Here is a 57,671-nt window from a genome sequence, read left to right as displayed (position 1 = left end):
GACGTGGTCGCCGTCCTGTCCGGCGCGAGCGGCCTCGACCGGTTCGCCGCCGACGGCCTGGTCCTGGGACTCGTCGAGGGCGAGAACCTGAAGCTGATCGCCCTGGTGGGCCAGACGATGCAGGCCCTCGACGAACTCAAGCTGCGCAAGGTCGACGAGTCGCTGCCGCTGGCCGAGGCCGTCATGACCCGTCAGCCCCGCTTCGTCGGCTCGCTGCCCGATCTCTCGAGCCGGTTCACCCGTCTGGGCCCGTACATCGAGCACATGCGTCTGGACTCGGCGGCGTTCCTGCCGCTCGTCGCCCAGGACCGTGCCATCGGCGGACTCGCGCTCTTCTACCGCGGCCGGAAGGACTTCACCGACGCCGACCGCAACCTCTGCATCGGGCTCTCCGGCATCGTCGCGCAGTCGCTGCAGCGGGCCATGCTCTTCGACGAGGAGCGGGACCTCGCCAAGAGCCTGCAGGCCACGATGTTGCCGCGCGGAGTGCCCGACGTCGCGGACTCCGAGGTCGCCGTGCGCTACCACGCGGCCTGGGGCGGCCGTGATGTCGGCGGAGACTTCTACGACGTCATCGCCCTGCCCCGCGGCCGCATCGGCCTGGTCGTGGGCGACGTGCAGGGCCACGACACCCACGCCGCGGCCATCATGGGTCAGCTGCGCATCGCCCTGCGGGCCTTCGCCGGTGAGGGGCATCCGCCCGGGACGGTCCTCTCCCGCGCCTCGCGGTTCCTGGCCGAGCTGGACACCGAACGGTTTGCCACCTGCACCTATGCGCAGTTCGACCCCGCCACCGGCATCGTGCGCGCCGTCCGCGCCGGGCATCTGCCGCCCCTGGTGCGCCACGTGGACGGCCGGGTGGGCGTGCCACGGGTCCCCGGCGGGCTGCCGCTGGGCCTCGCCACCGAATTCGGCATGGAGGACTACCCCGAGGTCCGCCTCGACCTGGTGCCGGGCGAGACCATGGTGCTCTGCACCGACGGACTCGTGGAGGACGCCGCCCTCGACCTCGACACCGGCATGCACAACCTCGCCCAGGTGATGAGCGAGGGCCCCGAGTCGGCCGAGGCCCTCGCGGACCACCTCTCCCGCGCACTGTGGGAGAGATGGGGTTCGAGCGACGACGTGGCGCTCCTGGTCCTGCGCAGGCTGCCCGACCCGGGGACCCTCCAGGAACCGCGCATCCACCGGTACGTCCACCAGGCCGACCCCGAGGGACTCGCCGACGCACGGGCCGCACTGCGCGAACACCTCGCTTCGTGGGGGTTCGGCACGGTCGCCGACGACGTCGAAGTGGCCGCCGGGGAACTCCTCGTCAACGCCCTGGTCCACACCGACGGAGGCGCCATCCTCACCCTCGAAGTGCTCTCCGGTCCCCCACGCCGCGTCCGCCTGTGGGTGAAGGACCGTTCCAGCACCCGCCCCCGCAGGAGGTCCCCCGCGGAGACCGCCACCTCGGGCCGGGGGCTGCTCCTGGTGGAGGCGGTGGCGGCGAACTGGGGAGTCGAGCCGCGGGGCGAGGGCAAGGCCGTGTGGTGCGACTTCGCGGTGCCGGACGACTGACCGCCCGCGGCCCGACGCCCGGGCGCCCGGCGCCCGGTAGCCGGCCACCTTCGCCGAGACCTGCTCCGGTGTCAGCACCTGGTCCTTGACGTGCAGGACGTAGTCCACCTGCTGGTCGTACGAGCGCGGCGTCGTGCTCGACTGCCCCGCCAGATACGCGGCGTCGTGCGTGCCGAACAACTGCCCGTCGACGTAGTAACGGATGGAGCTGCCGTCGATGGTGAGCGCCAGGTCGTGCCAGCCCGCGTAGCTCCGCCTGCTCTCCGTGTGCTGGTTGACGGCCTGCCACGGGTCCGGGGCGTAGGTCTCCCAGGAGGTGGTGTAGAGGATGTTCGAGGGCTCGCCCCAGCCGCCGTTGGGCAGATACTCGAAGTCGTACTCGGCGTAGTCGTCGGCCATCGGCGCCTTGAGGTCGTTGATGGTGAAGAACGTCTGCACCAGGTGGTCGCCGTCCGGTCCGCCGCGCGGAGCGTCACTGAACTTCACGCGCGCCGCGTACGTCCCGTTCTTGCGCCTCCTCCACCCGGGGCGTCGTCCAGCAGGCCCCTGACACTCCCCGGACCGGCCTGCGCCGCGCCGGGCCCGACCGTGGTTACCGTTCCGCCATGGCCGACTACCGCATCGAGACCGTACGCAATGGCGAACGCGACTGGACAGCCCGCAACGACCGCGGCGCCGAGGTCCGCGTCGCCGCCGCCGACAACCCCGACGCCCAGCCCTCCTTCACCCCCGTGGAGCTCCTCCTCGCCGCGCTCGGCGGCTGCGGCGGGCTCGTCGTGGACCGCACGGCACGCACCGTGGACCACGACGCGCTGCGCATCGTCGTGGACTCGGTGTCCCGGCCCGAGGACGACGGCCGCGTCGGCGTCGTACGGGTCTCCTACGAACTCGACCTGCCCGAGGGCGACACCCGAGCCGCCGAAGCCCTGGAGCGGGCCATCCGGCTGACCCACGAGAAGTACTGCACGGTCAGCCGCACCGTGGAACACGGTGCGCGCGTCGAGGCGATCGGCCCCGACGGGACCACCCTCTTCGCCGGGGGATGACCGGACGAGCCCCTGCCGACGGCCCGGGAACCGTCGGCAGGGGACCGGTCAGGACAGCGGCTCCACCCACACGTCGCGGAAGCGCACCTTGTTGCCGTGGTCCTGCAGCCGGATCGCACCGGCCGCCGCCGACTCGGCGTCACCCGCACCGGTCGGACCGTCCACGGCCACGTCGTCGTGGACCTTCTCGCCGTTCCAGACCACGGTGACCCGGGCGTCCGACGTCTTCTTGCCGTCCGCGTCGAAGCGGGCGGCACGGAAGGTGATGTCGTACGTCTGCCACGTCTCCGGCGCCTTCGACGCGTTACGGTCGGCGGCCTTCTTCTGATAGATCGCCCCCGCCTCGTTGTCCGCGAGCTTCTCGACGCCGTACGAGTCCAGGATCTGCACCTCGTAACGCTCTTGGAGGTAGACCCCGCTGTTGCCGCGGTCCTGCCCGGTGACGTCGTCCGGCAGCTTCGGCACCCGGAACTCGACGTGGAGCCTGAAGTCCTCGAAGGCCTGCTTCGTGCGCAGATCGCCGCAGCAGACCTCCATGGACCTCTCGGCCTTGTGCGGCCATGCGGCGCTGCGGCCATCGGTGTGCTGCCAGGCGGTGGAGACGCTGCCGCCGGAGAACAGATCGATCCTGGCGCCGGGGCGGCGCACGTCCAGCGCGTCGAGGTTCACATGACCGCTGTCCTCGGCGCCGACGGCGTAAGCGATCGTGTTGTGCCCCTTGCGCAGGGCGAGCCGTTCGGTCTTCGTGGACCAGCGGTTCCACTCGCCCGTGGACGGCAGCCTCGTCTGCTTCGCCGCGCCGCCGTTGACGCTGACCCCGACCGTCTTGGTGCCGGGGGCCGGATGCGGACCGTTCGCATAGCGCAGCCCCACGTCGTAGGCGCCCGCCTTGTCGACCACGACGTCGAAGCTCGCCTTCGCCCCCTTGTCGCCGAAGCCGTCGACGAAGCCGCCACCCGTGAAGCCCGCGTGCTCGTTGTCGATGTCGGCGCTGCCGGACAGCTTCGCGGACTCGGCGTCGTACGTGGTGACGGGCTCCTGCGGCCCCGGCTTGGCGTTGAGGGTGTACCAGGCCTCGGTGGACCACAGCTGCTCGCCCTCGGCGGACGAGAACGGGCGGGGCGACCGCACGTGCACCACACGGTCCGGCTTCAGGCCGGGGACGGTGAGCCGCACCGTGCGCCGGTCGTCCGAGAGCTTCGCCGAAGCGACCGGCAGCGACTCCTCGTCGACCTTCGGACCGCCGTAGTCCGGAGTGGGCACATAGCGCCACTGCTCGACCGAGTACGCGCCCTCGGTCAGTTTGGCCGCGGTCTCCTCGGACAGGGGCTTGGTGTAGGTGAGGTCGAAGCCGTCACGTGTGGCGCGCATCGTCTTGATGTCGAAGGCGGTCTTCCCGCTCGGCGTCAGCTTCTGCAGACCGAAGCGGAGCTTGCCCTCCTGGCCCCAGTTGCCGTCCGCGCCCAGGCCACCGGTGTAGATCGCGCCGTCGGGACCCTCGCTGATCCGCGAGACACCGGCTTCGAGTCCCTGGGTGTGCCGGAACACCGCACCCTGGTACTCGCCGCCGACCTTCTCCAGATCCGCGCGCTGCAGCCCGCCGTACGTGACGTCACCGAAGACCATCTGCCCGGCGAACGGCCCCTTCTTCAACCGCATGGGAGTGCTGGGCGAGTTGGCTATCTCGTTCTGCGGGAGCCAGAGGACCGGCTTGGTGACGGGCTTGTCGTCGTAGGGCCCGTCGGGGTTCATGTAGTGGTTGAAGAACCGGTCCTGCTTGATGTGCACCAGCTTGGAGGCGGGCAGCCAGCCGCCCTGGTTGTCCGTGACGAACAGGTCGCCGCCGGGGCCGCGCCCGATGCCGTTCGGGGTGCGCAGGCCCCCGGCGAGGTAACTCACCTTGCCGGTCGCCTTGTTGACCTTGATGGTCGTGCCCCGGTTCGGAGCGGGCTGCGGGTCGGTGGTCGCGCCGCCGTAGTTGATGGCGACGGAGAGGTTCAGGTAGAAGTCGCCCTTCTCGTAGAGCAGTCCGAAGGCGAACTCGTGGAAGTTCTTGCCGTACGGCCACTCGGCGATCTTCCGCTTCTCGTCGGCGACGTCGTCGCCGTTCGTGTCGTTCAACTCGGTCAGCTGGTGCTTCTCCGACACGTACAGCTTTCCGTCCACGTACTTGATGCCCATCGGCTCCCTGAGCCCGTCGGCGATCTTCTTGTACGTGACCTTCTCGGGGGCGGTGTCCCCGGTGACGTGGTCCAGGAGATAGACCTCGCCCTTCGTCTCGGTGCTGCCGCCCCAGGTGGAGATCGCGAGGCGTCCGTCGGGCAGCCAGTCCATCGCGGAGACCTGTGGCTCGAAGCCCTTGGGGCGCAGCTCGGTCAGCTTGTAGCCGGGGTTGACCTCGGTCAGCGGAAGGCCGTCGCCAGGGGTGTCGTACGTCCCCTCGCACTCCTTGCGGCCGGGCGCGGTGACCCGGACGACGTCGGCGTCGGTGCTGAGCACTGAGTTCGGCACGACCTTGAACTCGCTCGCGCCCGGCGGCTTCCACTGCAGGGTGACCTGCTGGTCGCCGCCCGCGTCGAAGTGGTCGATGCGCAGCGGCTGATAGCCGGCGTTGAGCGTGATCTTCCCGTCCTTGGGCTCGGCGCCGTGCAGCCCGTCGTGGTCGATGACCTGCTGGTTGCCGAGGAAGAGCCGTGAGCCGTCGTCGCTGATCAACCGGAAGTCGTACGCGCCCGCTTCCGGCACGTTGAGGTTGCCGATGATCTGCGACACGAAGTTGTTGCTGAAGCCGAATCCTTCGGTCGACGTCCAGTCGGCCGTCGGGATCAGCTTGTCGACGTTGGGGGTCTGTGCGGGCTTGAGGTCGCACAGCTTCTCCAGCGGGGTCTGCACGTCGAACACCCGCAGGGTGACACCGGGTTCCTGGGGCGGCAGGTCCGCGAACGGCCGCGGTTCGTCGTCCGCGGCCGCGGCGGGCGTGAGCAGACCGCCGCCGAGAAGGGCGGCGAGCAGCAGTCCCGTGGATCTTCGAGCTCTGCGGTGGGGGTTGCGGGTTCGGCCGGAATTCGGCCTGGGGCGTGGCTTCACTCTTCCTCCTGCGTGGTTCCGACATGGGTTACGCAGATCTCTGTGGCAAAGCGACGCTCAGCGTAGGGACGGTGCCGGAGGACGTCCACACTTTGTCCAGAGAAAGGAAGAACGAAGGGCGGGTGCGGGCCGCCCAATCGGGCGAATGGCGGCCGACGGTCGGCTGTTCGGACCGGGTGGGCCCGTGGGGCCGCGTTATGTCTGTGCAGTGATCACGCTTCCAGCCCGTGCGTTCCTCGCGTCCGCTGTCCCGGCCGCCGTCCTCCTCGGCGCCCTCGGCCCGGCGCCGTCGGCCGCCGGGGCAGCGCAGGGCCCCTCCCTGGACGCGCGGGTCACCGCCGTCTCCGCGCGTGAGCTGGGCCGCAGCTGGCATCCGGGGTGCCCGGTGGCGCCCGCCGGACTCCGGCGCGTCCGGATGAACCACTGGGGGTTCGACGGCCGCGTCCACGCCGGTGAACTCGTCGTGCGCAAGCAGGCCGTGCGGCCGCTGCTGCACGTCTTCGGCCGGGCCTTCGACGCCCGGTTCCCCATCCGCCGGATGCGGCCGATGGCGGCGTTCGGGGGCAGTGACACGGCGGCCATGAGGGCCGACAACACCTCGGCGTTCAACTGCCGTGCCGTCACGGGCGATGCGTCCAGGCTCTCGCAGCATTCGTACGGGGACGCCGTGGACATCAACACGCTGGAGAATCCGTACGTGGACCGGAACGGACGCGTCTACCCCGCCGCGGGAGCCGCCTTCCTGGACCGGCGCCGCACCGCGAAGGGCATGATCAGATCCGGCGACGTCATCACGAGGGCGATGCGCAGGGTGGGCTGGCAGTGGGGCGGGCGCTGGCAGCCCCCGGACTACCAGCACTTCTCGGCCAACGGGCGATGACAGTCCCTTCGGGCCACCGGGGCGTTGGGGCCCGAAGGGACTGGTCCGGCTGGGTCCGGCGTGCCGCGCTCGTCGGCGCTACGCCGCCGGGTCGATGCGGGACACGGCTCCGCCCAGGTCGAGCACGTACAGCTCGCGGTTGCCGCCCTGCACGAAGGAGACGACCTCACCGCCGTTGACTCCCAGGTCGTTCACCCCGGTGACCTTGCCGTCCTTCATCTCCAGGGCGCGGACGGTGCCGTCGCAGTAGTCGCTGAACAGGTACTGGCCCTTGAGCTCGGGGATCGCCTTGCCCCGGTACACGAAGCCGCCGGTGACGGAGCAGCCGAGGCCGTTGCGGTCGTACTCGTGGACCGGCGGCACGTGGTTCGCGGGCTCGGTGCCCTCGCGGAAGGGGTGGGTGCCCTCCATCTGCGACCAGCCGTAGTTCTCGCCGCCCTTGCTGCCCGCCGGAGCCCGGTCGATCTCCTCCCAGGCGCTCTGGCCGACGTCACCGATGAACACGTCGCCGCTGCCCGCGTCGAACGAGAACCGCCACGGATTGCGCAGCCCGTACGACCAGATCTCGTCCTTCGCCTTCGGGTCGCCGACGAAGGGGTTGTCCGCCGGGATCGCGTACGGCTTGCCGCCGCGCGGGTCGATCCGCAGCAGCTTGCCCAGGAGCGTGTCGAGGTTCTGCCCGTTGCCGTGCGGGTCGCCGCCCGATCCGCCGTCGCCGAACGCGATGTAGAGGTAGCCGTCGGGGCCGAACTTGATGTCGCCGCCGTTGTGGTTGGCGTAGGGCTGCGTCTGGGTGAGGACGGTGCGCCGGGTGTCCGGCTGGAGCTTGCCCTTCCGCACGGCGAACTCGTCGATGGTGCTGGTGCCTTCGAGGTTCGTGAACGAGATGTAGAAGTGCTTGAAGTCCTTGTCGAACGCGATGCCGAGCAGGCCCCGCTCGCCGTCGGTGGTGGTCTCCGCGGAGATGTCGAGGACGGGCTTGCTGAGCCCCTGCCCGGTCAGAGTCCTTACGGTTCCCGCGCGTTCGGCGATCCAGACCGTGCCGCCTGGACCGGCCGCACCGGCGGACGGGTTCTTGGCCGTGGCCACCTTGGTGAGCGCGACCTTCGCGGCCTCGCGCGGGGCGGCGCCTTCGTCGGCCGATGCCGTGGTGAGGGCGAGGGATGCGATGAGGCAGATGGAGCCGATGACCGCCGTACTTCTGGTGCGAACTTTCACCGTGATCCTCCTGGAGGCCGTGTGCAACCGGGGTGGGGGGATGGTGCGGTGTGCCACTGGCCACGGTGAGAATACTGGGGCAGGAGTTCTTGGTATAGACCATGAACCCGTCGTTCTCCGCCTCGTAGACTGCCTCCGTCAAATGATCATGCTTCACCATGTGGGGGGAAACGCATGTCCATTCGTACCGCTCGACGGAGGCGGACGGCCCGCAGGAGCGGCGCCGTGGCGCTCGGCGTCGCGGTCGCCCTGGCGGGAGCCACCGGCACCGGGACCGCGGCCGAGGACTCCGGCCGGTCCGGTTCCAGCGGCAAGCACGCCGCCACCCAGCGAGCCGTCGACGCGCTGGCAGAGGCCGGAATGCCGGGCGTGGCCGCCGAGGTCAACGGCCCGCGGGGCAAGTGGTTCGGATCCGCGGGATACGCCGACACCGCGACGAAGCGCGAACGCACCGCGGCGGACCACCTGCGCGCGGGGAGCAACACCAAGTCCCTCATCGCGGTGGTCCTGCTGCAGTTGGAGGCCGAGGGCAAGCTGAGCCTGGACGATTCCGTGGAGCGCTGGCTGCCCGGCGTCCTGCGCGGCAACGGCTACGACGGCACCAAGATCACGGTGCGGCAGCTCCTCAACCACACCAGCGGCGTGCACGACATGGTGTCCACGCCGGAGTGGCGGGAGTACATGAACGGTCCCGGCTTCCTGCTCCACCGCTACGAGACCTGGAGTCCCGAGCGGATCGTCGGCCTGGCGCTCAAGTACAAGCCCGACTTCGAGCCCGGCACGAGCTGGAACTACTCCAACACCAACTTCGTGCTCGCCGGGATGATCATCGAGAAGGCCACCGGCCACACGTACGCGGACGAGGCCGAACGGCGCATCATCAAGCGCCTGAAGCTGCGCGAGACGTCGTTCCCCGGCACCGACCCGAAGATGCCCGCCCCGTACGCGAAGGGCTACTCCAAGCTGTACGCCGAGAACCCCGGCCCCGAGATCCACGACGCCACGGAGTACAACCCGGCGTGGTCCGGCGCGACCGGCGAGGTCATCAGCACCACGGGAGACCTCAACCGCTACTACAGCGCCCTGATCAAGGGTGAGCTGCTGCCGCCCGCTCAGCAGCGGGAGTTGCTGGACACCGTCGAGACGGGCACCTTCTTCGAATACGGCGCCGGTCTGATCGTCCGCACCCTGTCGTGCGGAGTGAAGGTCTACGGCCATGACGGCATCGTCTGGGGTTCGCTGACCAGCACGGCGACCACGGCCGATGGCAAGCACACGCTGACGTTCCACCTCAACGGCGACTGGCTGGAGGACGGTCGGCTCTACGAGAACGTCTTCGAAGCGGAGTTCTGCGGCAAGGGATAAGGGACTGCGGTAAGGAGGAGCGGCCGGGGCCTTGAGCCGCCGTGCCGCGTCAAGCGGTGTGCGTCGGTATCCGCCGGCGCACGTCGTCGTACAGGTTCCGCATCGCCATACGGTAGAGCTCGGACTGGTGGACGCCGAGGAATCCGGTGTGCCCGAACACCTCCAGGACGACCATGCCGTGCACATAGCCCCACACACTGAGCATGAGGGCGGTCGCGGCGGGCGGCAGGGCCCCGTCGCCCGGTGACGTCCCGTCCGCCGGTGGCGACAGCCGGGTCAGGTGCCCCAGGAACTCGGGTGACAGCAACCGGACGTCGGCGGCCGCCAGTTGCTCCGGAGTGAACCCCCGGAACAGCTCCCGCTCGAAGACCGCGCTCATCCTTCGGTTCGCCTCCGTGGTGGGACCGTCGACGGGGGCGTGGTAGTGCCTCAGCGGCGCTCCGTAGAGGAGCTGGAACCGCTCGGGGTTGTCGATCGCCCATCGGCGGTAGCCCTCGGCCGCGACGATCATTCCCGGCAGGTCCGGCTCGTCCGGCGTGCTCTCCGTCGCGGCCTGCACGGCGTCGGCCAGGTCGTCGTACGCCTTGGTGATGAGCGCCGTCACCAGGTCGTCCCGGCTCGGGAAGTAGTGGTACAGCGCCTGCACGGTCATGCCCAGGCTCCGGGCCACCGCGCGCAACGACAGTGCGTGCGGGCCTTCTTCGGCGATGTGGGACTCGGCGGCGCTCACGATCTCGTCCACGGCGACGGCCCGCCGCCGCTCGCGCAACGACGGCCTGGCTGAAGGGGCTTCACGGATGGACATACGGCGACCGTACGCCGGTAACCCTCGCCACGGCACCGGAATCCGATAACCCGTGAAGAAAATCTAACACTGCTCAATTTTGTTGTGCCCCGCTAGCGTCGGCAACGGCGGCGAGGAGCTCGACACCGCACGGTCGCCCCGCCCGCCGCATGCCTCATCCACCGCGAATCCGAACTCCGAAGGAGAAAGCGCGTGTTCGAACGCATAGCGGAGCTGGCGATCCGCCGGTCCCGGCTGGTACTCATCGTCGCCGTAGTGGTCGTGGCCCTCATGGGCGCCTTGGGAGCCGGTGCGTTCGGGAAGCTGCTGGGGGGCGGCTTCGACGATCCGGCCTCCCAGTCCTCCCGGGCCAGGGACGTCATCGACGAGAAGCTCGGCGGAGAGACGAACCTGGTCCTCCTCGTCCGTGCCGCCGACGGCCGCATCGACGCCCCCGCCGCCCGGCAGAGCGGCCGGGCACTGGTCTCCGACCTCAAGGAAGAGGCGGACCTGCAGAACGTGGTCTCGTACTGGGACACGCGGAGCCCCGACCTCCGTTCCAAGGACGGCCGCGAGGCCATCGTGCTCGCCCGGGTGAAGGGCCACGACGCGGAGCAGCAGGAGAACGCCAAGGGCGTCATCGACGACTATGCGGGAACGTACAAGGACACGCTCACGGTCAAGGCCGGAGGCAGCGCGGGCGTGAGCTACGAGATGGGGCCGCAGACCGAGGAGGACCTCGTCCTGGCCGAGACCATCGCCGTGCCGCTGATCCTCCTGCTGCTCCTGGTCGTCTTCGGCACCCTGGTCTCCGCGCTGCTGCCGCTGGCCATCGCGCTCATCGCCATCGTGGGCGTGTTCGCGGAGCTCTACGTGGTCGGCAGCGTCACCGATGTCTCCGTCTTCGCCATCAACCTGACCACGGCGCTCGGTCTCGGACTCGGCGTCGACTACGCCCTGTTGATGATCAGCCGGTTCCGCGAGCAGCTCGCGGCGGGGGCGAGCGTGGAGGACGCCGTCCGCAAGACGATGAGCACGGCGGGCCGTACGGTCGCGTTCTCCGCGGCGACCGTGGCGGCCGCACTCGCGGCGCTCATGGTGTTCCCGCAGTACTTCCTCCGCTCGTTCGGCTACTCCGGGGTCGGTGTCGTCGTCATCGCGGCCCTCGCCTCCCTGTTCGTGATGCCCGCGCTGCTCAACGTGCTGGGACACCGGGTGAACAGCGGGCGGATGCCGTGGGCGAGGCGGGCGCGCTCCGGGGCCCGGGAGTCGGGGTGGGGGCGCATCGCCCGCACCGCCATGCGGCGCCCGGCGCTCACCGCGCTGCCCGTCCTCGCGGTGCTGCTCCTCGCGGCGAGCCCGCTCCTCGGCATCACCTTCGGCACGGCGGACGAACGCGTCCTGCCCGAGGACGCCAAGAGCCGTGAGGTCTCGGTGTCGCTGCGGGAGAACTTCCACGGCAACGACGCGGCGGCGCTGCACGTCGTCATCGACCAGGCCGTGCAGAAGGGCCCGTTGGCGTCGTACGCGGCGAAGCTGTCCGGTCTGGAAGGTGTCGCCCGCGTCGAGACCAGTGCGGGCACCTACGCCGACGGTCGGCCCGAGGCGACCGGCCCCGGCAACGCGGCGCTCGGCCGCCCCGCCGCACAGCAGCTCAACGTGGTGAGCACCCTGACTCCGAAGTCCGACGCGGCGAAGGACCTGGTCGAGGAGGTCAGGGCGGCCGCACCGCCGTCCGGGACGCAGCCGCTGGTGAGCGGCGGCGACGCCGAACTCGTCGACTCCAACGCCTCGATCGCCGACCGGCTGCCGCTCGCCGTGGGCCTGATCGTCGTCACCACCTTCCTGCTCCTCTTCCTCTTCACCGGCAGCATCGTGCAGCCGCTGCGGGCGCTGGTCCTCAACGCGGTGAGCCTGGGGGCGACCGTCGGCGTGATGACCTGGATCTTCCAGGACGGCCATCTCTCCGGAGTGCTCGGCTTCACCGCACAGCCGATGGAGACGTCGATGACGGTGCTGATGTTCTGCGTCGCCTTCGGCCTCTCGATGGACTACGAAGTCTTCGTCACCAGCCGGATCAAGGAACTGCACGAGCTGGGCGAGGACAACGAGTCCGCGGTGGTGGGCGGCCTCGGGCACACCGGGCGCATCGTCAGCGCGGCGGCCGCGCTGATCGCGGTGAGCTTCTTCGCGTTCGGTACGGCCGAGATCAGCTTCATGCAACTCTTCGGCCTGGGCAGCGGGTTGGCCATCCTCATCGACGCCATCGCCGTACGCGGCATCCTCGTCCCGGCCGCGATGCGCCTGCTCGGCCGCTCCGCCTGGTACGCACCCGGGCCGCTGCGCAGGTTCCACGACCGGTTCGGTCTGAGCGAGGACGGGCCCGTGCCCGCGCCGCGGGGGCCCGTGGCGGTGACCCCGCAGGAGAAGGATTCGGCGGGCGTCTGACGCGAATCGAGGGGACGCCGGGACGCGACACGGGTGAGGGCCGCCCGTGTCGCGTCCCGGCGTTTCGGCGTTCCGGTGTTCTCGTCGTCAGTCGACGTACGACGTCGATCGGCGCCGGTTCACTCAGACCTCCACTCGTGACCTCCGTCACAGCGCTCTCGGTATGTGCAGGTGGCACAGTCCGTGGCGAACGGAATCTCGGGTTCCGCAAAGAAGTTCGGCCACCGGGTTAACCCGAGGCGCGCGACGGCGCGATGTAGGGGCGAGGACGATGTCCTCCCGGGCGCGCAACGGGGCGCTCCCGGCCGGCCGTGCGAACCGAAAAGGAGCAGTCCGTGAGGCCTCAATGGGCCTGGCATCCTGCCGAAGGGGGTGCGGGGGGTGACTGAACCGTCTGAGCAGGAGCACCCTCTGATCGATCCTGCCGAGCTGACAGCCGACTTCGAGACGTTCTTCCGGGAGCACGAGAAGGAGTTCCTCAAGTCGGCGGCTTCGCGGGTGCGCAATGTGCACGACGCCGAAGAGGTGGTCCTCAACGCGGGCGTGCGCATCTACCGCAAGTGGCCGCGGATTCATGCTCATGCGAATCCCGTTGCGTACGCCCATCAGATTCTCAACTGGGAGATAGCCACCTTCTTCCGGAAGCAGGCCCGGATAACCGACCGGGAGACGCCTTACGGGGAGTTGCCCTTCGCCGATGTCCCGGCCGCCGACGACCTGCTCGCCCTCAAGGACTACGAGGAGCTGGACCGGGCTCTGGAGCGCCTGGAGGAACGCGCGCCCGTGCGGGCGGCCTGCGTGCGGCTGCGGTTCCTGTGCGGACTGACCAACCACGAAGTCGGGGAATGGCTGGAGATCAGCCCGGACTGCGTGAAGGTGCACGTGTGCAGAGGCCTCAAAGACCTTCAATCCCTCATGGATCTCCCCACTCGGGGAAAAGGAGATTCCTGATGCTGGAAGACATCCTGCGCAACAGCGCGCAGGAACTGGATCTTCAATTCGAAGCCCACGACAGCGACGCCTTCATGCATCGCCTCGCCGTCCGGATCACCCAGGACGCCTCCTTGCCGCCGCGTGTCCAGAGCGGCGCCGCCGCGGCCAAGGAGGCCCCGGGGCCCGCACGCCGTACGGGCGCCTCGCGGCCCCGCTCGCGGCGTGGGGCGCGCCGCCGCCCCACGCCACTCTGCCCACCCGACCCCGCGGCCGCGCCGGACGCGGTCCTGGAGCACGTGCGGGGGCTGTGCAGACAGGTGGTGAGCTCCGCGCACATCGACTCCCTGGCCGACTTCGCCGACGACTACGACGAGGCCGGGGCGCGGACGTTCGCCTGTCTGCTGTACGTGCTGGACCGGCGTGAGGGCGCGCTCTTCTGGTGGCGGTTCGCGGCCGGTGCGGGCGATCCGCTGGCCGCGTACCTGCTGGCGGCGCACCACGCGGCCGTGGGGACGGTCCCGGAGGCCCGCGTGTGGCGGGCGTTCTCCCGGCTGCTGGGATTCGCCGAGCGTCATTTGCCCCGGCTGGAGCGGGGCGCTTCGCCGTACGACGACTCCGGGGCGCGGGAGTTGCTCGGGGGCAACGACACGGTTCTGCGGGCCTTCATGAAGACGGACGACGTGGCGCTCGCGGTGAGCCGGTGAGCCGGCGCCGGGCCGCCCCGCGTGCGCCGTCGCGCCCGCCTATAGCAGAAGCAATTCGCGGGTGCGGGATTGTTCGGCGTAGTGGATGCAAAGAGGCCGCAGGGGGTCTACGAAAGTGTCCGATCGGCCCGAAAATGCACTGCAGTTGGGGGCAAATGTCCGAATAGCTTTGCGCATACCGTGTCACTACGCTCACCGAGCGCGAGCCCGTTCTCTTAGCGGGGTCCCGGGCTCGCGCTCTTGATGAATGCAAACCAAGAAAGAGGACGCGATACATGCCCCATTTCCCTGGCCGCTTCCGGTTCGAGCGCACTCGGCGCCGAACCGGTCCCGACCATAACAGCGCACCGGGCACCCCGTATATGACGGGCAACACTGAACACCCGGCAGGCAACAAACCTGGCAACCCGCTGGTCACGGCCCTGCAGGCGCCGCCGCTGATCGTGTTCTACGGCGAGCCGAGCCTCTCCGAAACCACAGCGTCCCTCGTCATTGCCGCTGTGTGGATGGGCGGGGTGTATCTGCTCGGCCGCACCGGACAGAACTGACCGGACCACCGGAGGCCGGCTTCAACGGCTGGCCTCCGGTGCCACGCCGGTGCTCCAGTTCCCGACGAAAAGGGGATTGGATCACCGGCGCCTGTCACGGAATGCACGGCCGTAGCAGTGTGGTGGCCCGAGCCTTTGGCCACCTCTTTTGCCAGGAAGGGACCTCTCATGAATCAGCCGAACATGCGAGAAAGGGTATGCCCGCAGTGCGGCACCACCTGGATTTCGCAGGGCGCCGGACGCCCCGGCATCTACTGCGGCACCAAGTGCCGCCAGGCCGCCAACCGTGACAGCAGGAAGAGCCGCCCGGAGCCCCCCGACACCCGACTCGTCGACGAGCAGCTCCTACAGGACTTCCACGCCATCCAGGACGAGGTCGAGGAACTGCTCGGCTCCCTCGACTACTCCGGTGCGCCGCCCGAAGACCCCCTGCGCATCCTGGTGCGCATCCAGCAGCGACTGGACGCCGTCACCATCGGGCTGGTCGGCCGCGCCCGGGCCCGCGGCGCGAATTGGACGAACGTCGGGTCGGCCATGAACCTCACCCCGGACACCGTCCGCCACAAATACGCCACCGCCATGGAGCGTTACCAGCGCAAGCGTGCACCGCGTCCCCAACGCCCGTCGGGGCCCGCGCCGCGCAGACCGGCGGGGCCCGACGAGGGCCCCGGCCCCGGCCCGGTCCGATACATGATCACCGGCACCTTCGGCCAGCACGCCGACGAGGAGGGTGCGGACGTCGTCGTCTGTGCCGAAGAACTGGCCCCCGCCCTGGCCTCCTTGCACCGCGCCAGCGGGCGCACCCTGCGTTCGGTCGCCGAACAGGCCCGCCTCTCGCCGAGTTACGTCTCGCGCATCTTCGCAGGCGAACGCCTGCCGTCCTGGTCCGTCGTCTGCCGTCTGGCCCGTGCCTGCGGCGCTTCGCCCGCCCAGCTGCGGCCGTTGTGGGAGAACGCCCTCACCCGGCGCGGCGCGAAGCGGAACGCCGCACCCTCCCTGCATGCGGCGCTGCGCTATCTGCACCGGCGCGCCGGGTGCCCCGATCCGGTCCAACTGGCCGCGGGGAACGGCCGTCTGACCGTCCAAGAGATCACCGCCATGCTGGAGAGCGCCGCGGTGCTGGACTGGGAGACCGTCCAGCAACTCGTCTTCGCGCTGAACGGCGAAGCCGCCTACTTCGAGCCGCTCTGGCACACCGCCGCACAGAACAGGCTGGCGCTGACCGGTCGGGCCCTGCCGCTGCCACCCCTCGCGTGCCCGAGCCGCGGAACGACGGGCCCCGTCGCGGTCTTCCGGCTGCTGACCCAGTTCAACGGTGTCCTCAAGAGCAACCCGCTGCTCACCGAGCACATGCGGATGCAAGTGCGCCGCACCATCGCCCGGCGGGCGAGAGCGGCGGCCCTCTGAGGGCGGGCGGGCCGCCTCGCATCACGGCCAATGTCACTTAGTGACATGCCGTCCCTTGATGAGAGGGCAAGGGAGGGTGCGAGGCGCCACGACCACGAAGCAGCGCAGCGGGGGAGGGACGAGCGAGCAGCGGCGTGCGCGGCTGCGCCTGGAGATCTCCCGGGAGACGGCCCGCCTCTTGTGGGAGCAGGGCGTGGCCGCGACCGGCGGCGACCAGATCGCCGAGGCCGTGGGCCTGCCCACGCGCACGATCCGGCGACACTTCCGCGGCAAGGAGAGCTGCGCGGAGCCGGTCATCATGCAGGGCGTGGTCACCCTGCTGGGCGTGCTGCGCCGCTGGCCCCGGCACAGCTCCCGCGAAGACCACCTGGATGCCGAGCTGACCGCCAGCAGAACCGGTCACGCCGAGCCGCCCGTCGCCCCTGCCGACGAGCAGCTCGCGATGAGGATGATCCGGCTCGCCGACACCGCACCGGCGTTGCGCACGGCGTGGCTGATGGCCTGCGACCAGGTGGGGCACGAACTGTGCGCGATCATCGGCGCACGTCTGGACCGCCCGCCGACCGACCTCGGGATCCGCATGTACGCCGCGGCACTCGCCGGGGTGGACCTGTCCGAGTCCGAGGACGTGACGGCCCTCGCCCGGCGCTGCGCCCACGCGATCCGCACCGCCACCTGAAGTGACCCCCAGGACGACCGACCCCGAGGACGAAGAGATGCACTCGCTGGAGCAGGGGAGTCGGGGGCGGATCGCCGCCGCACGCCTGGACGCGGCCTCGCGGCCCGACGCGGTCTCCTGGCCGGCAGCGGCTTCCCTGATGGTCCCGGCAGACATCGCCACCGAGAACGACAGCACGGTGAACGACGTCCGGGAGTACCTGGCCCACGACGAGTGGGAAGTGGCCCTCACCCTGCTGGAGGAACTCGGCGGTGACACCGACGCGCTGCCGCCCGGCTTCTGGGAGTCCCTCGCCACCGCCGCCGAGCGGACGCGGCTGGACCGGAGCGCGGCCTGGTGCCGCTGGCGCTCCCACGAGACACGCCACGGCATCATCGTCCGAGCCGACACCCTCACACCCGCCGGTGCGGGCCGCCGCAGGGCACCGCTCCCGGGGGCCGGCGTCCTGCGCCCCCTGTGGGACATCGGACACCGCAACGCGTCAGGCGGACCCGACCTCTGCGTCGCCGCCCTCTGGGCGGAGCTGCCCCCCCCCTCCGTGGAGCCCGGCCGCCGGGCCGTGGTCCGCCTCGTCCCGCTCTCCCCGTCGAAGTGGCGGCACCTGAGGATTTCCGCAGGCAGGGCGACGCTCCCGCTTCAATCGACCGATGTGGGTTACACAGTGTGTGTGGTCCCTGATGGGCGGGGCCGAGCACGCAAGGGCGGTCGGAGCACGTGGTGGAGCGGTTGCGCAGGGGCGGAGTCTGGGCGGCGCGGGCGTGGGGCTCGTCCGGGCACGAGCGTCACACGGTGCTCCTGGTCGCGAAGTCTGTGCTGGCGGCGACGCTGTCGTGGTGGATCGCGCACGACCTGATGAACGCCGCGTCCCCGGCGTTCGCATCGTTCTCCGCGGTGCTGACCATGGACGTCACCCTCCAGCGGTCGGTGTGGGAGACGCTGCGCTACATCGCGGCGGTCGTCGTCGGGGTGGCGGTGCAGGCGGCGATCGGCTTCACGGCAGGACCCGAGCTGTTCGCCTTCGCCGTGGTCGCCGTCATCGCGCTGAGCCTGGGCCAGTGGACCGCGCTGGGGGAGCAGCGCTCCCAGGTCGCCACCGCCGCGTTCTTCGCCTTCTCCACCTACACCGCCGCCGCCACGAACGCCGACAGGGCCCACCAGCTCGGGCAGATCGTCCTCCTCGTCCTCATCGGCTGCGGCGTAGGGCTGGTCGTCAACCTCTGCATCGCGCCCCCACTGCGCTACCGCAGCGCCGAGCAGGGCCTGCGCGCCCTGGCCGCCGAGATGGCATCCCTCCTCGACGACATGGCCGACGGCCTGTGCAGCGGCGATGTGGACGCCGAGCGCGCCGAGCAGTGGCGCAAGGCGGGCGAGCGCGTGCAGGAGGCGGTGGGCCAGGCGCGGGCCGGGCTGAGCACGGCGGAGAACAGCCTGCCCTTCAACCCCCGTCGGCTGCTGCCCGCCCACCGCGGCTACCTCTCGTTCGGCCGCTACCGGCAGGCGCTGGACGCCATGGAACGCGCGGTCTACCAGCTGGGCTCGCTCACCCGCAGCCTCGGCCGCTGGCGAGAGACGGAGGACACCTACACCTACGCCCCGGCCCTGGAGGTCTACGCCGACTTCGCCGCGAGCCTGCGCGACATCGCGCACGTCATCGCCGAACTCGACACCGACACGCTGGCCGACCAGGCAGAGCAGATGTGCGCACTCGCGACGACCGCCCAGGAGGCGCTCCGGAAGGTGCTCGACGTCGCACAGGAGTACGGGCTGCCGCTGGCCGACGCCTCCCGCCCGTACGGCGTCCTGATCGTCGAGGCCACCCGCCTGATGGAGGAGTTCCAGAACACCTGCGACGTGCTCCAGGACACCGCGGACGCCTGAGCGGCACGCGACCCCGGCCGCCCGCCCCGGTTCTGGATCACCGTCCGGACCCGGCCATAAGCTGGGAGGCATGAGGACGCGACCCACGTTGACCTGGGAGCCGCAGGGCGACCTGCCGCCCGCCTCGACCGACCTGTCGGCGGTCGTCGCCGCGGTGCGGGCGGGAGGCGTCGTCGTACTGAGCGGAGCGGGCCTGTCGACGGAGTCCGGCATCCCGGACTACCGCGGGGAACACGGTTCGTTCCGCCGCAACCACGTGCCCATGACGTTCCAGGAATTCACCGGCAGCGACCACGCGCGCCGACGGTACTGGGCCCGCAGCCAGCTCGGTAGGCGGCAGCTGGCGGGAGCCGGACCGAACAGCGGCCACCGGGCCGTCGCGGCCCTGGCCGGAGCGGGCCTCGTCACCGGTGTGATCACGCAGAACGTCGACGGGCTGCAGCAGGCCGCCGGAGTGCGGGACGTGGTGGAGCTGCACGGCACCCTGAGCCGGGTGATCTGCCTGGACTGCGGCGCCGCCGTCGACCGCGCGACGCTCGACGACCGGCTCCGGCAGGCCAACCCCGGCTTCGAGGCCGTCGCCGAGCGGCACCGCGCCGCGCAGGTCAATCCGGACGGTGACGTGGATCTGCCCGACGACGCGGTCGACGGGTTCCGGACGGTGGCGTGCACGGCCTGCGGCACCGGCGTGCTCAAGCCGGACGTGGTGTTCTTCGGCGAGAACGTGCCGCCCGAGCGCGTCGCGGCCTGCCGGAGCCTCGTCGACGGGGCGACCACCCTGCTGGTCCTCGGCTCCTCTCTCACGGTCATGTCCGGCCTGCGCTTCGTGCGCCAGGCGGCGCAGTCCCGTACGCCGGTCCTGATCGTGAACCAGGGCCCCACCCGCGGCGACCGCTGGGCCACCCGCATCGAACTCCCCCTGGGACAAGCCCTGACCGACGTGGTGGCCCGGACGCTCCCGCCGACGTGAGGCGGGCCGGGAACGACGGGTTGGACATCCCGGGGCCACCTCTGGCAACGTCGCCCGTCCGTTCCCGGACCCGAGGGGAGAGACACGATGATCGAAGTGAGCACGCGCAGCGTCAAGGAAGCAGTGGCCGCCGAGCAGTTGCGTGCCGAGACCACGACGCTCGACATTCCAAAGGGATTCGACCTCTGGACGCCCGAGGAGATCGCTGAGTGGCTCGACCGCGTCGAGGACGACCCACAGGTCTCCGACGCCGACTTCTACGCGGCTCAGCAGGCCGTGCAGCGGGTGCTGGACGGCGAGCGCGCCTGATCCCCGTCCGTCACGGCAGGCGTACCGCTCGCAGGACGGTGTCCTGGGTGTGGTGCGTGTCGGCGGGGGCCGGGGTCGTGCGGGGCCGGGTCTCGTCGATCAGGACGCTCCAGGCGGAGTCGAGGAGCGGGGCGATGTCGTCCGCCTGGTAGTAGTCGGCGGGGTCGAACTCCTCCGACCGGTGGTGGGCCAGGTCCGCGAGGGCGTGGCTGCCGAAGAGCAGGGTGCCGCCGGGCGCGACAGCGTCCAGCAGGCCGTGCAGCGCCGCGTCACCGCGTTGGCGGCGGAGCGGGAAGTACTGGAGGGACACCAGGTCGAAGGCGCCCGCCGGGGGCGGCGTGGTGGTGAGGTCGGCCTTCGTCCACGCCACGCGGTCCTCGATGCCGAAGGCGGCGGCGCTCGCGGCGGCGCGTTGCAGGGCGACCTCGGAGACGTCGACCGCGGTGACCCGCCAGCCGCGCCGGGCCAGCCAGAGCGCGTCGGCGCCTTCGCCGCATCCGACGTCGAGTGCCCGGCCGGGCGGCAGGTCACCGATCTCGGTGACCAGCACCCCGTTGGGGTTGCCGCTGAAGATCTGGTCGCGGCTGCGGTACATCTCGTCCCAGCGCTCGGCGTCCATGCCACCCGGTCCTCTCGACGTTCTTCGGTGAGGGGCCAAGGTGCGCCCCCACCGGCCACGAGCGCAAAGTTCTTTGCGGAAAGCGCAAACGGTGAGGTCAGCCGGAGACGGGCAGGGCCTGCGGATCCACCTCGCAGTGATCCAGCGAGTCGACCAGGCCGCCGCCACCGATCTCGACCCGCGCGGTCGCCTTGCCGTTCGCGGGGACCCTGACCTTCTCGCTCTGCTCGATGATGGTGATGCCCTCGGCGTCCACGAACGTGACCGAGACCCAGAAGCGGCCCGCCTCGGCGTTGCTGTTCGTGACCTTGACGGTCGCGTACGGCGCCGCCTTCGTCGCGCAGCGGACCAGTTTCGCCTTCCCGTCCTCCGTGCGACGGCCCTCCGGCGAACTGGAGGCGGAGGAGCGGTCGTTCGGCAGCCGCCTGCGGGTGCCGCCGCTGTCCCCGTCCCGGCCCCCGCTGCTGCTGCCGTACACATCGTCATCGTCGTCGTAGCCCGAACCGGATGACGTCGAGCCGGAAGAGCCCGATCCGGAAGACCCCGAGCCCGAAGAGCCCGAGCTGCTCGACGACGAACTGTCGTGATCCTGGCTCGAGTTGCTGCAGCCGCCTCCGCCGCCGCCCCCGCCACCGTGGCGACTGCCGCCACCGTGCCCCCGGCCGGTCGTGAAGCCGGTCAGCGCGAGCGAGGTCAGCGTCAGTGCGGCCGTGATCTTGAGTATGCGCCCCCTGTTTGCCATCCGATCATTCTTGTGAGCGGGTGACCCGTCTGGCAAATGGGCGCGGTAGGAGCGCCTATGAAGGATCCCGGTCGTCTCGGCCGTCCCGGTCAGAGGACGGCCACACGTAGGGCAGGTCGTCGGGGACGTCGGGGAAGAGCAGGGCGTAGACCTCGGGCGCCTTGCGTACCAGTGCCGACCGATGGCTGCGGTGGAAGTCCGGATCCCCGAGCCAGGGCGGCAGTTCGTCCTCGTCGGCGAGCTCCTCCTGGGTGCGCACGGCGGCGCCGGGACGGTGCCGGGCGAAGTCGGTGACCATGGTGGTGGCGCAGGTGTCGGGGTGCCCGTCCGCCACCCACACCGCGCACACGTCGAGGCCGTAGCGGACCAGGGCCTCCTCGTAGCCGGTCCACATGCGGACCGCGGGGTGGTGCCGCCAGCCGTAGCTGGGCACGGTCAGGCCGCGCAGCACCTGGAGGGCCTCGACCCGCTGCTTGCCCAGGCGGGCCCGGTCCAGGACGGCGGCGGTCCGCGAGAAGTCGGAGTACGGGAGGAAGGTCTGCACGCACCATCCCTACCGCGGCGGCCCCGCTCCCGCCCGCCGGCGGCCCCGCGCGTACGGGTCGCGTCGCCCGCGTATGGGTCACGCCGCCCGTGTACGGGGCACGCCGCCGGTCACGGCAAGGGGCCGCCACGGGCGGTGACCCACAGGTCGTACCACTCCTCGTGGGTGAGCTCGGGCTCGCGGCTCACGGCGTCGTGGCAGGCGAGGATGCGCTCGGGCCGACTGGTGCCGATGACGGGGGCGATACGGGCCGGATGGCGCTGGAGCCACCACAGCAGGATCGTCTCCGGTGTCGTCCGTTTGCGCTCGGCCAGGTCGGCGACGAGCCGCGCGGCCGGTGAGTCGAGAGCGCCCGTGTAGCGGCCCTGGGCGAGGGCGCCCCAGGCCTGGAGCTGGATCTCGCGGGCGTTGCAGTACTCGACGGTTCCGTGCGGGAAACCGTTCCCGGCCGCGGCCGAGGTGTTCACGAGGACGCCCGCCTCGACCCAGTCCCGGCTGCTCAGGCTCATCTCCAGCTGGTTGGCCACCAGCGGGAGATCGAGGTGGGCCTGGAGGTGCTGGACCTGCGCGGCGCTCATGTTGGACACGCCGAAGCGGCGTACGAGCCCCTGTCCGTGCAGCGAGGTGAGGGCCTTCGCGATGTCCTGCGGGTCGGCCAGCGGATCGGGGCGGTGCAGGAGCAGTACGTCGATCACGTCGGTACGCAGCCGGGTGAGGCTCTCCTCGACGCTCCGGACGATGTGCGGCGACCGCAGGTCGTACATGCCGGGGTGGTGCCCGTCGGCCTGCCGGATGCCGCATTTGGTCTGCAGGACGATGCGCTCCCGCAGGTCGGGCGCCCTGGCGAGGAGTTCACCGAAGACCGCCTCCGACTTGCCGCGCCGGTAGATGTCGGCGTGGTCGAACGCGGTGATGCCGATGGCCAGCGCGGCCTCGACCGCGGCCTCGGCGTGGGCGATGTCCGCAGCGGTGTACGGGGCGCCGTCCCAGGTGCCGCCGAGTCCCATGCACCCGTACAGCGGCCGCCCTGCGGGTGCGTCGGTCTGTGCAGTCATGCGTTGCCTTCCCTCGGGTCGCCCTGCCTGGAGCACGGCTCCACGGCGCTGTCGCCTGTTCCGCCCGGGCCGTGTCCTCCGCTCACGTCATGCCCGCGAAGCGCGGTGTCACGCGTGGCTGTCGGACGCATGGTCCGGAACCGCCACTCCGGCCGACGGCCGTGGGGCAGAATCGGTCGGGCACGACCCGCCCCGGAACGAGCAACGCCCCGGAACGAGCAACGCCCCGGAACGAGAAGCGCCCCAGGCACCGCCGAGGAGACCGTGACCGAATCCCCGCAACCCGGCCGCCACGGCGGGCTCTCCGTCATGTGCTCCGCGGTCGACGGCGTGCGCATCGTCGCTCTGCACGGCGAGATCGACCACGCCGTCACGGACGAGCTCAGCCGGGCCCTGATTCCCGTGGACGGCGCGACGCCCCCGCGGACCGTGGTCGATCTCAGCGACGTCACCTTCATGGACTCCAGCGGCATCAACGTCTTCATCGACGCGCACCACCGAGTGAACGAATCCCGGGGATGGCTGCGCATCGCCGCCCCGCAGGAGCCGGTCCTGCGCGTCATCCAGCTCATCGGCCTCGACGCGGTGATCCCCTGCCACGCCACGCTCGAACAGGCCAGGACCGCCTGACGGCCCAGACGCCCCTGTCAGGGACCCTCGCCGGGCGGCCCGTCGGCCTCGGCCGCCGCCCCGTCCGGGGCACCCGGCAGGGTGGGCACCGCGGCGCGCCTGACCTTGCCCATGGAGCTCTTCGGCAGTGCGGCGACGAAATCGACCGCGGCGGGGACCTGGTGGGGCAGGAGCCGGGTGCGGCAGTGGGCCGTCAGCTCCGTCGCCTTCAGCGGCGCCCCGACCACGACGGTGGCCCGCACGCGCTCGCCCGCGCCGTCGGCCGACTCGCCCCAGACCACGGCCTCGGCGACCGAGGGGTGGGCCAGCAGGACCTGCTCCACTTCGACGGGGTTCACCTTCTTGCCGCCCACGTTGATGAAGGAGTCCTTGCGCCCGACCAGGTGCAGATGACCCTCGGGGCCGAGGCGGGCCACGTCACCCGTCCGGTACCAGCCGTCGTGGAAGGCCCTCCCGGTCGCATCGGGGTGGCCGAGGTAGTGCAGGAACATCGCGGGTGTCCGTACGAGGAGTGCGCCTTCCTCACCGCGCTGCACCTCGTCCCCCCGCTCGTCGACGATGCGAAGCCGTACACCGGGCATGGGGCGGCCCACGCCGAGGTCCGCCCCGGAGCCGTCCTCGGGCCGCCGCGCGGCGATGACTCCGGCCTCCGTGCAGCCGTAGACCTGCTGGATGTCCAGGCCGAGCCGCTCCCTGGCCCGCTGTGCCACGGCGGGCGGCAGAGCGGCCCCCGAGGAGAGGCACAGCCGCAGGGCGTCGGGCGGCCGTGGCGGGGACGATCCCGCGCCGGCCGCCCGGGTCGTCAGGTCGTAGGCCATGGGGGCGGCGACAAGGACCGTGCAGGCGTGCCGGTCCAGGGCCCGCAGGAGGCGTGCGGGGGTGAACCGGCCGAGGAGGACGAGCTCCGCCCCGGCCCGCAGGGCGGTGACCAGTCCGGCCACCAGGCCGAAGGAGTGCAGCAGGGGGACGGCGGCCAGGATGCGGTCGTCCTCGGTGATCCCGTACGAACGGGCGTAGATGTCGCCGCCGTTGACGAGGTTGCGCTGGGTGTGGACGGCGACCTTGGGCTCTCCGGTCGAGCCGGAGGTGTACTGGTGAAGGAAGGGGGCGTCGGGCGCGGCGGTGGATGGCGGCTCGTCGCCGTCGGGCTCCGAGGTGGTGGCGTCGCCCGGGTCCTCCACGGGGATGCCCGGGTCCTCCACGGGGATGAGGGCGCAGTCGAGGGGATCCGGGTCCTTGGAGCCGTCCAGCGCGGTGAGCCGCGCCGCGTGCCCCACGACGGACAGGGGACCCAACGTGTCCCGTACGGACATGAGTTGGGACCGGGGTGTGCCGGGTTCCAGGGGGACCAGGCGCAGCCCGAGACGGGCGGCCGCGAGGAGCGCGACGACGGACTCCGGGGTGTTCTCCAGGAGCAGCCCCGCCGTGCCCTGTTCGACGACGCCGAGAGAGGTGAAGCGGCGCGCGGTGGACCGCACCTTCTCGTGCAGTTCGCCGTAGGTCAGGACGGCGTCCTCACCGCGCACGGCGACAGCTTGCGGGTGGGCCCGGGCAGCGGTGTCGAGCAGTTCTCCGAGGGTGGTGGGCAGCGGGCCGAGTCGGTCGGCCGGGTCGAGCCGGTGCGCTTCGCTGTCAGACGCGGTGGCCATCGATCACGCTCTCCTCTCCGTTGCGGTGTCCGTGCGCCGACACCGCCGCTCGCGCGTACGGCGCGGCTTCGGTGGACCGGATGCCCGGGCCGTCGGCCGGGTCGTCGTCGGGCTGCTGGTGGCGGAAGTAGCGGTCGTAGAGGCGGCTGTAGGCCCCGCCGCGCGCCAGCAGCGTCGTGTGGTCGCCCTGCTCGATGAACCGGCCGCCGTCGACGACGACGATCGTGTCGGCCTTGCGGACGGTGGGCAGGCGGTGGGCGACGACGATGGTCGTGCGGTCCGCGGAGAGCGCTTCGAGGCCCTCCTGGATCTGTGCCTCCGTCAGAGGGTCGATGCTGGCCGTGGCTTCGTCGAGAATCAGGACCGGGGCGTCCTGGAGGAAGACGCGGGCGAGGGCCACGATCTGCCGCTGGCCGGTGGACAGGTTGCGCCCGCCCTCGTCGGTGGGGGTGTCCAGGCCCTCCGTGAGCTGGGCCAGCCAGTCCCCGCCCGCCACCGCACGCGCGGCGGCCTCGATCTCGTCCCGTCCGGCCCCCGGCCGGCCGCGGGCGATGTTGTCGGCCACCGTCCCGGAGAAGAGGAACGGCGTCTGCGTCACCACGCCGAGGCAGCGCCGGTACTGGTCGAGGTCCAGGGTGCGCACGTCGAGACCGTCGACCTCGATGCTCCCCTTCTGGAACTCGTACGCGCGCATGATCAGCCGCACCACGCTCGACTTGCCGGCGCCGGTGTGTCCGACGAGCGCCACGGTGCGGCCCGCCGGGATGGTGAGGCTCACGCCGTCGAGCACGGGATGCTCGGCGTCGTAGCCGAAGTGGACGTCGCGCAGGGCGATCTCGCCGCGCAGGCGCGGCACCGGGATCCGGTCGCGCTGGCGCACCGTCGACTCGCGGTCGACCAGGGCGAAGACGCGCTCTCCCGCGGCCAGGCCCTGCTGGAGCTGGCTCCAGAAGGAGGCGATGCTGGTGAGCGGCGACCAGAACAGGGCCAGTGCCTCCAGGAACAGCACCCACTCGCCCGCCGTGACGGAGCCCGAGTCGACGCCGTGGCCGCCCACCAGGACCACGGCGACCGTGCCCAGCCCGGTGAGGGAGATCAGCAGCGGGAAGATGCCGCTGAACAGCCGGTTCAGCCGCACACTGGCCCGGAACCACTGCCGGTTGACCTCGTGCAGCCCGTCCTGCGCGGACTGCTGGTGGCTGTGGTTGCGCGCCACGGCGATGCCCCGCAGCGTCTCCTGCACATAGCCGTTGACCTCGGCCAGCGCCTGCTGCTGCCGCAGGGAGGCGCTGCGCGCCGCACGCCGGAAGGCGAGGCTGACGGCGACGATGACCGCGGCCACGAAGGCCGTCACCAGGGCCAGCGGCACATTGATGACGAAGAGGGCGGTCAGCAGGATCACGATCATCAGCACCTGGCCGAGCAGGCTGAGCATCAAGGTGATCAGCGTCGCGAACGCCTGGGTGTCGTTGGTGACGCGGCTGACCACCACACCGGTGGGGTGGGCGTCGTGGAACGCCATGTCCTGGCGCATAGCCGCCGCGAACGCGTGCTCCCTCAGCTTGAGCACCACGTCACCGGCCATCGCTCCGGCCGTGCGCTCCTGCAGCAGGTTCAGGAGCCAGGCGGCGACGCCCGCGACGAGGATGGCCGCGACCAGCAGCACCAGCCGGCCGTCGCTGTCGTCCTCCAGGGCCGAGTCCACGGTCCGGGCCAGCAGCAGGGGTACGGCGCTGCCCGCCGTGGCGGCGATGATCACGGCAAGGGTCACGAAGGCCAGCGCCCGGCCCTTGCCGCGGAAGTACGGAGCGATGCGGCGGGTCAGCTCGCGGTCGCCGTAACGGCGGTCGTAGTCCTCCGGGTCGAGGCCCTCCAGCAGATGCGCCATCAGTGGCTCTCCTCCTTGGCGCCCGCGGCGTCCGGACCGTCGGGTGCCGGCTTGCTCAGGTAGGGCGCGAAGATCCTGCGGTACAGGGAACAGTCCCGCAGGAGCTGTTCGTGACTGCCCTGGTCGACGATCCGGCCGGCGTCCAGGACGAGGATGTGGTCGGCCGCCCGGATGCGGGACAGCCTGGGGGTGACCAGGAAGGTGGTGCGCCCGTCCGAGGCCTGCCGCATGGCGCGCTGCACCTCGTACTCGGTGGCGCTGTCGACGGCGCTGGTCGCGTCGTCCACGGCGAGGATGCGGGGGTCGGCGATCAGCGCGCGGGCGATGGCGACGCGTTGGCGCTGTCCGCCGGAGAGTGTGGCGCCGCGTTCGCCGACGACGGTGTCGTAGCCGTGCTCGGTCGCCATGATGAAGTCGTGTGCCTGCGCGATGCGGGCGGTGGCCTCCATGTGGGCGCGGTCGGTGCCGTTGTCCGATCCGAGGCTCAGGTTCTCCGCGATGGTGCGGGAGAAGAGCATCACGTCCTGCTCGATGACCGAGGTGCGCGAGCGCAGCGCCCCGATGTCCCAGTCGGTGGTGGGGACGCCGTCGATCAGGACGCGCCCCTCGTCCGGTGTGTAGGTGCGGTTCAGCAGATGCAGCAGGGTCGACTTGCCGCTGCCGGTGGCGCCGACGATGGCCACGGTGGTGCCGGGCGCCACGCGGAACGACAGGTCGCGCAGGACGGGTCTGCCGGGTTCGTAGCCGAAGGTGACACCTTCCATGGCGACTTCGCCGGTGATGGGCGCGATGTGCCGGCCGCTCCGCTCGTCCTCGCCCTCGGGGTCGTCGACGACCTCCTTGATGCGCTGCGCTCCCGCCATGCCCAGATAGATGAGTCCGAGACTGAAGGACGCCAGCTGGGTGGGGGCCCGCAGGGTGCCCATCAGCCCCAGTACGGCGACGAGTTCGCCGATGCTCAGGGAACCGTCGCGCAGCAGGATCACGGAGTGCACCAGGGCGCCGACGGTGGCGAGGGTCAGCAGCAGCGGGGACAGGGCCAGCGCCTGGGTGCGGATCTGGCGCACGGAGGCGTCCCGGTAGGACCGGGCCAGTCCGGAGAACCGGGAGCGTTCCTGGTCGGCTCCGCCGGTCGATCCCACCACTTCGATTCCGGCGATGCTCTCCGAGGCCTGGGCCGTCATGTCGCCGAAGCGCTCCCGCGCCTCGTCGGACACGGGCTCCAGGCGCCGCCCGTGTTCGGCGAGCGCCACCGCGAACAGCACGACGAAGACGACGGGGGAGAGCAGCAGCCGCGGATCGACCAGGGCGATGAAGACGATCGGCATCAGGATGTTCAGTGCCAGATCGACGGCCAGGTCGAAGCCGGGCGACGCCATCAGGTTCAGGGACTCGGCGTCGCCGGTGGCTCGCGCGGACAGGTCGCCGACGCGCCGCCGGTTGAAGTACCCCTGGCTCTTGCGCAGCAGACTGGCGAAGACCTGGGCGCGCGCGTTGCGTTCGAGCCCGCTGGCGAAGGTCTCCAGACAGTACGTGGACATGATGCCGCCCAGTGCCCGGACGACCACGAGCGCGAGCAGCCCGGCGGCGATGGCGTGGAAGGTGCCGAAGTCCGGCGATCCGTCGTCCTGGTCGAGGACGGCGTCGAAGGCCAGACCGGTGACCAGCGGGATCGCGGCGGTCAGCGCCTGCCAGGCCAGACTGCCCAGCAGGAACAGGGCGATGTACGGCCGGAAGGGACGCATCTGGGCGAGCAGCCAGCGGGGGACGCTGCTGTGAGCGCCCGGGCCCGCGTCCGCGTTCGGGCCTGCGCCGGACTCGGGCCGGGGTGGGGCTGTCGTACCGGCCGGATCCTCACCGCCCGGCATGGTCTCGGCGGTCATCGGCGCTCCTTCTCCGTGTCGGGGGCCGTAGCGTCCCCGGGCCCGGAGAGGTCCGGAAAAGGCAATCGACGCATGGTTTTCGGCCATCATTCAGCGAATAGCAGGGTGTGCGGCACGCAAGGATTTCCGGCCGCCAATGTGAATTCGACTTGGCCGGCAGAGGGGTGCCAGTGGAGGTGGTCGTCGCCCGCGGTCGCCTTCCCGCGCAGGTCACGGGCGTGCGGATCGCGCATAAAGATCGGCACGCGGGCCGCGACGCTCTCGGGCGGATCACCCGCCGCGCGGTGAGGTGGCGTGATCGAAGCCGTCGGCAATCAGGGCAAGTTGAGGGTCGTCCCTGTTCAGGGGCGTCTTGATGGGGTCGAGGGTCGGATCTGCGGCGGCGTGGACCGCCCCGGCGCGCAAACGGTCCCGGTCGTGCCGTGGCATGGAAGCTACTTGTTTTCACCCGAAAAAGAAAGTCCGCATCAAGGCGGTGCTAATTGCCGTGCGTTGAAAATTAAATCACCGGTCCTGGCGGTGTGGCGGCGACATTTTCGGGCCGCCCGGCCTGATCGTGTCGCGTCAAGTGAATGGTTGAAGTCGCTTGAATCGTCTGGGTACTGTGACGAGTGTCCAGTGCTGAAAAGCGCTGGCAACTGCATACCTATTGCAGCTGTGCAGTTGCCAGTCGGCCACGGCCTGCCAGTGGACGGCGCGGGGCGGTGTCATCTCCCCACGTCGGATGCGGCCGGGCAAGTGGCGACAGTGAGGAGGAATGCGAGTGAGCCAGACGCTGTGCCACCCCCCGTATCCAGGAGAGCAGCTCGTGGTGACCACTCTCGTGCGCAACGGATTCCTGCAGCTCGGGCTGCGCGCCGCGCTGTCGACGACCCCCTTGGTCAGGGACGTCAGACACTGCGGCGACTGGGGTGAGGTGGAGGAGGCTTTAGGCAAGAACCCGGTCGACGTGCTGTTCCTGCACGAGAAGGACTACAGCCCCGGTCGAGACGTACTCGTGGATGCCCGGCGCCGCCGGCCGAAGGTGCTGCTCCTGCTCACCAGTACTGACGTGCCCGAGGACATACTCGCGGGTCCCTCGGTGCCCGATGGATTCCTGGTCGAGAACGAGTTGACCGCCACCGCGGTCGAGGACGCCCTCCAGGGAATAGTGGCGGGTGAAGTGCCCATGCCCACCTCGGTCACCCGGGCTCTCCTGCACCGCGTCCGGGAGCCGGAGCAGCAGCGCTGGCGCCGCGTCGGCAACCTGACCGGCCGGGAGAACGAAGTGCTGCCGTTGCTCGCCGAAGGGCTCAGCAACAAACAGATCGCCCGCCGCCTCGGCATCTCCAGCCACGGCGTCAAACGCATCGTCGCCAGCCTGCTCCTCAAGCTGGGAGCCCCCAACCGGACGGCGGCGGTGGTCACCGCCATCCAGAACGGTCTCATCGCCTGACGGGCCGGCCCGCCCGGCGGCGGGCCGACCTGCTTTCGGCAGTCCGTACGTCTCGTGTTACGGCCATTTCGAATATCGGGAAATCCGGATGCCGCGTGGCGCGGGGCATCCGGATTTCTCGCATGCATCCGATACTCGCCGTGCCCGAATGATGTGGCAAGCCCCCACTGGGCGCCCGTTCGGTGCGCCAGAACGGGCAGCCCCACGCGGTGAATTGGGCCCGAACGGTCAGCCCCGAAAGTGCGGGTGCCGCTCGCGTGGAGCCGGCGTTACGGTGAATCCGCTCAGGCAGCCCGCGGCTCACCGCGAGGCGTCATGCCGCTCCCGCGTCCTGCACCCGCCCTCTCCCTCGGCACGCCCCGGCGCGTGCTGGAAAGGACCGCGCCGTGGCCGAATTCGTCCGGCACCGCATCCCCTTCGCTGGACGACGGGCCGTCACCGCGCCGGCCACCTGCGCCCAGCGGCACATCTGGAACCTGATGCAGCGTCAACTGCCCGACGCCGCCTTCTACGACGTGTGCTACTGGGTGCCCCTGCCCGGCCACGGCACCCCACAGGACCTGCTCGACGTCTTCGCCGAGCTGCTCGGCCGCCACGAGTCGCTGCGCACCGGCTTCTACCGGGACGAGGACGGCTCCCTGGTGCAAGAGGTCGTGGACTCGGGGCAGTTCGAGGCCGAGCTCTGGGACCTGCCCGCCGATGGGGATCCGGACAGTGTGCTGCAGGCCTGGGAGCGCAGGATGCGGCACACCGCCTTCGATCCCGCGCAGGCCCCGCTGATCCGGTTCATGGTCGCCGTCGTCGACGGTGTGCCGGCGCTCGCCGCGTTCTGTGTGTCCCACCTCGCGGTGGACCTGACGTCGGTGCGGCTGCTGGCCGACGAGGTGACCCGGCTGCTCGACGCGCGGGCGACCGGCCGCCCCCTGCCGCCCGCCGAACCGTCCCGGCAGCCCGTCGAGCAGGCGCAGCTGGAGAGCTCCCCGCGCGGCCGGGCCCTGCAGGCGCGGGCCCGTGCCTACTGGTGCCGTCAGCTGGAGAGCGCGCCCGCGACCCTGTTCCCGCCGCGGAACGGATCCGTGGGCGGTGCGGGTGGCCTGGCGGCCCCGGTCCGCTACAGCGCCGGCATCGCCTCCCGCGCGGTGGCACTCGCGGTCCCGGTGGTGGCCCGGCGCTGGCGGGTGAGCACCTCCGTCGTCCTGCTGACCGTGGTCGCGCAACTCCTGGGCCGCCGCGCCGGGCTGCCGTCGTGCACGCTGCGCCTGCTCACCGCCAACCGGTCGGACCCGGAGCTGCGGGGCACCGTCGCGAATCTGCACGCGGAGGTGCCGGTGACGATCGACCTGGCGGGCGACCGTGTCGAGGACGTCGCGCGTCGTGCTCTCGCTGCCTGTACCGCCGCGTACGCGAACGGCCTCTACGACCCCGACGACGTGGCGGACCTGATCGCCTCGGCCCGGGGCAACGGTGTGCCGGTCGATCTCTCGTACTGCTTCAACGACGTCCGTGAGGAGCACGCCCTGTCCGACGCGTCCCAGGACCGCACCACCGTGTCCGGCGCGGAGCTGCGGGCCGCGATGGCCGACACGGTCGTGGGCCCCGACGAGTTCGAGGAGGGCGAGACCTTCTTCATCGTGATCGACGACGAGACGCCGGGAGAGATCCGGATGGTGCTCAACGCGGACCACCGGGCGCTCACCCCGTCCGAAGTCCACGGCTTCCTCCACGACATCGAGCGCTCGCTCGTCGAGTACGCCGAAGGCGCGGAGCCGGAGCCCGCCGTGGGCGGGGCCGGGCGGGGCGCGCCGCAGAGCGCGTAGGGACCGCGGGCCGCATCGAGGTGCGCCGACCGTCCGGGTGCCGCCCGCCGGTCGGCGCTTCGGCATGCCGTGCTGCTCAGCATCGGGCGCAGGCCTGCCGAGCGGGGTGCCACCCCCGTGCGCACGATGATTCCCGGACCGCATCACACCCGCCATGCGCATCGGACCGGGCTTTCGGAGTAGCCGGATGACCATAGCCCAAAGTAGGGGTGTTCGATCACCGGGGTCCCGGCAAGACTGTTCTTCGGGCCGCCCGGATCGATCACGGTAGGTCAGGCGGAAGGTACGCGGTTCCGGCAGCGGGATGCCGGACGGCGACCCACGAGGTCCGCCTCGCGGGGGCGGCCCGCCCGCGGCTGTTGCAGTGCTCTCCCTTCAGCATCTCCCTCTCCGCAGCTGCTCCGCTTTTCAGCTCCCCTCTCAGCACCGCTCTCTCTTCAGCAGTCGACAACCGCCCCTACGCGACCCCCTCGTGACGGGAACCCATGTCTTCATCTGTTGATCAACGCGCACTCCGCGACGCCGTGCGGTACGGACCGACGCCGGTCGAGAACCCGGCGCTCGGCGAGGTGTTCGCCGAGGCTCCGGGGTGCACACCCGAAGAGCTCGACACCGTGGTGGACAACGCGGCCCGCGCCTTCCCCGGCTGGTCGGCGACCCCCTCGGAGGAACGCCGTGAGCGGCTCCGTTCGTGTCACCGCGCCCTGCTGGCCGCGGTGGAACCGATGGCCGAACTGCTCACCAGGGAGCAGGGCAAGCCCCTGAAGCACGCCAGGGCCGAAGTCGCCCTGGCCGCCGACTGGTTCGCCCACACCGCGCGGCTGGAACTCGCCCCGGAGCGGCTCGTCGACGAACCGGCCGCCCGCGTCGGCCTGGAACGCGTGCCCCACGGCGTGGTCGCCGCGATCGCGCCCTCCAACTACCCCGTCCTGCTGGCCGTCTGCAAGATCGCCCCCGCGCTCCTCGCCGGCAACACCGTGGTCCTCAAGCCATCGCCGGACACGCCGCTGTCCAGCCTGATGATGGGCCGCATCCTGGGCAAGGTCCTGCCCACCGGCACGTTCGCGGTCGTGGACGGCGACGTCGAGCTGGGCGCCCGGCTGACCGTCCACCCGGCGGTCCGGATGGTCTCCTTCACCGGCTCGGTCGCCGCGGGCCTCGCCATCGCCCGGCAGGCCGCGGCCGACCTCAAACGGGTGGTGCTGGAACTCGGCGGCAACGACCCGGCCGTCGTCCTGCCCGGCACGGACGTCCGGTCCGTCGCCCAGGAACTGTTCACCAGGTCCATGACCAACAGCGGACAGTTCTGCGCCGCGGTCAAGCGCGTCTACGCGCCCCGCGCCCAGTACCGCCAACTCGCGGCGGCGCTGGCGGAGTCGGCGAACGCGGCCGTCGTGGGGGACGGGCTCGATCCGGCCACCGAGTACGGTCCGCTCGTCAGCAGGGCCCAGCTGGAACGGGTCGCGGGCCTGGTCGACGAGGCCGTGCGAGCGGGGGCCGGGGTCCTGGCCGGTGGGCGGATCCTGGACAGGCCAGGACACTTCTATCCCCCCACCGTCGTCACCGACCTTCCGCCCGGCAGCCGCCTCGAAGAGGAAGAGCAGTTCGGCCCGGTGGTCCCCGTCATCCCCTACGACGACGTGGAGCGGGTGATCGCCCGGGTCAACGCCTCGCCCCACGGCCTCGGCTGCTCCTTCTGGGGCGACGAGGACCGGGCGCGGGACCTGGCCGGGCGACCGGAGTGCGGAACCGTGTGGATCAACACCCACGGCGACCTGCGGCACGACGTGCCGTTCGGCGGTCACCGGCACTCCGGGATCGGCGTCGAGTACGGCGCGTGGGGTCTGAACGAGTACACGCAGCTCAAGGTGCATCACATCGCGCTTCGCCAAGCAGATCGGGAGATGTCATGAGTGACAGCACGGTGGTCCGCGTCGACGGTACGGACGGCATAGACCTGACCGGAGTCAACGTCTTCGTCGGCGGACCCATCCAGCACGCAATCCGTGACGACGGGTTCCATCAGCCGCTGCAGCACGCGATCGGCGACATCATCGCCGCCGTCTCGGCCGCGCACGGCACGGTCTTCTCCGCCCACGTGGCCGAGAAGTTCGGCGTCGACACACCGAACTTCTCGCCGGATCAGGTCAGCGTGCGCGACTTCGGCTGGATGCGCCGCTGCGACGTGTTCGTACCGGTGCTCCCGGTGGACGCCGCCGGTGAACTGATGCGCACCGACGGCACCCATGTCGAACTCGGCTGGGCCTCGGGTCTCGGCAAGCCCATCGTCGTCGTCACCCCGCTGCCGCTGGCGGCCAACGCGAGCCACCTGCTGCGCGGGCTGCCCTCCGTCGCCGACGTCACCGTCTTCGACCTGGTGGAGGCGCAGGCCCACCCCGTCGAACTGCTCCGGCTGCTGGAGAAGCTGGGCCAGGAAGCCGTGATGTCGAAGTGACGGCCGCCAAGGGCGGCGGAACCCCGCCCGAGGGCTCCGACACGCTGCCCGCACCGGTGGAGGTCCTCGGGCTGCGCCTGAAGTCCCCCGTCGTCGTGGGCTCCGGCCTCCTCACCGACCAGGAACGCAACATCCGTCGTCTCCTTGACGGCGGAGCGGGCGCCGTGGTCACCAAGACCATCCACCCGAGCCCCGGCCCCCCGGGCAACGAACGCCTGCTCCGCCTGCCCACCGGCATGCTGAACAGCACCACGTACTCCCGTCGCTCCGTCGACGACTGGTGTGCGATGCTGCGCCGGTTCGCCGACGACGAGCTGCCGGTGATCACCTCCGTGCACGCCGACTCCCCGGCCGAACTCGCCGATCTGGCCGAGCGCGTGACCGAAGCGGGCAGCAGCGCCCTCGAACTCGGCATCTCGTGCCTGAACGAGGACGAAGGCGGCCTGACGGACACTCCGGAGCGCGTCGCCGCGTACACCGAGGCGGTACGGCGCCGCACCTCGGTGCCGTTCAGCGTCAAGCTGGCGATCGGGGAGCGGGTGCGCGAGCGCATCGACGCGGCCACGGCCTCGGGCGCGGACGCGCTCACCCTGAGCGACACCATCTCCGGCCTGGCCGTCGACGCCGACACCGGTGAGGTGCGCCTGGGCGGAGCCTTCGGCTACTCGGGGCCCGGCATCAAACCGCTCGTACTCGCCGAGATCTTCGGCCTGCGCCGAGACGGGCTGACCGTGCCCGTCATGGCGAGCGGCGGGGTCAAGGACGCCACGGACGTGGCGGAGTACCTGAGCGTGGGAGCCCATGCCGTGCAGGTCTACACGGTGCTGCACCGGAACATGCACACCACGCTCCGCGACATCCGCCAGGGCTTCGACGACTGGCTGGCCTCGCGCGGCGGCACGGTGGCGGACCTGGTGGGACGGAGCATCAAGGGGTCATGAGGTGAACGAGATGCGGCAACGCACCACGAACGTACCCCGCTACGGCGACCTGACCAGCGGGCAGGTGCAGCGGGCCATGGACGGCGCCACCTTGGTGTGGCCGGTGGGAGGGCTGGAGCAGCACGGGCCGCATCTCCCGCTGTCGGTCGACATGGACATTCCGGACGCCCTGGCCCGGCAGGTGGTCACGGAGGCGGGCGGTCTGCTGCTGCCCGGTCAGCCGGTCTCGGCCAGGTCGCTGCCGCAGAGCGGTGGCGGACTGCACTTCCCGGGCACCGTGCACATCGGCGGCGCCACCTTCATCGACTACCTGACGGACTGTCTGACGTCCCTCGCCCGCCTCGATCCCGCCCGGCTCGTCGTGATCAACGGGCACTACGAGAACGAGGGCCTGCTCTTCGAGGCGATCGACGGCTGCGCCCAGGACATCCTGTTCCCCGACACCGAGGTGCTCGCGTTCAGCTGGTGGAGCCTGGTCTCCGACGACTGGCTCGGCGAGCACATCCCGCACTTCCCGGGATGGCACGCGGAGCACGCGGGGCTGACCGAGACCAGCCTGATGATGTATCTCCGCCCGGACGTCGTCCGGGCGGAACGCCCCAGCCATGACTCACCGCCGCCCGCCGGCGTGTACCGGCACCCCGTCGACGTGGACGCGATCTCCGACCGGGGCGTGCTGTCCTCCGCCGTCGGCGCCTCCGCGGAACTGGGGGAGCGGCTGTTCTGGCACCTGGTCGACGGCGTCGTGGACCTCCTCGGCAAGCCGCCCCGGGACGCCTCCCCCATGAGCACCTGAGCACCGACTCCACCGTCCCACGCCACCTCCAGGGAGCTATGTCAATGCCATCGACCAGGCCGTACGAGGACTACGACGTGTGTGTCGTCGGGCAGGGCTATGTCGGCGTCACACTCACCGCCGCGCTGCTGACCACGGGCAGAAGCGTGCTCGGCTACGAGACCAACCCCAAGGTGGCGGAGGAACTCGCCAGGGGCGTACTCGAGTTGGCCGAACCGGGCGTCGAGGAGGAGATCAGGGACGCGGCCGCGAGCGGTGCCTTCGGCGTCACCACCGACGTCCGCGGGCAGCAGCTGCCGCCCGTCGTGATCATCTGTGTCGGCACGCCGATCGAGGCCGGCGGCACCACACCCGACCTGACCCATCTGCGGGCCGCCACCGAGGCGATCGCGGCGGGCGTCGACGAGACGACCCTGGTCATCGTGCGCAGCACGGTGCCGGTGGGCACCTCGCGGAGCCTGGTGCTGCCCATCCTCGGCGACCGGATCCCCGAACCGCTGCTCGCCTACTGCCCGGAGCGCACCATCCAGGGCCAGGCACTGGCGGAGCTGCTGTCCCTGCCGCAGATCGTCGGCGGTCTGAGCGACGAGGCGGGCAAGCGGGCGGCGGAGTTCTTCGGCACCCTCTCCGACAAGGTCGTGCCCGTCTCCTCGCTGGAGAGCGCCGAACTGGTCAAGCTGGTGTGCAACTGCCACACCGACCTGATCTACGGCTTCGGCAACGAGGTCGCACTCATCACCGAGAAGCTCGGCCTGGACGCGCGGGAGGTCATCGACTCCGCCAACCTCGACTACCCCAGGCCCACCCTGCACAAGCCCGGCTTCGTCGGCGGCAGTTGCCTGACCAAGGACCCGTACCTGCTGGCGTACTCGGTCGCCGCCCACGACCACACCCCGCAGGTCATCACCGCGGCGCGCACGCTCAACGAGTCGATGCCGCGCCGGGTCGGCGAACGCGTCCTGGCCGCGCTGTGGGAGCAGGGCAAGGACCCGGCCGATGCCACGATCCTGGTCTCCGGCTTCGCCTACAAGGGCCGTCCCGAGACCGACGACCTGCGCGGCGCTCCGTACGAGCGGCTGCTGCCGTTCCTCAAGGGCCGGGTCAAGGAAATCGTCGGCCACGACTTCGTGGTGCCCGCGGCCCGCATCGAGTCGCTGGGCGTCCGGCCGGTCGGCCTCACCGAAGGCTTCACCGGGGCGCACGCGGCCATCCTCCTGAACGACCACGCGGGCTACGGCGACATCGACGCCGCCGACCTGGTGGCGCGCATGGCGGACCCGGCCCTGGTCTATGACACCTGGCGGGTCCTCCCGTCCTCGACGAAGGCGATGAGGCTCGGCCGTGCGTAAGAAGATCCTGATCACCGGAGGCGCGGGCTTCATCGGTCTGCACCTGGCCCGCCGCCTGGCCGCCACCTGTGACGTGACCCTCCTCGACGACTTCAGCAGGGGCCGGTCCGACGGGGAACTGTCCGAGCTGCTCGGCTCCGTCGAACTCGTCGAGCACGACCTGACCACCCCCGTGCCCGACGGGCTGCTCGGGGACGACTTCGCCGAGGTCTACCACCTGGCGGCCGTCGTCGGTGTCGCGGAGTCCAACGACAACCCCCGGCGGGTGCTGCGCACCAATCTGCTCACCACCGTCCACCTCCTCGACTGGTTCTCCGGGCTGACCGGGGCCACCCTCTGCTTCGCCTCGTCCAGCGAGGCCTACGCGGGCAGCGTCGAGGCGGGCATCGCGGCCGTCCCCACGGGGGAGGACGTGCCGCTGATGGTCCCCGACCTCACGGTGCCCCGCTCCTCGTACGGCTTCAGCAAGATCACCGGCGAGCTCCTGTGCCGCACGTACGCGCGCACCCACGGCTTCGCCCTGCGCATGGTGCGCTTCCACAACGTCTACGGCCCCCGCATGGGATACGACCACGTGATCCCGCAGTTCATCGAGCGGCTGCTCGGCGGCGCGGACCCCTTCGAGATCCACGGCGCCGACCAGACACGCGCGTTCTGCTACGTCGACGACGCCGTGGACGCCCTCACCGCGCTGACCGCCCTGCCCACCAAGGAGCCCCTGCTCGTCAACGTCGGCAACGACCAGGAGGAGATCCTCATCGAGGACCTCGCCCGGAACGTCTTCGACGCCCTCGGCCGGCACCCCGACGTCGACGTCCACCCCGCGCCCCCGCTGTCCCCGGCCCGGCGCCTGCCGGACATCTCCCGGCTGCGCGAACTGACCGACTACCGCCCCGCGGTACCGCTCGCCGAGGGGCTGCGCCGCACCTGCGAGTGGTACGCCCGGGACCTGACGGCACGCGGAAGCGGAGCGTGAGCGGCGTGCGCGTACGGTACGTCCACCGCGGCTACTTCCCGGCCCGTGCCGGGGCCGAACTGATGACGCAGTACCTCGCCGCGGCGATGAGCAGGCTCGGCTGGGAGGCCGGGGTGTACTCGAACCCGGTCGACGAGGACACCGCGACGTTCATGCGGAGCGCGGGCGTGAGCATCCAGCCGCTGCCCGCCACGCCCGACGACACCGACCGGGCCGACCTCGTCCACGCCATCGACGCCTGCCACCCGCAGGACATCGCCACCGGGCTGGACTTCGCCCGCGCCTGGGGCGTGCCGTTCGCGGTCACCCCCGCGTCCGCCCCCGACGTCTGGCCGGACCGCGAGACCGTACTCGACGGATGCCGGCACGCGGACGCCGTCTTCGCCCTGTCCGTGGCGGAGCGCGACATGCTCCGCGACGCCGGTGTCGACGGACGGCGACTGCACATCATCGGCCAGGGACCGCATCTGCCGGGAACCCCCGATCCCGACCGGTTCCGCCGCGAGAACGGCATCGAAGGGCCTGTGGTGCTCTTCCTGGGGCGCAAGATGCGGTCCAAGGGCTACGTGACGCTCCTGGAGGCCACCGAGCAGATCTGGCGGGAACACCCGGACGCGACCTTCGTGTTCCTGGGGCCCCGCTGGGACGACGACTGCGCGGAACAGTTCGCCCGGCACGCCGACCGCCGCGTCATCGAGCTCGGCATGGTCGACGAGGACGTCAAGCACAGCGCCCTCGCCGCCTGCGAGTTGCTGTGCGTGCCCTCCACCGTCGACCTCTTCCCCCTCGTGTACGTGGAGGCGTGGGCCTGCCGCAAACCCGTCGTCGCGTCCACCTTCCTCGGCAGCGGGGAGATCGTCGCCCACGGACGCGACGGCCTGCTCGTCCGCCCCACCGCCCCGACCGTCGCCGAGGCGGTCAACCGGCTCCTCGCCGATCCGTCCGAACGCCGTGCCATGGGAGAGCGCGGCCACGACAAGGTGCGCCGTGAACTCGGCTGGGACGCGGTCGCCGACCGGGTCCACACCGTCTACCACACGCTGATCGCCGCCCGGAAGCAAACGGAGAAGGCCCGATGAGAGCAGTGGTACTGGCCGGAGGTGTGGGCCGTCGGTTGCGGCCGCACACCCTGACCATCCCCAAACCCCTCGTACCCATCGACGGCATACCGATCCTGCACATCATCCTGACGCAGTTGCAGAGTGCCGGCTTCACCCATGTGTCGCTCTCGCTCGGCCACCAGGCCCACATGATCGAGGCGAGCTTCGGCGGCAACCGCTGGGCCGACCTGGAACTCGACTTCTTCCTGGAGGAGGAGCCGCTGGGCACGGCGGGACCGCTCGCGCTGCTGCCGCCCTTCGAGGACTCCACCCTCGTGATGAACGCGGACCTGCTCACCGACATCGACTTCGCCGACCTGATCACCCGGCACAAGAAGTCGGAGGCCGCCGCCACCGTCGCGCTCAGCCGCCAGCACATCGACATCGCGCACGGAGTGGTGGAACTCGACGAGGACCACCGGGTGACCGACTTCCGCGAGAAGCCCCGGCTGAGCTTCCTCGTCAGCGGAGGCATCTACGTGCTCGAACCCACCCTGCGGCGGCTGCTGCCGACCCGGGGCCGGGACGACATGCCCGCCCTGCTGGACCGCGCCAGGGACGAGGGCGAGCGCATCGAGGGCCATGTCATCGAGGGCGACTGGCACGACATCGGCACGCCCGAGCAACTGAACCGGGCCACCGCGGCCTTCCGCGCCGACCGGGTCCGCTACCTGGGCCGTCGCGCCGCCGCCGAACTGGGCGCGGGCACCGGCGCGTTCCAGGAGGTGGGCTCCGGATGACGGCCTTCGACATCGCGCTGTACCGCCCGCAGATCGGCCGGGCCGAGATCGAGGCGGTCACCCAGGTCCTGCGCTCCGGATGGCTGTCGTCCGGGCCCGTCACCGAGGACTTCGAGGGCAAGTACGCGGCCGCGCTCGGCGTCGGGTCCGCGGTCGCCGTCAGCAGCGGCACCGCCGCCCTGCACCTGGCCGTCCTGAGCCTGGGCCTCGGCCCTGGCGACGAGGTCGTGCTGCCCTCGCTGAACTTCGTCTCGGCCGCCGCCTGCGTCGCCCTGTCCGGCGCCACCCCGGTGTTCGCCGACATCAAGGGCCCGCACGACCTGTGCCTCGACCCCGAGGACGCCGCGCGCAGGATCACCCCGCGCACCCGGGCGATCGTCGTCATGCACTACGGCGGATACTCGGCCGACCTGACGGCCCTCGCCCGGCTGGCCCGCGACCACGGTCTCGCCCTCATCGAGGACTGCGCCCACGCCCCCGTCACCGACTCGGCCCACGGAATGCTGGGCACGGTCGGCGACATCGGCTGCTTCAGCTTCTTCGCCACGAAGAACCTGGCCATGGGCGAGGGCGGCATGGTCGTCGCCCGCGACCCCGCCGTGGCCGACCGCATCCGGCGGCTGCGCTCCCACGCCCTGACCGTCAGCGCCCAGCAGCGCCACCGCGGCGGGCCCTCCCTGTACGACGTCGACACCCTCGGCCTCAACTACCGGCCCACCGAGATCGGCTGCGCCCTCGGGCGCGTCCAGCTCGATGCCCTGCCCGCCGGACAGCTCCGCCGACAGGACGCGGTCCGGATGTACCGCGAGCAGCTGGCTCCGCTGCCCGGGATCACCGTGCCGTACGCCGACCGGCCGGTGGAGGAGAGCGCCCACCACCTGTTCGCGGTCGTGCTGCCCGAGGGTACCGACCGCGAGGAGCTGCAGGACCGGCTGCGCGCGGCCCGGATCCAGAGCGGTGTGCACTATCCGCCCACCCATCTGTTCACCGCCTACCAGGAGCGCGCCGGGGGAGGGGAGTGCCGGCTGCCCGTCACCGAGGACGTCATGGCACGCCAGCTCTCCCTGCCGCTGCACCCGGGCATCGGCAAGGACGAGGTCCAGCAGGTCGCCGAGGCGGTGAGCGCCGCATGGCCGAGGACACCGTGAGCGGCGGCCGCGTCACCTTCGCCGACGGGGCCCTGTTCCGCGACGGGCAGCCCTTCGTCAGCGTCGGCGTCAACTACCACCCCTCGCCGACGGGGTGCGACTACTGGCGGGAGTGGGACGGCGCCCGCATCGACGACGACTTCCGCCGGATGGCCGAGGCGGGCCTGAACACCGTGCGGTTCTTCGTCTTCTGGGCCGACTTCGAACCCAAGGAAGGTGTCTACGACCCGACGGCGACCGACCGGCTGCAGGAGCTGGCCCGGACCGCCGACCGGCACGGACTGCTGTGCCTGCCCTCGCTGTTGACGATATGGATGAACGGCCAGCGGTTCGACCTGCCGTGGCGCGACGGCAGGGACCTGTGGCGCGACGCGGACCTGCGCGAGCGGCAGCGGGCCTTCGTCCAGCACATCGCCGCCGAGCTGCGGAACGAGCCGAACATCCTCGCCTACGACCTGGGCGACGAGGTGATCCACGTCGACTCCAGGTCGTCCGCCACCCTCGACGCCGAAGAGGTGCGGGCGTGGTGGGGGATGCTCGCGACGGCCGTGCGCGACGCCGACCCGGACGCGCTGGTCCTCCAGGCCAACGAGCCCTCCGCGGTGCTCGGCGGCCATGCCTTCCGCCCGGAGAACGCCGACCACCTCGACATGGTGGGACTGCACGGATTCCCGGTGTGGACGCCGTTCCACATCGAGTCCGTCGCGGCCCGCAAGGCCACGGCCTTCGTGCCCTACCTCGTGCGGCGCGGGAGCGCCCACCGTCCGGTGTACGTCGACGAGTTGGGCAGCTACGGCTGCGACGAGACCACGGCCGCGCGGTATCTGCGGGCCGCCGCCCACTCCGCCTTCGCGGCCGGTGCGGTCGGCACCGCGGTCTGGTGCTGGCAGGACTTCACCACCGAGCGCAAGCCCTACGCCCTGCGACCCAACGAACGGCGCGTCGGTCTGCTGGCCGAGGACGGCAGGGAGAAGGACGCCCTGACCGAGTACCGGGCGTTCACCGAGCTCGTGACCGGCGACCTGGCCGGGTTCAGGCCGCTGCCCGCCCCGGTCGGCGTCTTCCTCCCCGAGACCGAGCCGCAGGACGAGGCCGGATACCTCGCGCCCACGGGGAGTGACGCGCCCGCCCCCTTCTATGCCCATCTGCTCCTCCAACAGGCCCACCTGCCGTACGAGTTCATGGGCCGCGACGCGGAACTGGAACGGCACGCGCTGGTGGTCTGCCCATCGGCGCGTCAGCTGTCGCTGCCCGACCGCCACCGCCTGGCGCGGTACGTCAGGTCCGGGGGAGTGCTGCTGTACTCCACCGGCAGCCTGCTCGACGCCGCCGGTGACGAGGAACTGTTCGGCATCCGCGTGCGGGACTTCACCCGGGCCGAGGACACCCACGACGGGTTCACCTGGGCAGGCGTGCGCTTCCCGCTGCGCTGGGAGGACGGCCCGATCCCGGTGATCGACGCGGCGGGCGCCGAGACGCTGGCCGCGTTCGCCGACGGCTCGCCCGCCCTGACCCGCCACCGGCTGGGCGAGGGGAGCGTCTACTACCTCAACGCGCCCCTGGAAGCGCAGCTCAACGCGCCCTACCGGCTGCAGGAGGCCGACTGGCACCGGCTGTACGAGGCGGTCGCCGAAGAGGCGGGCGTACAGGTGTCGCTGACCGCGGACGACCCGTCGGTGGAGACCACCGTCCTCGGGCGCGGCGACGCACGCTGCGGTGTGGTGATCAACCACGCGCCCGAACCCGTGGACGCGGTGCTGCGGCGCCGGACACCGGACGGTGCCCCGGAGACCGAGAAGCTGCTGCGGCTGGAGCCCAAGGGGGTGCGCCTGCTGTTCTGGGACGCGGACGGTTCGGAGTGGCGGCCGTGATCATTGATGCCCATGTGCACGCGGGGGAGTACTACCGCCACTACTCGGCCCGCTTCGCCCAGCAGATGACGGCCACCACCGACCTGGCGCCCGAGGACCTCTCCGCGCCCGAGGCGAAACTGCTCGCCGAGATGGACGCCGCCGGTGTCGACCGTGTCTTCCTGCTCGCCTTCGACGTGCGCCGCGTCGAGGGGTTCTCGGTGCCGAACGAGTTCGTCGCCGACCTGTGCGCCCGCCACCCCGACCGCCTGACCGGCTTCGCCTCCGTCGACGCGGGCACCCCCGGCGCGGCCGGGCGTCTGCGCGAGGCCGTGACCGACCTGGGCCTGCGCGGACTGAAGACGGCCCCCTGCTATCTGCGCATGTCACCCGCCGACCGCCAGTGGTACGACGTGTACGAGACCGCGTCGGACCTGGGCATCCCCGTACTCATCCACACCGGGTACACGCCCTCGCGCCAGGCGGATCCCCGGTTCTTCTCCCCGCTCCTCGTGGAGCAGGTGGCCAGGGACTTCCCCGACCTGACCGTGATCCTCGCCCACCTCGGCACCCCGTGGACCAGACCGTGCGTCGAACTCCTCGCCCGGCACGCCAACCTGTACGCGGACCTGTCCATCTTCGGCTCCTACCAGCCGCTCCCGACCGTGGCCGAGGCCCTGGCCCACGCCCGCGGCAGCGGCGTCCTCGACCGGCTCCTGTGGGGCACCGACTTCCCCTTCGCCACCATGACCGGGTCCGTGACCCGCATGGCCGAACTGGCCCGGGACCCCGGGCCGTGGCCGGGCGGCAGCGAACCGCTGTCGCCGCGTGAGTACGAGGCCCTCATGGGAGGCACAGCGGCGCGGCTGCTCGCCTCCGCCGCACCCCACGCCGCGCCGGCTCCCCGACCGAACCGATGACTTGAGGTGCCATGACCTTCGTCCACGGATACGAGTTCGACGCCATGTCGCGGCGTCCCCTGTACGGCGACGTGACGCAGCGTCTGGTCGACATCTGCGAGGCCCCGGACGGCGGCGTCGTCGCCGATGTCGGCTGCGGCTCGGGCCTCGCCACCGAACTGCTCCTGGAACGCTCCGCGCACGTGGGCGCCATCATCGGCATCGACCCCTCGGAGCACGAACTAGCCATCGCACGGCGTCGGTTGAGCGACCCCAAGGTGCGCTTCGTGCGGGGGCGCGCACAGGACGTCGAGACCCTGACCGGTCCGGTGGACGTCGCCGTCCTGAGCAACGTGATGCACCAGATCCCGGCCGCCGAACGCGGTTCCGTGATCGACGGCTGCCACCGGCTGCTCGCACCCGGCGGGCGCTGCGCCCTGAACACCCTGTTCTACGAGGGCGCTGTTCTCCCCGAGACCCGGCCCTTCTACACCCACTGGCTGCGCGCCACCCGCGACGCCCTCAGGGAACAGGGCACGGACCTCGTCCTCGTACGCGAGAAGCCGGTCGCCCTCCAGACGCTCACACCGCTCCAGCACGAAGAGCTGTTCACCCAGGCGGGGTTCTGCCAGACCAAGTCCGAGGAGGCCGTGTACACGTGGACACTCCAGGACTGGGAGGCCCTCTGCGCGTACTCGGTGTTCGTGGAGGGCGCCACCGGGATCAACGACCTCGCCCTGGGCGCCGACGCACTGGTCCGGGGCCTGCGGGCCACCTTCGAGCGACTGGAGCTGAGCGGGGTGCCCCGGCGGTGGCTCTTCACCTGGGGCGTCAAGTGACTGATGGGAGAGGGGAGTTCCCATCCGGCCCCGGCGGCGACATCCCCCTGTCGTACGCCCAGCAGGGCCTGTGGTTCCTGGAGCGGCGCTCCGGTCACCCACGGCACTCCGACCCCGTGACCTTCCGCCTCGTCGGAGAGCTCGACGCGGCGGCCCTGCGGGCGAGCGTCGAGGAGGTCGTCGGCCGTCACGAGGCACTGCGCACCCGTTTCCCCGTCGTGGCGGGACTGCCCGTGCAGCGCGTGTCCCCGCGGGCCGAGGTGCCGCTGCCCCTGACCGACCTGACGGCACTGCCCGAGGCGGAACGCGAGGCGGCGGCCGCCCGGCTCCTCGCGGAGGACCTGCGGCGCCCCTTCGACCTGGTCCACGGGCCCGTGGTGCGCGGGGTGCTGATCAGGCTCGGGCCGCGCGAGCACATCGTGCGCATCAGCCTGCACCACCTGGTCTCCGACGCCTGGTCCTGGTGGTCGGTGATCCTGCGGGAACTGGAGCAGCTCTACACCGCATACCTGCACGGGCGGCCCTCGCCCCTGCCGCCCCCGCCCGCCCAGTACCGGGACTTCGTGCGCCGCCAGAACGACTGGCTCACCGGCCCCGTCTACCCGGAACAACTCACCCACTGGAAGGAGAAGCTGGCGAACGCGACCGTGCTGCCGCCCCTCGCCCTGGCCTCTCCCGCGCCGACGCCCTCCGAACAGCTTCCGCGGACCCGGTGGATGGCTGTCCCCCAACCCCTCGGCGACCGGCTGCGGGCGGCCGCCCGCAGCGAGCGCGCCTCCTTGTTCATGGTGCTGCTCACCGCCGCCAAGCGCCTGCTGCGCCGCCACGTCGACACCGACGACATCCTCGTCGGCACCCGCGGCGGATTCCGCACCCAAGCCGATTTCGAGAAGGCCGTCGGGCTCTTCGTGAACCTGCTGCCCGTGCGGACCCGGGTGCCCGTCGACGCGGACTTCCGCGACCTCCTGCGCCAGGTCCGCCGGAACCTCATCGAGGTGTACACCCACCGGAACCTGCCCTTCGAGCGCCTCGCCCACGACCTCGGGCTGTGGGCGCCCGGGTTCCGTCCCGCGATCGGCGTATGCGTCTCCTTCCAGACCACGCCGGAGGTGCCGCCCGCCCTCGAAGGCCTCGAAACGACCCTGATCAACCACGACCCCTTCTCGCCGTACCCCTTGGACATCGGCTTCTACGAGGACGCGGGCGCGTTGCGCGTCCTGTTGGTCCACGACCCCGGCGTGTACGACGACACGGCCGCCGCACGCCTGCTCGACGACCTGCACGAAGAGCTCGAGGCCGGCTGTCGCGAACTGGAGGACGGATGAGAGCCCTGCAATGGCACGGCGCACGACGGGCGGCGGTCGCGGACGACATCGCCATGCCCCGTATCGAGGAACCGCGGGACGCCGTCGTCCGGGTCGTGCGCAGCGCGATCTGCGGCACCGACCTCCACCCGTACCGCGGCGAGATCGACGGGTTCGGGGTCGGCACGGTCACCGGCCACGAGTTCACCGGTGTCGTCGAGGAGGTCGGGCCCGAGGTGCGCGGTCTCGGCGCCGGTGACCGGGTCGTCGCCTCGGACATCATCGCGTGCGGACACTGCCGGTCCTGTCGCCGGGGCTGGCACTACCAGTGCGACCGGGTGGGCCTGTTCGGCTACGCGACCGTCGTGGGCACGCAGGCCTACGCCGGTGGACACGCCGAGTACGTGCGGGTGCCGTTCGCCGACACGGTGCTGTTCCCGATCCCCGACGACGTCGGCGACGAGCGGGCCCTGTTCGTCGGCGACGTCCTCGCCACGGGGTACGCCTGCGCCGTGGGCGCCGGGGTGCGTCCCGGGGACACGGTGGCGGTGGTCGGCTGCGGGCCCGTCGGCCTGCTGGCCCTGGAGGCCGCCTGGCTGCTCGGCGCCGCCCGGGTGCTCGCCGTCGACCCGCTGGAGAGCCGTCGCGAACTGGCCGCGGAGCGAGGCGCATGCCCGGTGCCCGCAGCGCCCGACGTGGCACAGCAGGTCGCCGACCTGACCGAGGGGCGCGGGGTGGACGCCGTCCTGGAAGCCGTGGGCACCGACGCCTCGCTCCTGACCGCGCTGAACCTCGTACGGCCGCGCGGGGTGGTGTGCGCCGTGGGCGCCCACGCCTCCGAGACCATGCCCATGCCGACGCGGCTCGCGTTCGCCAAGGAGGTCACGCTGCGCTTCGCGGTCGGCGACCCCATCAGCGACTTCGAGCCGTTGATGAACCTGCTGCGAGGTGGCCGCGTGGACCCCACCTTCCTCATCTCGCACCGGATGCCCCTGTCCGAGGCCGCGGAGGGGTTCCGCCTCTTCGACTCCGGCGAGGCCAGCAAGGTGGTGCTGATCCCTTGACGACACCGCCACCCCGCACCGCAACAGAGCTGCACATTCCTGTCCCCGGCGATCAGCCGCACATCGATGCACATGGAGGAACCGTGACGGACAATCTGGCCGCTCAACTCCCGGACCAGCCGGGCGACGCGGCAGCGGCGGCGGAGGTCGTGAGCAGGATCTGGGCGGAAGTGCTGGAGGTGAGCCCCGATTCCGTGGACGTCCACCGCAGCGACTTCTTCGAGATGGGCGGATACTCGCTGCTCGCCCTCCAGGCCATCGGCAGGATCCTGGCCGAGTACCGGGTCGACGAGGTCGAAGCGGTGGAGTGGGAGGGAGAGCTCCTCAACCGCCTCTTCGAGAACGCCACGCCCATGACCCAGGCGGAGTTCCTCGCGGAGAAGGGGTGCGGCGCCCCGAGCGCGGCCGACTCCGCTCACGCGTAAGCAGCGGAAAAGGGCGCCTGGCCGGAGCATCTGCCCCGGCCAGGCGCCCTTTTCGGGCCCTCGGCCCCCTTGGTCACCCCGTCACGGCCGCCTTCGTGAGGGCGGCATCGGCTCCGGCGACGGCGGCGTTGACGGCCCGGTGTGCCTCCTTGGCGATGCGCTCGCCGTCCTCCGCACTCTTGGCGCACACGACGATGCCCAGGGAGGGCCGGTGCCCGGTGAGCGCGCGGACGGTCGACGGGTAGGCACGGACGCCGCGTGCCCACAGCTCGTCGAAGACCGGGCGGATGTGCGCCGTGTACGACGCCTTGCCCGTGAGCCGCAGCGGCAGCGCGTCATGGGTGTAGGCGATCGGGAGCTCGTCGGCCCACCGCTCCGCGAGGGCGACCGCGTGCATGGCGCCGGAGCGCCGGGCGTTGATCTCGGTGACGTAGAGCTCCCCGTCCAGGGCACGGAGGCAGTCGATCGTCATCCAGCCCCGGTAGCCGAGGGACCGGGCGAACGAGTGAACTGCCCTGCCCAGTGCGGAGAGCCGGCCCTCGAGGTCGGGGTCGAGGACCCCGGGGCCGAGGGCGAGGCTGCGGTACCGCAGCCCGTCGACGCCGAGCATGCTGTGTTCCATGCGGGGCTCCGCGCCGTCGTCGACGAGGACGTCCACGGCCGGACAGTCGGTGCCGTGCTCGATGTAGTCCTGCACGGTGAGCGGGAACGTACCGAAGAAGGGCTCGCGCCGCAGGGTCTGCCAGAACCGTCGGACGGTTCCGTCGGCCTCGCTCTGCGCGACGGCCGAGCCGTACCCGCCGACCCCGTACATGCTCTTGACCACGGCCCGGCCGCCGCCGTCCACGATCGCCGTGACCGCGCCCTTGAGCTGTTCCCAACTGGTGACCGAGATGCCCCGGGGCACGCGGAAGCCGGGTACGTGCGAGGCGAGGTCGACGCAACTCAGCTTCGATTCGAGGTACTCGCACGACCAGTAGTGCTCCGGTTCGGCGACGTCCAACCGCACGTCCCGGCCCTGACTGCGGAGCACGGCGGCCAACGAGTAGAGGTCGGGCGAGGCCCCGAAGGAAACGAACCGCACCTCCCGCGCACCGCTGGTCGCGGCCGACAGCGCGGCGAGCGCCCGGTCGTCGCCCAGCAGGTCGTGGACCAGGCGCCCGGTGCGCGGGACCGGCGACACGACGGGTGGGACGGGGCCGCCGAGCCCGGCGTGGACGTGGGCCAGCCACTCCTGGGAGTAGCCGGCCGGGAGCACGAGCACGCGAGGGGCGGCGCTCCAGAAGACACACTGATCGGTGAACCCCGTGCCGTGCTCGACCAGGTCGTGTTCCACACCCGGGTCGAAGTCCAGCAGTTCGCGTTTCAGGTTGAACTCGACGATGTTCGGGATCACCAGGTCAATGGTGTCGGGCATGCTCTCCTGCCTTCCCTGTTCGCAAACAGAGGCTCGACCAACCGGAGTTCGGGGGTGTGCCGTCGGACGGAGGAGAAGGGCGCCGCGAGGCAGTAATCGTGCCGGAGCACGTTTCCCCGTCGACGCCCGACGCGTCACCGCCTGTCGGCGCTCCTAGTAGCTCGAATGCACACCAGGCGTGAGCAGATGCTTTTCCGGGCCGTTCAACGCCGGTGTGAAGACACACATCAGCGTCATGCCGTGCTCCGAGCGGAGCACGTGCGGTTCGCCCATGCCCGGGGCGTACAGCATCCCCGGCTTGATGTCGAACAAGCCGTCCGCCGTCTCCACCGAACCGGCGCCGGACACGCAGTAGCAGACCTCTTGGTGGTTGTCGTACCGCAGGTACGACTCGCTGCCGGGCTGCACATACGTCTCGGTCAGGCTGAAACCCAATGCGTCGGCCTGAACGAGCAGCCTTCGGCTCGTCCCGTTACCCCAGTCCACGTCGCATTCGCTTCCCACGACATCTTCAACTGCGCGAACCAGCAAGGTACACCTGCCCATGGGTCAGTATTTCCGTCAGGGTCGGGTATCGAGTCTATGGAATGGTGCATCGGTATTCCACGGGAAGTACGGGTATGCCCACCTGGCTATGCCCGGCAGGCCGCCCCGGTGAGTGCCGCCCCGGTAAGTGTCGCCCCCGGTAAGTGCACCCTTAGCCGGTGTCCCGGAGAGGGGTGTTGTTTCAGCATCGAAATCTGTAGCTTGCGAGTGGGGCCGTGCAGGCTCCCTTTGCGCTGTTTCGAGACTCTTGGAGTTCAGGAATGACACAGTCACAGGAGAACGTCCGGCTCGACCGCAACGACCTCTTCTCCTCGGCCGAACTGCGCAAGCTGACCCGCCGTTCCAGCGGGCAGGCCCTGCGCCGCTCCGCGACGCACGCCGTGCTCTACGCGATCCCTGTGACCGCGGCCCTGGTCGTCGACACCTGGTGGGCCATCGGCATCGGCTGGGTGCTGGCCGCCGTCGTGATCGCCTCACTGCACAACCTCCTGCACTGCGCCTCGCACGGCACCTTTATGAACACCCATCGAGGGAACCGGGTCGCCGGCCAAATCTCCGGTACGTTCATTCTGGTCAACAGCGCGCTGTACCGGGTGTTCCACATGCACCATCACCGGAACACCCATACCGCGGAAGACCCCGAACCCGACGGCATCATCACCAATCTGCGGGAATACGCAACGGCGATGATCAACTGGGACTATTTCATCGGGTTCCTGCGAATGTCGGCGGCCTCGCTGGGGAACAGGTACCCCTACTTCGTCACGACCGACCGGGCCCGCGCCGCGATCCGCCGCGACACCTGGATCCTTTTCGCGTGGATCGCCGCGGTAATCACCCTGACCGTTCTCTGGCCGATGGTGATGCTCACCGTATACATCATGCCGGCCTGCATCGCCTGGGTCCTCAACAACTTCTCCATCATGCCCGAGCACTACTACGCGGAGCGGAGCGACAACCCTTGGCGTAACACGAATTCGGTCTACACGAAGAGCAAGTGGTTCAGCTTCCTCAACTGGAACACGAACTACCACGCCGAGCACCACCTCTACCCCGGGGTCCCGGCCTGGAATCTGCACGAGGTGTCGAAGCAGGTCCGTGAGCACCTCGCCTGCACCGAGACCTCGTACATCCGCTTCCACATCCGGATGCTGTCCGACATCGTCAGCGGCCGGGCCAAGGAGCAGGACGAGGCCTTTGTGCTCCAGGAGGGCCGGGCGACGAGCTTCATCTACCCGCTGCGGAAGGCCGAATGACGTCGAATTCGGGCAGGGTCAGCGCCGAATGGGCCGGTCGTTCCCGCGCGGCCGGCATGACGCTGAGTTCGCGCAGCATGGCGTTGCGCTGTTCCAGGGCCCGGGCGGTCGTGGGGAAGAGCGCGGCATCGCCCTCGCCGACCTGATCCTGATTCTCGGTCACGAAGTCCCGGGTGTCGTGTTCGTAGGCGGCGAAGCCCGCGGTGTGGTCCCGGTCGGCCAGGGAACCGGCGAGCATGTACGCGCCGACGAGCGCGAGGCTGGAGCCCTGTCCGGTCAGGAACGAGGGTGCGTACGCGGCATCGCCGACCAGCGCGACCCTGCCGCTGGACCAGCGGGGCATGCGGATCTGGCTGACCGCGTCGAAGAACAGGTCGTCCGCGTCGCGCAGGGCCGCGAGCATGCCCGGGACCTCCCACCCCGCGTCGGCGAAGACCGAGGCGACGAGCTCGCGTTGGGCCTGCGGGTTCCGGAACGCGTCGAACGGCGGCTCCGGGTGGGCGAAGTTCAGGAAGGCGTGCACTTCGGCGTTGTCCCCGGTGGCGTAGAGCGCCGCGGCCCTGCCCGGGGTGTTCCACATGGTGACCTCGTGGGAGAGCCCGAAGGAGTTGCGCATGGTGAATCCGGCGAAGCAGTAGCCGAGGTAGCGGTGGAACTGTTCCTCGGGGCCGAACAGGAACTCCCGGGTGCGCGAATGTATGCCGTCCGCGCCGAACACCATGTCGAACGTACGTCTGCTGCCCCCGCGGAAGGTGACGTCGACCCCGTGGCCGGTCTGCTCGAAGGTGTCGATGGAGTCGTCGAAGAGGAACTCGACGTCGTCGCGGACCGCCGAGTAGAGGGCATCGGTCAGGTCCCCGCGCCGCACCTCCAGGTCCCGTCCCGCGGCACCGCCGGTGAGGCTGTGCGGGTCGACCGAGGCCACCTCGCTGCCGTCGCCTTCGAGGAAGGTCAGGCGGCGCAGTTCGATGTGCGCCTCCCGCAGCCGCGGGAGGATCCCCATCCTGCGGACGACCTCAAGTGCCGTGCCGCGTACGTCGATCGGGTAGCCGCCGCCGCGGAGCGCGCTCGCCTTCTCGACCACCGTGACCGCGTACCCGTAGCGGTTCAGCCAGTAGGCGAGGGCGGGGCCCGCGATGCTGGCCCCGGATATCAGGGCCGTGCGCCTCGGTGAGGTGCGGACGACGCTCGGCAGTTCGGTGCGGACGCTGGTCATTCCTTGACTCCTTTGCTCATGGTGCGGGTGACAAGCAGGGCGAGCGCCGTGACGACGGCGGCTGCGGCGAAGCCGATGACGAAGGACGATTCGGCGGGGACGTCCGACCCGGAAGGGGTGCCCGCGGTGAGGATCGCGCCGCTGACCTGCACGCCGACGGCGAAGCCGAGCACGCGCGTCACCAGGACCAGGCTCGTGGCGATGCCGGTGTCGCCGTGGTCGACGGAGGTGGCGGTGCGGGTCACCATGGCCGTGACGCAGAGGCCGTTGGCCAGCGCGACCAGCACCTTGCCGATGACGAGGTGCCAGATCTCGCTGTGCGCGGCCGCCAGGGCGATCAGGGCGGTGACCATGAGCACGATCCCGGTGGTCACGACGGCACGCGAGCCGTAGCGCCGCGCTCCGAGCCCGCTGAGCGGACCGGCCAGCGACGCGGCCACGGTGCCGGGCAGCAGGAAGAAGCCGATCGCGGTGGCGCTCGCCCCGAAGCCGTACTCGTCGGAGGGGACCGCGAACAGCTGGGGGAGGAGATAGACCGGCACCGAGGTTCCGGCGCAGATCACGAACGTCAGCACGCACGACTTCCACACCGCGGGCCGTGCCAGCATGCGCAGATCGACCATCGGCGAGGCCGCGCGGCGCTCGACGGCCGTCCAGCCCGTCGCGAAGGCGGCGAGCACCACGACGAGGGCGCCGAGCACGAAGGGCTGCGAGGCGATGTCGGGCGCCAGTGCCAGCACGAGCATGAGCGTGACGAGCGTCCCGCTCAGCAGGAGCAGGCCGGGCCAGTCGACCCCCGAGTCGTCCGGCCGGCGCGGCTGGTCCCGCGGCATCAGCCTGTTCACCAGCACGGTGGCGCAGATCGCCGCAATCGTCGGCAGCGCGAACATCCAGTGCCGGGACAGTCCTTCGGCCACGGGCCCTGCCGACAGCGTGCCCGCCATCCCGCCCGCCACGAACAAGCCGCTGACCACACCGATGGCCACCTTCGACTCGCCCGGTGGGAGGTGTTCGCGCACCAGGATGAACGACAGCGGCAGCGCGCCCACCATCGCCCCCTGGAGTATCTGACCGAGCAGCAGCACCGGCAGGTTCGGCGCCAGCGCGGACACCAGGCCGCCGACGCAGACCACTGTCATCAGCCGGATCAGCACCCGTTTTCCGCCGTGGCGGTCGCCGAACTTGCCGGCGACCGGTGTGACGAGTGCGCCGGTGATGAGGAGCACGATGCTGAGTAACGCCCCTTCTGCGGGGCTCATGTCCAGTTCGCGCTGGAGGAGCGGGAGCGTCGGTGTCACCACCGACTCCAGGGCGCCGGTGGCGACGGCCAGCATGCCGAGGGCCCCGACAGCGGCCTTCCCGATGCGGTTCGGGGGAGCCAGGGTCGTTGTGGTCATGGATGTCCTTTCCGTTCGTTGCCGGTCCGTTCCATCACGTGACCACCATTACTACACTACACCGTGCAGTGTAGGAAAGGAGGTGGCTAAGATACGGCCATGCCGACCACGAAGACGCCGACCACGAAGACACTGCGCGAGGGGTCCACGCAGAAGCGGGCCGCGATCCTCTCGGCGGCCAGGGAGCTGTTCCTCGCCGACGGCTTCGACCGATCCAGCGTCGATGCGGTCGCCGCCCGGGCGCAGGTCTCCAAGCGGACGGTCTACGACTACTTCGGCGACAAGCAGACGCTGCTGCAATCGGTCGTCGACGACATCGGCCAGTCGATGATCACGACGATCCGGCGCACGTTGGACGACACCCTGACCGACCTCGGCGGCCTCACCGGGCTCGCCGACCTCGAAGACGCCCTGGTCGCGTTCTCGATGCGCATCTCGACCGACATGCTCGGCTCGGCGGAGTACGCGACGCTGCAGCGACTGGTCCGCGCGGAATCCGGCAACCTGCCGCACCGCGGCTACAACACGATGGCCGACACCCCCGACGAGGCGCTCGGCGAGCGGTTCGCCGCCCTCGCCGAGGCGGGCCTGCTGCACGTCCCCGACTCCCGGCTCGCGGCCGACCAGTTCATCGCGCTGACCTTCGGCGTCGCGCTGGACCGGCTCGGCTCCGCGAACGCCACGGAGGACGCCCGGGTCAGGCCGCTCGTCGTCGAGGGCGTGCGGACCTTCCTCCGGGCGTACCGAGCCGCGTAAGGCATGTAGGGCATACGGAGAACACCGGCGGCGGTAAGGAAACCCCCTCACCGCCGCCGGTGTGCCGTGCCGTCGGTCGGATCCGGTCCGTCAGCCGGATCCACCTCGCCTCACGCCCGGCTCACCAGGCCTTCCCGGCCTGCTCCCGCACCGCGCGGTTGATCCGGTTGAAGAAGTTGGTCAGTGCGCCCTCCAGGACGATCGCACCCAACTGCTCCTCGCCGAAGTGCTCGGCGGCCGCGGCCCATATCTCGTCGGTCACGCCCGGCGCTCCGTCCTGGACCCGGGTGGCGGCCTCGGCAAGGGCGAGCGCCGCCCGCTCCGCCTGGGTGTAGAACGGCGCTTCGCGCCACGCGACCACGTTGTGCAGCCGTTCCTCGCTCTCCCCGGCCCTGCGCGCCCCTTCGGCCGAGGCGAAGACACACGGGCTGCAGCCGTTGATCTGGCTGGTGCGCAGGTGAACGAGCGCCAGCAGGCGCGGGTCGACGCCCCCGGCGTGAATCGCCTTGTAGAGGTGCTGGACCGCGGTGGTCACATCGGGGTTCGGCGCGCTGTTCAGGCGTGCTTCCATCGGTGGTGCTCCTTCATCGGTTACCTGTGCCCCTCCGGGCCCGTCATCCCCATGACGGAGCAGTCCCGAGGAAGGTAACGACATGTCCGACACCCGCCAGGCAGACCCGGTCACCGAGGCGTTCGAGGCCCAGCGGGACCGGCTGCGAGCCGTCGCCCACCGCATGCTCGGATCGCACGCCGATGCCGAAGACGTGGTCCAGGAGGCCTGGTTGCGGCTCTCCCGCCAGGACGCGGCGAGCATCCACAACCTCGCCGGCTGGCTGACCACGGTGGTCGGACGGATCAGCCTCGACGTCCTGCGCTCGCGCCAGTCCCGTCCGGAGGCGTCGTACGACGACGGCCTGTCCGAGTTCGTCGTGACGCTCGACGACGGTCCGGCACCCGAGGACGACGCGGTGCTCGCCGACTCGGTCGGGGCCGCGCTGTTCGTCGTCCTGGAGTCGCTGGGGCCGAGCGAGCGGCTGGCGTTCGTGCTGCACGACCTGTTCGCGGTGCCGTTCGAGGAGATCGGCCGGATCCTCGGCAAGTCCACGGCCGCCGCCAAGATGCTGGCCAGCCGCGCCCGCAGGAAGGTGCAGCTGATCGAGCGGCCGACCGGTGCCGGACGGGAGCAACGCGACGTGGTGCGGGCCTTCCTGGCGGCGGCCCGGCGCGGCGACTTCGAGGAGTTGCTGCGGGTGCTCGACCCCGAGGTGAAACTGACCGCCGACACGCCCACCGGCACGGTCGTCGCCCTCGGCGCCACCAAGGTCGCGGCCGGTGCGCGGCTTTCCGCCTCCGCCGCCGCGTCCGCGCTGGGGCGGAGCGTACGCGTCAACGGCCTCCCGGGATTCATCACCTGGAGCGAGGACGGCGCCCCGGCCGCGCTCCTGGCGTTCACCGTCGTCGACGGCCGGATCACCGACATCAGGATCGTCACCGACCCCGCCGGACTCGGGCGGATGGACCTGCCCGAACCGGCGTGAGCCGCTCCCGGATCAGTCCGCCTGAGTGCTCCCCAGCGCTCCTCAGTCCTCCCAGCTCTTGCGCTCGAACGCCGCGGTCCCGGTCATCAGGGTGTGCGGAGGAACGTCCTTGGTGACCACGGCGCCGGAGCCGACGACGGCACCTTCACCGATGGTGACGCCGGGCAGAACCGTCACCGCGGCACCGAGCCATGCGTGGGCTCCGATGGTGACGGGCGCCCGCGTGATGTACGCGCTCCGCTCCGACGCCCGGACCGGGTGGTCGGACGAGATGAGGTTGACCTTCGGGCCGATGAGCACGCCGTCGCCCAGCCGAATGCCGCCCTGGTCGTAGAAGGTGCAGCTCTGATTGACGAAGACGCGCTCGCCGAATTCGGTGCCGAACCCGTGGTCCGTATAGAAGGGCGGATAGACGGTCACGGAGTCCGGAACCGGCTTGCCGAAGATTTCGGCCAGCAGGGCCGCACGCGCCCCCCTGTCATCGAACGGCAGGACATTGAGCCGTGATGTCAGGGCGGTGACGTGCTCGATCCGCTCGGCTACGCGGGCCCACTCGGGAGTGTCGATATAGAGGCGGTTCTGATCAGGCATGACTGTTCCTCGCGACGGGGGCACCGAGCCCCTTCGGATGTGACGGTCGGCCAACCAGGAGTTGGCCCGATTCATCAAACCGATCCGCCTGTGCAGGGATCAAACAACAATGAGGGCGAGGAAGAACAACGTCTGGTTGTCTGCATAGGGTGGGCGCCATGGATGTCATCGCCGTGCGCACCTTCGTCGCCGTCGTGGAGGCGGGGCAGTTCCAGGACGCCGCCGCCGACCTGTCGGTCACTCCGCAGGCGGTGTCCAAGCGCGTCGCCGCGCTGGAAAAGGAACTCGGCGTCCAGCTCTTCACCCGGGACGCCCGCGGAGCGCGGCCGACCATCGACGGCCAGGCGTTCCTGCCCCACGCCCGCGCCTTCCTCCACGCCGCCGAACGGGCCGTCGCCTCCGTGCGGCCAGGACACCGGGCGCTGCGCGTCGACGTGATCGGCCGCCAGCTCTCCCTGGCCGGTCTGCTGCGCGGATTCCACCGCGCACACCCGGAGACCGAACTGGACGTCGTGACGCTGTTCGACTCCGACACGGCCCTCGCCGCCGTCCGGGACGGAATCATCGACGCGACCTTCCGCGCCGTGACGATGCCGGGCCGTCGGCTCCCTCGCGGCGTCGAAGCCACTCCCGTCTTCGACGAACCGCTGCACCTGTTCACCGGACCGGGCCACGCGTTCGCCGACGCCCCGGTGATCCGCCCCGCCCAGCTCGCCGGCCACCGGATCTGGATGCCCGGCAACATGCCGGGCACCGAGTGGGCCGCCTACTACGACGAGTTGGCCGCCACCTTCGGCTGCACCATCGACCCGGTCGGCCCGGACTTCGGCATCGAGCCGCTGCTCGACACCATCGCCAACTCCACGACGCTGGCCACCTTCGTCAGCGAACAGACCCCCCTGGTCTGGCCCGTCGGCCACGACCTGCGCCGCATCCCCTTCAAGGACCCGACCCCGGTCTACCCCCACTCCTTGATCTGGCGGTCCG

The 57,671-nt window shown here is 70.8% G+C and carries 51 protein-coding genes and 1 pseudogene (1 of these 52 running past the window's edge); 35 read left to right on the top strand and 17 right to left on the bottom strand.

What is annotated here, in order from left to right:
- A protein-coding gene (locus AOK03_RS10745; protein ID WP_055564953.1) for a SpoIIE family protein phosphatase crosses the window boundary here: on the top strand, positions 1–1,563 show its 3' portion. 483 nt of this gene lie to the left of the window's left edge; only the last 1,563 of its 2,046 coding nucleotides appear in the window; the start codon falls outside the window, past its left edge; its stop codon occupies positions 1,561–1,563.
- A 24-nt stretch (positions 1,564–1,587) separates the two neighbouring features.
- Here the strand turns inward: AOK03_RS10745 and AOK03_RS43935 are convergent.
- A pseudogene (locus AOK03_RS43935) lies at positions 1,588–2,073 on the bottom strand (glycoside hydrolase family 16 protein); the annotation flags it as partial.
- 95 nt (positions 2,074–2,168) lie between these two features.
- Here AOK03_RS43935 and AOK03_RS10740 point away from each other — a divergent pair.
- The gene (locus AOK03_RS10740; RefSeq protein WP_055564952.1) at positions 2,169–2,609 is read left to right on the top strand and encodes an OsmC family protein; all 441 of its coding nucleotides are present in this window, start codon (positions 2,169–2,171) and stop codon (positions 2,607–2,609) included.
- Between the two features lie 48 nt (positions 2,610–2,657).
- Here the strand turns inward: AOK03_RS10740 and AOK03_RS10735 are convergent, their stop codons facing one another.
- Positions 2,658–5,696 carry a 3-keto-alpha-glucoside-1,2-lyase-like domain-containing protein gene (locus tag AOK03_RS10735; RefSeq protein WP_055564951.1) on the bottom strand — a complete coding sequence of 1,013 codons (3,039 nt, stop codon included), beginning with the start codon at positions 5,694–5,696 and terminating at the stop codon, positions 2,658–2,660.
- A 208-nt stretch (positions 5,697–5,904) separates the two neighbouring features.
- On the opposite strand from AOK03_RS10735, the gene AOK03_RS10730 reads away from it, so the two are divergent.
- A complete protein-coding gene (locus tag AOK03_RS10730; RefSeq protein WP_244177562.1) occupies positions 5,905–6,576 on the top strand; it encodes a M15 family metallopeptidase in 672 nt (223 codons plus the stop codon).
- Positions 6,577–6,654: 78 nt separating this feature from the next.
- On the opposite strand, the gene AOK03_RS10725 is transcribed toward AOK03_RS10730, so the two are convergent.
- Positions 6,655–7,794 (bottom strand): PQQ-dependent sugar dehydrogenase, encoded by a 1,140-nt coding sequence (locus tag AOK03_RS10725; protein ID WP_055564950.1) that lies wholly within the window; start codon positions 7,792–7,794, stop codon positions 6,655–6,657.
- Between the two features lie 174 nt (positions 7,795–7,968).
- On the opposite strand from AOK03_RS10725, the gene AOK03_RS10720 reads away from it, so the two are divergent.
- Positions 7,969–9,159, top strand: coding sequence for a serine hydrolase domain-containing protein (locus tag AOK03_RS10720; RefSeq protein ID WP_055564949.1), 1,191 nt, complete (start codon positions 7,969–7,971; stop codon positions 9,157–9,159).
- Between the two features lie 49 nt (positions 9,160–9,208).
- On the opposite strand, the gene AOK03_RS10715 is transcribed toward AOK03_RS10720, so the two are convergent.
- Positions 9,209–9,964, bottom strand: coding sequence for a TetR/AcrR family transcriptional regulator (locus tag AOK03_RS10715; RefSeq protein WP_055564948.1), 756 nt, complete (start codon positions 9,962–9,964; stop codon positions 9,209–9,211).
- 192 nt (positions 9,965–10,156) lie between these two features.
- On the opposite strand from AOK03_RS10715, the gene AOK03_RS10710 reads away from it, so the two are divergent.
- The 9 genes from AOK03_RS10710 (at position 10,157) to AOK03_RS10665 (ending at position 19,819) form a co-directional block, all read left to right on the top strand.
- Positions 10,157–12,391, top strand: coding sequence for an MMPL family transporter (locus AOK03_RS10710; RefSeq protein ID WP_055564947.1), 2,235 nt, complete (start codon positions 10,157–10,159; stop codon positions 12,389–12,391).
- Between the two features lie 381 nt (positions 12,392–12,772).
- Positions 12,773–13,342: an RNA polymerase sigma factor gene (locus AOK03_RS10705; RefSeq protein ID WP_157868917.1), complete on the top strand. Its 570-nt coding sequence runs from the start codon at positions 12,773–12,775 to the stop codon at positions 13,340–13,342.
- Entirely contained in the window at positions 13,342–14,028 is a 687-nt protein-coding gene (locus AOK03_RS43930) for a hypothetical protein (RefSeq protein WP_244177561.1), read from the top strand. Before AOK03_RS10705 ends, AOK03_RS43930 begins: the two co-directional genes overlap by 1 nt.
- A gap of 275 nt (positions 14,029–14,303) precedes the next feature.
- Positions 14,304–14,576, top strand: coding sequence for a hypothetical protein (locus AOK03_RS10695; RefSeq protein WP_157868916.1), 273 nt, complete (start codon positions 14,304–14,306; stop codon positions 14,574–14,576).
- A 183-nt stretch (positions 14,577–14,759) separates the two neighbouring features.
- Positions 14,760–15,983, top strand: a complete 1,224-nt coding sequence (locus AOK03_RS10690) for a helix-turn-helix domain-containing protein (protein ID WP_157868915.1) — start codon at positions 14,760–14,762, stop codon at positions 15,981–15,983.
- 76 nt (positions 15,984–16,059) lie between these two features.
- The gene (locus AOK03_RS10685) at positions 16,060–16,662 is read left to right on the top strand and encodes a TetR/AcrR family transcriptional regulator (protein WP_244177560.1); all 603 of its coding nucleotides are present in this window, start codon (positions 16,060–16,062) and stop codon (positions 16,660–16,662) included.
- 717 nt (positions 16,663–17,379) lie between these two features.
- The gene (locus AOK03_RS10675; protein ID WP_107097973.1) at positions 17,380–18,540 is read left to right on the top strand and encodes an aromatic acid exporter family protein; all 1,161 of its coding nucleotides are present in this window, start codon (positions 17,380–17,382) and stop codon (positions 18,538–18,540) included.
- Positions 18,541–18,610: 70 nt separating this feature from the next.
- A complete protein-coding gene (locus AOK03_RS10670; RefSeq protein WP_055564941.1) occupies positions 18,611–19,510 on the top strand; it encodes a Sir2 family NAD-dependent protein deacetylase in 900 nt (299 codons plus the stop codon).
- A 96-nt stretch (positions 19,511–19,606) separates the two neighbouring features.
- A complete protein-coding gene (locus AOK03_RS10665) occupies positions 19,607–19,819 on the top strand; it encodes a hypothetical protein (protein ID WP_157868914.1) in 213 nt (70 codons plus the stop codon).
- A gap of 10 nt (positions 19,820–19,829) precedes the next feature.
- Here AOK03_RS10665 and AOK03_RS10660 read toward each other — a convergent pair whose 3' ends face one another.
- From AOK03_RS10660 to AOK03_RS10645, 4 genes are all read right to left on the bottom strand, one after another.
- Positions 19,830–20,438 (bottom strand): class I SAM-dependent methyltransferase, encoded by a 609-nt coding sequence (locus AOK03_RS10660; RefSeq protein ID WP_055564939.1) that lies wholly within the window; start codon positions 20,436–20,438, stop codon positions 19,830–19,832.
- Between the two features lie 97 nt (positions 20,439–20,535).
- Entirely contained in the window at positions 20,536–21,180 is a 645-nt protein-coding gene (locus AOK03_RS10655) for a hypothetical protein (protein ID WP_055564938.1), read from the bottom strand.
- A 55-nt stretch (positions 21,181–21,235) separates the two neighbouring features.
- Positions 21,236–21,724, bottom strand: coding sequence for an MSMEG_6728 family protein (locus AOK03_RS10650; protein WP_055564937.1), 489 nt, complete (start codon positions 21,722–21,724; stop codon positions 21,236–21,238).
- Positions 21,725–21,834: 110 nt separating this feature from the next.
- Positions 21,835–22,779, bottom strand: coding sequence for an aldo/keto reductase (locus tag AOK03_RS10645; RefSeq protein ID WP_244177559.1), 945 nt, complete (start codon positions 22,777–22,779; stop codon positions 21,835–21,837).
- Positions 22,780–23,043: 264 nt separating this feature from the next.
- Here AOK03_RS10645 and AOK03_RS10640 point away from each other — a divergent pair, with 264 nt between their 5' ends.
- Entirely contained in the window at positions 23,044–23,409 is a 366-nt protein-coding gene (locus AOK03_RS10640; protein ID WP_244177558.1) for an STAS domain-containing protein, read from the top strand.
- A gap of 17 nt (positions 23,410–23,426) precedes the next feature.
- On the opposite strand, the gene AOK03_RS10635 is transcribed toward AOK03_RS10640, so the two are convergent.
- From AOK03_RS10635 to AOK03_RS10625, 3 genes are read right to left on the bottom strand one after another with little or no spacing between them, the layout of a single operon-like run.
- Entirely contained in the window at positions 23,427–25,058 is a 1,632-nt protein-coding gene (locus AOK03_RS10635; protein ID WP_055564936.1) for a class I adenylate-forming enzyme family protein, read from the bottom strand.
- Positions 25,042–26,946 (bottom strand): ABC transporter ATP-binding protein, encoded by a 1,905-nt coding sequence (locus AOK03_RS10630; RefSeq protein ID WP_063792468.1) that lies wholly within the window; start codon positions 26,944–26,946, stop codon positions 25,042–25,044. The genes AOK03_RS10635 and AOK03_RS10630 overlap by 17 nt, the downstream gene beginning before the upstream one ends.
- Positions 26,946–28,829, bottom strand: a complete 1,884-nt coding sequence (locus tag AOK03_RS10625; protein WP_055564935.1) for an ABC transporter ATP-binding protein — start codon at positions 28,827–28,829, stop codon at positions 26,946–26,948. Before AOK03_RS10625 ends, AOK03_RS10630 begins: the two co-directional genes overlap by 1 nt.
- A gap of 808 nt (positions 28,830–29,637) precedes the next feature.
- On the opposite strand from AOK03_RS10625, the gene AOK03_RS10620 reads away from it, so the two are divergent.
- From AOK03_RS10620 to AOK03_RS10540, 17 genes are all read left to right on the top strand, one after another.
- Positions 29,638–30,264 carry a response regulator transcription factor gene (locus AOK03_RS10620; protein WP_055564934.1) on the top strand — a complete coding sequence of 209 codons (627 nt, stop codon included), beginning with the start codon at positions 29,638–29,640 and terminating at the stop codon, positions 30,262–30,264.
- A gap of 386 nt (positions 30,265–30,650) precedes the next feature.
- Positions 30,651–32,081 (top strand): condensation domain-containing protein, encoded by a 1,431-nt coding sequence (locus AOK03_RS10615; protein WP_055564933.1) that lies wholly within the window; start codon positions 30,651–30,653, stop codon positions 32,079–32,081.
- A 485-nt stretch (positions 32,082–32,566) separates the two neighbouring features.
- Positions 32,567–33,994 (top strand): aldehyde dehydrogenase family protein, encoded by a 1,428-nt coding sequence (locus AOK03_RS10610; protein ID WP_055564932.1) that lies wholly within the window; start codon positions 32,567–32,569, stop codon positions 33,992–33,994.
- Positions 33,991–34,536: a nucleoside 2-deoxyribosyltransferase gene (locus AOK03_RS10605; protein WP_055564931.1), complete on the top strand. Its 546-nt coding sequence runs from the start codon at positions 33,991–33,993 to the stop codon at positions 34,534–34,536. The genes AOK03_RS10610 and AOK03_RS10605 overlap by 4 nt, the downstream gene beginning before the upstream one ends.
- Positions 34,533–35,477, top strand: a complete 945-nt coding sequence (locus AOK03_RS10600; RefSeq protein WP_244177557.1) for a beta/alpha barrel domain-containing protein — start codon at positions 34,533–34,535, stop codon at positions 35,475–35,477. The genes AOK03_RS10605 and AOK03_RS10600 overlap by 4 nt, the downstream gene beginning before the upstream one ends.
- Before the next feature lie 10 nt (positions 35,478–35,487).
- Positions 35,488–36,273, top strand: coding sequence for a creatininase family protein (locus tag AOK03_RS10595; protein ID WP_055564958.1), 786 nt, complete (start codon positions 35,488–35,490; stop codon positions 36,271–36,273).
- Positions 36,274–36,317: 44 nt separating this feature from the next.
- Positions 36,318–37,622 carry a nucleotide sugar dehydrogenase gene (locus tag AOK03_RS10590; RefSeq protein WP_055564930.1) on the top strand — a complete coding sequence of 435 codons (1,305 nt, stop codon included), beginning with the start codon at positions 36,318–36,320 and terminating at the stop codon, positions 37,620–37,622.
- Positions 37,615–38,598, top strand: a complete 984-nt coding sequence (locus AOK03_RS10585) for an NAD-dependent epimerase/dehydratase family protein (protein WP_055564929.1) — start codon at positions 37,615–37,617, stop codon at positions 38,596–38,598. The genes AOK03_RS10590 and AOK03_RS10585 overlap by 8 nt, the downstream gene beginning before the upstream one ends.
- Positions 38,599–38,603: 5 nt before the next feature.
- A complete protein-coding gene (locus tag AOK03_RS10580; RefSeq protein ID WP_157868913.1) occupies positions 38,604–39,677 on the top strand; it encodes a glycosyltransferase family 4 protein in 1,074 nt (357 codons plus the stop codon).
- Positions 39,674–40,438: a sugar phosphate nucleotidyltransferase gene (locus AOK03_RS10575; protein WP_079074620.1), complete on the top strand. Its 765-nt coding sequence runs from the start codon at positions 39,674–39,676 to the stop codon at positions 40,436–40,438. Before AOK03_RS10580 ends, AOK03_RS10575 begins: the two co-directional genes overlap by 4 nt.
- The gene (locus AOK03_RS10570; protein WP_055564926.1) at positions 40,435–41,586 is read left to right on the top strand and encodes a DegT/DnrJ/EryC1/StrS family aminotransferase; all 1,152 of its coding nucleotides are present in this window, start codon (positions 40,435–40,437) and stop codon (positions 41,584–41,586) included. The genes AOK03_RS10575 and AOK03_RS10570 overlap by 4 nt, the downstream gene beginning before the upstream one ends.
- Positions 41,568–43,457: a beta-galactosidase trimerization domain-containing protein gene (locus tag AOK03_RS10565; protein ID WP_055564925.1), complete on the top strand. Its 1,890-nt coding sequence runs from the start codon at positions 41,568–41,570 to the stop codon at positions 43,455–43,457. The genes AOK03_RS10570 and AOK03_RS10565 overlap by 19 nt, the downstream gene beginning before the upstream one ends.
- The gene (locus AOK03_RS10560) at positions 43,454–44,356 is read left to right on the top strand and encodes an amidohydrolase family protein (RefSeq protein ID WP_157868912.1); all 903 of its coding nucleotides are present in this window, start codon (positions 43,454–43,456) and stop codon (positions 44,354–44,356) included. The genes AOK03_RS10565 and AOK03_RS10560 overlap by 4 nt, the downstream gene beginning before the upstream one ends.
- An 11-nt stretch (positions 44,357–44,367) precedes the next feature.
- Complete coding sequence (locus tag AOK03_RS10555; protein ID WP_055564923.1) at positions 44,368–45,174, top strand: class I SAM-dependent methyltransferase; 807 nt, start codon at positions 44,368–44,370, stop codon at positions 45,172–45,174.
- Positions 45,171–46,499: a condensation domain-containing protein gene (locus tag AOK03_RS10550; protein ID WP_157868911.1), complete on the top strand. Its 1,329-nt coding sequence runs from the start codon at positions 45,171–45,173 to the stop codon at positions 46,497–46,499. The genes AOK03_RS10555 and AOK03_RS10550 overlap by 4 nt, the downstream gene beginning before the upstream one ends.
- The gene (locus tag AOK03_RS10545) at positions 46,496–47,542 is read left to right on the top strand and encodes an alcohol dehydrogenase family protein (RefSeq protein WP_055564921.1); all 1,047 of its coding nucleotides are present in this window, start codon (positions 46,496–46,498) and stop codon (positions 47,540–47,542) included. The genes AOK03_RS10550 and AOK03_RS10545 overlap by 4 nt, the downstream gene beginning before the upstream one ends.
- An 83-nt stretch (positions 47,543–47,625) precedes the next feature.
- Entirely contained in the window at positions 47,626–47,967 is a 342-nt protein-coding gene (locus AOK03_RS10540) for an acyl carrier protein (protein WP_055564920.1), read from the top strand.
- Positions 47,968–48,040: 73 nt separating this feature from the next.
- On the opposite strand, the gene AOK03_RS10535 is transcribed toward AOK03_RS10540, so the two are convergent.
- Together AOK03_RS10535 and AOK03_RS10530 are read right to left on the bottom strand one after the other, a co-directional pair.
- Positions 48,041–49,384: an ATP-grasp domain-containing protein gene (locus AOK03_RS10535; protein ID WP_055564919.1), complete on the bottom strand. Its 1,344-nt coding sequence runs from the start codon at positions 49,382–49,384 to the stop codon at positions 48,041–48,043.
- Positions 49,385–49,537: 153 nt separating this feature from the next.
- On the bottom strand, positions 49,538–49,915 hold the full coding sequence (locus AOK03_RS10530; protein WP_055564957.1) for an ectoine synthase: 378 nt from the start codon (positions 49,913–49,915) through the stop codon (positions 49,538–49,540).
- A 275-nt stretch (positions 49,916–50,190) separates the two neighbouring features.
- On the opposite strand from AOK03_RS10530, the gene AOK03_RS10525 reads away from it, so the two are divergent.
- Positions 50,191–51,186, top strand: a complete 996-nt coding sequence (locus AOK03_RS10525; RefSeq protein ID WP_055564918.1) for a fatty acid desaturase family protein — start codon at positions 50,191–50,193, stop codon at positions 51,184–51,186.
- Here the strand turns inward: AOK03_RS10525 and AOK03_RS10520 are convergent.
- Positions 51,158–52,402 (bottom strand): FAD-dependent monooxygenase, encoded by a 1,245-nt coding sequence (locus AOK03_RS10520; protein WP_055564917.1) that lies wholly within the window; start codon positions 52,400–52,402, stop codon positions 51,158–51,160. The two genes, AOK03_RS10525 and AOK03_RS10520, sit on opposite strands and share 29 nt — an antisense overlap.
- Positions 52,399–53,799, bottom strand: coding sequence for an MFS transporter (locus tag AOK03_RS10515; protein WP_055564916.1), 1,401 nt, complete (start codon positions 53,797–53,799; stop codon positions 52,399–52,401). The genes AOK03_RS10520 and AOK03_RS10515 overlap by 4 nt, the downstream gene beginning before the upstream one ends.
- 99 nt (positions 53,800–53,898) lie before the next feature.
- On the opposite strand from AOK03_RS10515, the gene AOK03_RS10510 reads away from it, so the two are divergent.
- The gene (locus AOK03_RS10510; RefSeq protein WP_055564915.1) at positions 53,899–54,555 is read left to right on the top strand and encodes a TetR/AcrR family transcriptional regulator; all 657 of its coding nucleotides are present in this window, start codon (positions 53,899–53,901) and stop codon (positions 54,553–54,555) included.
- Between the two features lie 121 nt (positions 54,556–54,676).
- Here the strand turns inward: AOK03_RS10510 and AOK03_RS10505 are convergent, their stop codons facing one another.
- Positions 54,677–55,126: a carboxymuconolactone decarboxylase family protein gene (locus AOK03_RS10505; protein ID WP_055564914.1), complete on the bottom strand. Its 450-nt coding sequence runs from the start codon at positions 55,124–55,126 to the stop codon at positions 54,677–54,679.
- Between the two features lie 82 nt (positions 55,127–55,208).
- Here AOK03_RS10505 and AOK03_RS10500 point away from each other — a divergent pair, with 82 nt between their 5' ends.
- Positions 55,209–56,093 carry a sigma-70 family RNA polymerase sigma factor gene (locus AOK03_RS10500; RefSeq protein WP_055564913.1) on the top strand — a complete coding sequence of 295 codons (885 nt, stop codon included), beginning with the start codon at positions 55,209–55,211 and terminating at the stop codon, positions 56,091–56,093.
- Between the two features lie 42 nt (positions 56,094–56,135).
- Here the strand turns inward: AOK03_RS10500 and AOK03_RS10495 are convergent, their stop codons facing one another.
- Entirely contained in the window at positions 56,136–56,684 is a 549-nt protein-coding gene (locus AOK03_RS10495; RefSeq protein ID WP_055564912.1) for a sugar O-acetyltransferase, read from the bottom strand.
- A 158-nt stretch (positions 56,685–56,842) separates the two neighbouring features.
- On the opposite strand from AOK03_RS10495, the gene AOK03_RS10490 reads away from it, so the two are divergent.
- Positions 56,843–57,671, top strand: an 829-nt coding sequence (locus AOK03_RS10490; protein ID WP_055564956.1) for a LysR family transcriptional regulator, incomplete at its 3' end; no start/stop codon positions are given.

The organism is Streptomyces atriruber (assembly GCF_001418325.1).
Lineage (GTDB): Bacteria > Actinomycetota > Actinomycetes > Streptomycetales > Streptomycetaceae > Streptomyces > Streptomyces atriruber.
The sequence above is the reverse complement of the archived record's forward strand: the minus strand, read 5'-3'. Positions and strand labels throughout refer to the sequence as shown.

Bases quoted from the DNA above. Each gene is read 5' to 3' on its own strand.
- AOK03_RS10525 (WP_055564918.1), top strand. From the start codon at position 50,191: ATGACACAGTCACAGGAGAACGTCCGGCTCGACCGCAACGACCTCTTC.
- AOK03_RS10510 (WP_055564915.1), top strand. From the start codon at position 53,899: ATGCCGACCACGAAGACGCCGACCACGAAGACACTGCGCGAGGGGTCC.
- AOK03_RS10660 (WP_055564939.1), bottom strand. From the start codon at position 20,438: ATGGACGCCGAGCGCTGGGACGAGATGTACCGCAGCCGCGACCAGATC.
- AOK03_RS10655 (WP_055564938.1), bottom strand. From the start codon at position 21,180: ATGGCAAACAGGGGGCGCATACTCAAGATCACGGCCGCACTGACGCTG.
- AOK03_RS10595 (WP_055564958.1), top strand. From the start codon at position 35,488: ATGCGGCAACGCACCACGAACGTACCCCGCTACGGCGACCTGACCAGC.
- AOK03_RS10695 (WP_157868916.1), top strand. From the start codon at position 14,304: ATGCCCCATTTCCCTGGCCGCTTCCGGTTCGAGCGCACTCGGCGCCGA.
- AOK03_RS10715 (WP_055564948.1), bottom strand. From the start codon at position 9,964: ATGTCCATCCGTGAAGCCCCTTCAGCCAGGCCGTCGTTGCGCGAGCGG.
- AOK03_RS10605 (WP_055564931.1), top strand. From the start codon at position 33,991: ATGAGTGACAGCACGGTGGTCCGCGTCGACGGTACGGACGGCATAGAC.
- AOK03_RS10535 (WP_055564919.1), bottom strand. From the start codon at position 49,384: ATGCCCGACACCATTGACCTGGTGATCCCGAACATCGTCGAGTTCAAC.
- AOK03_RS10495 (WP_055564912.1), bottom strand. From the start codon at position 56,684: ATGCCTGATCAGAACCGCCTCTATATCGACACTCCCGAGTGGGCCCGC.
- AOK03_RS10545 (WP_055564921.1), top strand. From the start codon at position 46,496: ATGAGAGCCCTGCAATGGCACGGCGCACGACGGGCGGCGGTCGCGGAC.
- AOK03_RS10635 (WP_055564936.1), bottom strand. From the start codon at position 25,058: ATGGCCACCGCGTCTGACAGCGAAGCGCACCGGCTCGACCCGGCCGAC.
- AOK03_RS10570 (WP_055564926.1), top strand. From the start codon at position 40,435: ATGACGGCCTTCGACATCGCGCTGTACCGCCCGCAGATCGGCCGGGCC.
- AOK03_RS10575 (WP_079074620.1), top strand. From the start codon at position 39,674: ATGAGAGCAGTGGTACTGGCCGGAGGTGTGGGCCGTCGGTTGCGGCCG.
- AOK03_RS10565 (WP_055564925.1), top strand. From the start codon at position 41,568: ATGGCCGAGGACACCGTGAGCGGCGGCCGCGTCACCTTCGCCGACGGG.
- AOK03_RS10645 (WP_244177559.1), bottom strand. From the start codon at position 22,779: ATGACTGCACAGACCGACGCACCCGCAGGGCGGCCGCTGTACGGGTGC.
- AOK03_RS10500 (WP_055564913.1), top strand. From the start codon at position 55,209: ATGTCCGACACCCGCCAGGCAGACCCGGTCACCGAGGCGTTCGAGGCC.
- AOK03_RS10690 (WP_157868915.1), top strand. From the start codon at position 14,760: ATGCGAGAAAGGGTATGCCCGCAGTGCGGCACCACCTGGATTTCGCAG.
- AOK03_RS10740 (WP_055564952.1), top strand. From the start codon at position 2,169: ATGGCCGACTACCGCATCGAGACCGTACGCAATGGCGAACGCGACTGG.
- AOK03_RS43930 (WP_244177561.1), top strand. From the start codon at position 13,342: ATGCTGGAAGACATCCTGCGCAACAGCGCGCAGGAACTGGATCTTCAA.
- AOK03_RS10520 (WP_055564917.1), bottom strand. From the start codon at position 52,402: ATGACCAGCGTCCGCACCGAACTGCCGAGCGTCGTCCGCACCTCACCG.
- AOK03_RS10720 (WP_055564949.1), top strand. From the start codon at position 7,969: ATGTCCATTCGTACCGCTCGACGGAGGCGGACGGCCCGCAGGAGCGGC.
- AOK03_RS10505 (WP_055564914.1), bottom strand. From the start codon at position 55,126: ATGGAAGCACGCCTGAACAGCGCGCCGAACCCCGATGTGACCACCGCG.
- AOK03_RS10625 (WP_055564935.1), bottom strand. From the start codon at position 28,829: ATGACCGCCGAGACCATGCCGGGCGGTGAGGATCCGGCCGGTACGACA.
- AOK03_RS10555 (WP_055564923.1), top strand. From the start codon at position 44,368: ATGACCTTCGTCCACGGATACGAGTTCGACGCCATGTCGCGGCGTCCC.
- AOK03_RS10630 (WP_063792468.1), bottom strand. From the start codon at position 26,946: ATGGCGCATCTGCTGGAGGGCCTCGACCCGGAGGACTACGACCGCCGT.
- AOK03_RS10515 (WP_055564916.1), bottom strand. From the start codon at position 53,799: ATGACCACAACGACCCTGGCTCCCCCGAACCGCATCGGGAAGGCCGCT.
- AOK03_RS10610 (WP_055564932.1), top strand. From the start codon at position 32,567: ATGTCTTCATCTGTTGATCAACGCGCACTCCGCGACGCCGTGCGGTAC.
- AOK03_RS10670 (WP_055564941.1), top strand. From the start codon at position 18,611: ATGAGGACGCGACCCACGTTGACCTGGGAGCCGCAGGGCGACCTGCCG.
- AOK03_RS10590 (WP_055564930.1), top strand. From the start codon at position 36,318: ATGCCATCGACCAGGCCGTACGAGGACTACGACGTGTGTGTCGTCGGG.